The following is a 57,671-nucleotide window of genomic DNA, read 5'->3' on the forward strand; positions in this document are numbered from 1 at the left end:
TCCAGTCCGAACAAGGAGTACAGACTTATCGTGTTGAACGCCGGTTTAAGCGGACAGGAGAAGTCTCGATCAGTAACTCAGTGAGCCGTTTTATTGCAGTAACAGAAGAAGGAGAGGAAGTAATTGCTGATAAACTTGCCGAGGTAAATCGTGCGGTTGAGGATAAGATTGGCCTGAAGATGGATGATTTCACAAGGGCAGTCGTATTACCGCAAGGCAAGTTTGCTGAGTTTCTATCTCTAAAAGGGACTGAACGCAGACAGATGTTGCAGCGTCTATTTCACCTAGAGAAATACGGAGATCAGCTGGCAATTAAGCTTAGCCGCAAAGTAAAAGAGAATGATAGTACCCTAAAAGCTCTGGAAGCAGAACAGCAGGGACTGGGTCTGGCAAGTAAGGAAGCTTTAAAAGAAGCCGAGCTTCAGCTTAAGCAAGCTGAGAAGGAAGCAAAGCAGATACGTGCTCTGCTTGAGCAGGTGACGGCTTTAGCTGAAGGAATGGCGAAGACGAGAGAGCTGATTGTGGAGCGCACTAAGTTTAGCGGGCAGCAGGAAACATTGTTACAACAGCAGGACGAAATCAACCAATTAGAACAGCAGTTGGAACGGTCTGCTCTTGCAAGTTCTTTGATTCCTATACTTGAGGAACAAAATAGAGCAAAAGAAGAACTGACAAGAAGACGTTTAGCTGCTGAGTCTGCAGAAGTACAGCTTGCACAAAGAGAGAAGATCTCTCGTGAGTGTGCTCTGCTCGAACAAGAAAAGGAACAGATGCTGGCAGAAGAAGAACCTAAGCTGCTTGTGCGTCTTGAGCAACTCGAACAAGCGCGGGAACTGGAGAAAGAAACGGACCGGCTTGTAAGTGAGGTGCAAAAGCTTGCTAAAGAGTGTGAGGCAGAAACAAAGCAGTATCAGAGCACACATGAGCTTTTGCTCAAAGAACAAGATCTTCAGGTGAGGGCGACTAATCGGCGGAAAGACCTGCAGGAGCAGCTGTCTGATTGTGAAGTGAAGTCTGAGGAAAGACGTGTGCTGCTGGATGCCGTTCAGCGGAAACATCGGCTGGATACTGCACTCGACAAGCTAAAAGAAGTTCAGCTAACGGAACAAAAAATACAGGCAGAGTCTGAGCAAGCTAGTCAGCAACGTCACTCAGCCGAGAAGGAAGCTTCCGAACTGCTTGCTGCACAGCAGCAGTTAGGAAATAAACTGAAGATGGCAGAAGCAGAGCTTACTCGGATGGACATCCATGCTCAAGATGCGGTTACTTCCTTAGACCAGGAAGAGGAACGCCTTCGTGCTCTGCTGAAGGAAGAAGAACTGCAGCGATTATCTGCACGGCTTGCTGCAGAACTTAGCGATGGGAAGTCATGTCCGGTATGCGGTTCGGTGCACCACCCGAATCCGCAGGGGCATGCTCACTTGCCTAGTACGGCAAGTGAGGAAGATCTCGCACAGCTCAGCAAACTGCGCGCTGAGCTTGCCGAGCTGCGGCTTGGCTTCCGCCAGCAGCTGCATGAGCTGCGCGCTGAGCTTGCGCAGCAAGGCCAAAGTGCCGAGCCGCAGGCAGCGGCACTCTCGCAGGCGGAAGCCGCGCCTGCAAAGACCACAGGCTTTGCCGCTGCGCCTGGCGTGCCTGCTCCGGACCGGGTGCGCGCTTACGCGGAAGCCACCCGGTCCCTCGAAGAGGCGGCAGGGCATCTCGCCGCCTCTATAGCCCCGCTGCGCAAGGAAGCTGCACAGCTTACCGCGCGTGCAGCGGAAGTGCGGCAGCGCCAAATGCTGGCTGCCGCACACATTGACGCGTGCGGTAAACAGCACGCGGAAGCCAAGGCGCGCGTTCATGCGCACCAGGCTGAGGTGGCCGCGCAGCACGCAAGCTGGGCTGAGGAGCTGCCCGGCATAACACCGGAGGAGGCGACAGTAAAGTACGAGTCGCTCCAAGAGCGCGATACACTTGCCGAAGATTTGAAGGAAAGGCTCCAGAAGAGCGTTATTTTCCTAGAAGAAAAAGCAAGTGTGATCGCAGACATGCAGCAACAGTTATCGCTCATTGATAAGCGCCGTACCCAGCTCGATACAGAACATGCTGGCAAACAGGAACTGCTGCAAGAAAAATGGAACCGACTTCGTTCCTGGGTAGGAAAAGAACGGGCAGAAGATTTGCTAAAAGCAGCAACTTCCTCACTGAACCACATACGGGAAGAGACAAAAGTAGCAAAACTGGCGATGAAAGAGGCGGAAGAGAAGAAGCAGAGTGCTTTACAGCAAGTCGGTTTAGCTAAACAATCGCTTGAATCTGCGATGGATCAACTTACTACGATCACTTCACGTTATGAAGCGGAGCGGTCGAAGTCACCTTTTGTTTCTGATGACGATGTGCGAAGTGCGTACTTGGAACCGGAGGCCGTTGCCAAAGCAGAGTATAGAATAACGGAATATCGTAACAAACAAAAAGAAGTGGAACTTCGCCTAAGAGATTTGGATGAGAAGCTTCAGGGAGCAATCATTACAGAGGAGGAGTGGGAGCGTACAAGTCACAAGCTACGGACACTGAGGGCGCAAGACGAAGAGGCGATGCGTATAAAAGCAAGAGCGGAACGCGATCTAGAAGACATTTCGCGCCGTCATGAGCGCTGGATGGAACTCGATGAAAAACGCAGTGAACTGGCTTTGTATGCTGAACAGTTATCCAAGCTGCAATCCGTATTCCGAGGTAACACGTTTGTCGAATATATTGCGGAAGAACAATTAATGCAGGTCAGCAGAACCGCATCTTCTCGACTTCGTTACCTAACAAAACAGCGGTATGCGCTGGAGGTGGATTCCGGCGGCGGATTTGTCATTGTGGATGATGCAAACGGCGGGGTGAAAAGACCGGTATCTACCTTGTCCGGCGGTGAGACATTCCTGACTTCCTTGTCACTTGCACTTGCATTGTCAGCGCAAATTCAGCTGCGTGGTCAATATCCGCTTCAGTTCTTCTTCCTTGATGAAGGGTTCGGAACCCTTGACCCAGAACTGCTGGATACGGTGATCACTTCACTTGAAAAACTGCATAATGATCAGCTTGCCGTCGGTGTAATTAGTCATGTACCAGAACTTAGAGCACGACTAGCAAGAAAACTGGTGGTCGTACCGGCTGAAGATGCAGGCGGAGGTTCCAAAGTCATGATGGAACAATTATAAATTAGCAATATGTTCATCTTTATTATTGAATCACTTATTTCGCCCATTTCACTCATTACACATATTCCCCATTCGGCATTCTTTCAAAGGCGGGAAGAAAAAAACTTCTTAACTCTGTGGCACTTCCTCTTGCAGTGAATAACATAGGGTATCAGCCCAGAAGCCGAGGAGGAACAAGAATGGAAAAAACAGAAGTGAAAAAAATGTGTCAAGATCATATGCACCGTTATGTATGTGTGTGGATGGAAGATGGTTCTATGCATGATGGAATTATCGAAAATATGGATGAAGAATATCTTAGTCTCGCCATACCTGCAGGAAGTGAGTATATGAATGAGATGTTTGCTCCCATGCAAACTTCGATGTATGCCCATCAAGGCGTATCTTGCGGGTGTCCTCCGCCGCCATGCGGAGACACACGTGCTTTTCTGCCAATTGGTGGATACGGTGGGTATGGAGGATATGGCGGGTACGGAGGTTATCCGAACTATGGCGGCGGATATTATCCAGGCAGACGTAGATTCAGACGTTTATTACTACCGCTTATTGGTATAACCGCATTGTCTCTATTGCCTTTATTATAAGTGAATCTGTAAAAATGCCTCTTTCTTTTTGAAAAGGGGCATTTTTATGTTCCTCTTCAACTGGCGAATGGTTTTATAATCCGTTATGATAAAATTATTGTACAAGAATCAATTTCATAATTCCTTTAGTTGCTTTAATCAGGGGTATATATAGATCAAAATGGTTTTGTTTGTCTATATATAGTTACAAATTCATCATTTTAATGAGTTATGAAATTGATTCACATACTTTGTGTAATAAAAAAGGAGGAATGAAAATGGATTGTTTATTTTGCAAAATTGTAGAGGGCAGCATTCCTTCTAATAAGGTGCTTGAGAATGAACATGTGGTTGTATTTCATGATATACAGCCGGCTGCTCCAGTGCATGTTTTGGTTATTCCGAAGAAGCATATTGCTTCCATGAATGAAGTTGCGGGAGAAGAGTTTGGTCTGGTAGCTGAGATCCATAAAGCTGCACAGGAAGCTGCTAAACAGCTTGGAATTGCAGAATCTGGGTATCGTTTAATTAATAATTGCGGGAAAGATGGAGAACAAACTGTCCATCATCTTCATTACCACGTGCTAGGCGGAGCGCGTCTTGGCGCACTCACTGGAATTTCCAATTCTCACAGTTAAATTCGTAGATCAAGCGAATAAAAACCTTGTTTTTAAACGATATTGGTATATAGGTTGACACGCTAACGAATTTTCACCTATAATTAAGTTTGATGAACCGTGTTATATGCTCTTGGACGGTCTGGTCGGAGGGAGGGAAAACTGGTGTCTGAAACTAAAGTTCGTAAAAACGAGACTATTGATGCTGCACTTCGTCGCTTTAAACGCTCCATCGCTAAAGATGGTGTTTTGGCTGAGGTGAAGAAACGTAAGCATTATGAAAAGCCAAGCGTAAAACGTAAGAAAAAGTCCGAGGCTGCTCGTAAGAGAAAGTTTTAGGAGGATTATAACAACATGAATCTTAGCGAACGATTGAACGAAGATATGAAGCAAGCGATGAAGAGTAAGGACAAGTTCAAACTCTCCACCATTCGTTTGGTTCGTTCGACGATTAAGAATCTTGAAATAGATTTGAAAAGACCTTTGGATGACAACGAAGTGCTTGATATCCTCAGTCGTGAAATCAAACAGCGCAAAGATGCCCTCCAAGAATTTGATAAAGCGGGTCGCACAGAACTTGCGGAGAATGCCAAAGCGGAAATTGATATAATCAGTCAGTACCTTCCCGCACAGCTTAGCGAAGAAGAAATTAAAGTCATTGTACAGCAGACCATCCAGGAAACCGGTGCTTCTTCGAAAGCCGAGATGGGGAAAGTCATGTCAGCCCTGATGCCGAAAGTAAAAGGCAAAGCGGATGGCAAGCTGGTGAGCCAAGCAGTTCAACAATTTCTGCAATAACATAACCGTAAACACTCCCTGATTCAGGGAGTGTTTTTCTTTTTTGAAACGTAAATTGTTTACATACGTAATATACATTATGTGGTGGGTATTATAGGATGATATAGAAGGGAGGTATAACAATTAATGAATAAAATCAAAAATTGGAAATTTCCGGTTGTTATTTTAATCGCTTTCTTTGTTACTCTCGTCTCTGCTTTTGTTCAACCACAGGCGATTCAAGCTGCTACGAAAGATGGTGCAGTGTATGTCATTCCTGTAGATAAACCAATTGAACGCGGGCTTCAAAAATTCATGGAACGCGGGTTCAAGGAAGCGGAAGAAATGCAAGCAGGCCTGATTGTTCTCCAGATCAATACGCCTGGCGGACTTGTCGCAACGACAAAAGAAATTGGAGATATGATTCAGGCAAGTAAAATTCCTACAGTAGCTTATATTAACGGAGATGCGGCTTCAGCAGGTAGTTATATTGCTTTAGTCTCCGATTATATTGCGATGTCTCCAGCAAGTACGATTGGTGCGGCAGCTCTGGTAGATGGGAGAAATAACTATATTGATGATCCCAAACTCGTAGCTACCTGGAAGTCGAACATGCAGGCGGCAGCTGAAAAGAATGATCGCAAAAAAGAGATCGCAGGCGGGATGACCGATCTTAATATGGTTGTTGAAATGCCTGAAATCAATAAAACGAAAGGAAAAGGCCAGGTTATCTCTCTGACAGCGAAGGAAGCGCTTGAAGTTGGTTACGCTGACAAAATTGTCACTTCGCCTGCCGAAGTAGCTACATGGCTAAATTATTCACCGGATAATATCTATACGATGGAACAGACGGCATTTGAGAAGGTTTCGAGTTTCCTCACTCATCCAGTTGTATCAACGATTCTGTTATTCATCGGGATCGCTGGAATATTGATTGAACTATTTGTTCCTGGATTTGGAGTACCGGGTATTGTTGGTTTCTTGAGCTTTGTCCTTTATTTCGGCGGAAGTTATGTGGCTGGTATCGGCGGATCGGAAACGTGGTTCCTGTTTATCATCGGGATAGCACTCCTTATCTCTGAACTATTTGTTCCGAGCTTTGGTATTCTTGGTGTGCTGGGTTCTGCAAGTCTTATTACAGGGGTCGTAAGAGCCGCATACGATACAAGTACAGCTCTTGTCTCCTTAGGAATTGCGACGGCTGCTGCGATTGCTCTCGTGATCATTGTCGCTATCGTGTTCAAGGAGAAAGGGATATGGAATCGTTTTATTCTGAGTGACAACATGACTGCGGACAGAGGATATTCTTCAGTTAGAACAAGAGAAGACCTGATTGGAATGGAAGGCGTCAGTGCGACTCCGCTTCGTCCATCGGGTACGGCTGTCATTGGGACAGAGCGTGTAGATGTGGTTACAGAAGGGGATTATATTCTCGCAAACGAACCTATTTACGTCTACAAGGTGGAAGGTTCGCGTGTTGTAGTGAAGAAACAAAGTGAAAGAGATTTTAACGGCGTTAAATAGACATGGTGTGATCTAGTTTAAAAAAAACAATTTGTTGGAGGAATTTATTACATGGTATTTGAATCAGGTTGGGTAGCTATTCTGTTAATTGCCGTTGTTGCGGTCATCATATTAAGTGTGTTCTTTAGCTTTTTCCCTGTAATGCTCTGGATTTCGGCGCTTGCGTCCGGTGTTAAATTAAGCATTATTACTCTTGTAGCTATGAGACTACGTCGAGTTGTTCCTAGTCGGATTGTAAATCCGCTCATTAAAGCTACAAAAGCAGGACTTGGTCTTAACATTAACCAACTGGAAAGTCACTATCTTGCAGGAGGTAACGTAGACCGAGTGGTTAACTCCCTGATTGCTGCACAGCGTGCGAACATTCCACTTGAATTTGAACGTGCTGCAGCGATTGACCTTGCAGGTCGTGATGTGCTCCAGGCTGTACAAATGAGTGTTAATCCGCGAGTGATTGAGACTCCTGTCGTTTCTGCGGTAGCAAAAGACGGTATTGAAGTAAAAGTTAAAGCTCGTGTAACGGTTCGTGCTAATATTGATCGCCTCGTCGGTGGTGCGGGTGAAGAAACGATTATTGCCCGTGTAGGGGAAGGGATTGTAAGTACGAATGGTGCTTCTAACTCCCATAAAGACGTTCTAGAGCATCCGGACCGTATTTCTCGTACCGTACTTGAGAAAGGTCTAGATGCAGGTACTGCATTTGAGATCCTTTCTATCGATATTGCCGATGTTAGTGTTGGTAAAAATATCGGAGCTGATCTGCAGACAGAACAGGCCGAAGCAGATAAACGAATTGCTCAGGCAAAAGCTGAAGAACGACGCGCAATGGCTGTTGCTCAAGAGCAAGAGATGAAGGCGCGTGTTATTGAGATGAGAGCTCGTGTAGTAGAAGCAGAATCTGATGTGCCGCTTGCGATGGCAGAAGCTTTCCGAAACGGACAACTTGGAATCATGGATTATATGAATTATCGCAATATCGAGGCAGATACAGAGATGCGCGGTGCAATTGCGAAGCCGGAAGAAAGCAAGAAAAACCAGGATGATCATAACCAAAACAGATAAGGTGGTGATATAAATGAACCTTCTGGAATGGTTATTAAGCAACTACTACTTCGTAATTGTGATTGGTTTTGCGTTAATTTCGTTTTTGAATAAAGCGAATAAACCGAGAGGGACAGACGCATCGAGAAGACCGCCTTCTAGAGAGTCTACACTTCCGGAAGAGCCGATGGATTCTCGCGATGGGGAGTATCGCAATCCTTATGATACTCCTGCTACCATCTCGGAGTCTCCATACTCCACTGTTGAAGATTATGTTTCAGATGAAGAATTATCTCAGCATGATGTGATGGAGCAACAACGCAGAACATTCGAAATCGAGAGACTACGATTAGAAAGAATAAAAGATGAGTCTGAAAAAGCGGCAAGAGTCGCACGGCGTGCTGCAGCTTCCAGGGCACAATCTTCTCAGAAAACGAATGAACAGGAGAAGTTATTTGCTGACCCATCCGATATTCGTAAAGGGATTATTTGGGCAGAAGTGTTAGGACCGCCGCGGGCAAAACGTCCTTATCATTCTCGCAATAAGTATTAATATTGATTTACCTAAAGGCCGTCTTTTCTCTTTATGGAGAAAGGCGGCTTTTTGTCATGAAATCCTCATAAAGCTGCCTTTTCCTGCATATGAATTAGAGTACAGGAAGGGGGAAGACCAGCTCAATGACCCGGATCAGTCGCAATTTGCGCAAATGGACCAGCGAAGCACTCGATTTGCCGCAGGATGTTCTTTTTGACATGCCGAGGCTAACCCTGATCGGAAGTAAGCAATTATACATAGAGAATCATCGCGGTGTTGTACATTTCTCCGAGGATAAACTTGTGCTCGACCTGTCTGTAGGACGGCTTGAGGTAAGCGGTGCAGAACTTGTCATTCGGAATATTATGCCTGAAGAAGTAGCGGTAGAAGGCCATATTAAAAATATTCAGTATATAGGAACGGAGGATGTCAAGTGAGAACACCGAGCTTGGCCAATATTAGGGGAACTGTTCATATTGTACTTCTCGGGGGCGACATCGAAGCCATGATTAATGAAATGGCGAAGCATGGACTGAATGTATGGGAGATCAAAGCAATAGGTAATCGCAGTGCCAGTATGAATATTCTGGTGGACGATTTCTTTGAGCTTCGCCCGCTTTTAAAACGGACAGGCTGCCGGGTACGGGTAAAGCAGCGTATTGGGCTCCCTTTTTTTACGGCAAGACTACTGAAACGGAAACTGTTTGTAACGGGCGCCATTTTATTCTTTGTTTTATTGTATGGCATGTCATCATTGGTATGGGACGTAAAAGTAGAAGGCAATATTAAAATACCAGAAGAAGAAATTTTGGAAGTAGCTCGCAAAGAAGGGTTATATCCTTTTCAATTCTCATTTCGGTTACCGGAACAGGACGAGCTGGCCAAGGATATGGTAAAGCAGCTCCCTGCAATTTCGTGGATCGGGGTAAACCGGGAAGGAACTAAAGTTACGATCCAGGTCGTTGAAGCAGACGAACCGGAGAAGAAACCGCTGATGAGTCCAAGACACCTGATCAGTAAGACGGATGCAGTAATCACTGAAATTTATGCAGAACAAGGCAGACCCGTAGTTCAGAAGGATATGCGCGTCAAGAAGGGTACTGTACTTATATCAGGTATTCTTGGGGACGAAGAGAACACGCAGAGTGTCGTAGCCAAAGGGGAAGTAAAGGGGCTAGTTTGGCATGAATATAATATTGAAGTACCTTTGTTGCAAAAGCAGATCACTTATACAGGAGAGTCCAAAGAACGTCGTTTCCTTGTGCTCGGAAATCGAGCAATCCAGTTCTGGGGCTATGGAGATACTCCATACAGCAAATTTGAGACTATTACCGAAGTGGACCCGCTAAAATGGCGCTCTTTTAAACTTCCGGTGGGCTGGATGACGGAAATTGACCGTGAAACATTGTATAAAGAGCAGTCTCTTGGTGAAGAGTTTGTGAAAGAGCAAGGCCTTAAAGCAGCAAGAAATGATATTTTAGCGAAAAACGGCAAAGGTACGAAGATTATTAGCGAAAAAATTTTGCATGAGAAGAAAGAGAATGGTAAAGTTTATATGAAAGTGCTTTTCGAAGTAGAAGAAAGTATCGCGGTGGAATTACCGCTCGTTTATAACCAAGTTGAAGATCAAGGAGAATGAGATTATTTGACAGAACATAATCGCAGCATACGCATCTCTCTTCAGAACGCAGGTGAAGGACAATCTCTATTTGGACCACAGGACACTTTTCTTAAACTTATGGAGTCCGAAATTCCAGTGACGATTGACTCACGTGAAGCCGAAATCACCATTCGGGGCGACGGAAATGAAGTTGAGAAAATGGAACAGCTATTTGAAGTATTATTGCAATTAATTCGTAATGGATACATTCTTTCCGAAAGAGATATTCAGTACGCAACCGAACTTGCCAAAGATTTCAGAGCCGATCAGCTGCTTGACTTATTTAAAGGTGAAATTACAACTACCTTTCGCGGTAAACCCATTCGTGTAAAGACGATTGGGCAGAAACATTATGTTACGACCATCAAGAAACGGGACATCGTATTTGGAATCGGACCTGCGGGAACAGGGAAAACCTATCTTGCTGTTGTTCTCGCGGTAGCCGCGTTAAAAGAAGGCTCTGTGAAGAGAATTATATTAACCCGGCCTGCTGTTGAAGCAGGGGAGAATCTCGGATTCCTGCCGGGAGATCTTCAGGAAAAGGTCGATCCTTATCTGCGTCCGCTGTATGATGCACTATATGATGTGATGGGTCCCGATCAAACGGCCAAAGCCTTGGAACGCGGCCTCATAGAGATTGCACCACTGGCGTACATGCGCGGCCGTACACTGGATGATTCTTTTATTATTTTGGATGAAGCGCAGAATACTACACCGGAACAGATGAAAATGTTTTTGACCCGTCTCGGTTTTGGTTCCAAAATGGTAATCACCGGAGATGTAACACAAATCGACTTGCCTAGAGGTAAGAAATCAGGACTCATAGAAGCGAAATCGATTCTATCGAGTGTTGAAGAGATTGGATTTGTTTACTTTGCTGAAACAGACGTGGTAAGGCACACCCTCGTGCAGAAAATCATCACTGCTTACGACCGAGCCGCAGAAAATCAAGAATAGAAAGGGATTGTTTCCTGGTGACCCCTAAGGAATTGTCTAAAGACAAGTCTTTTCAGAATAAGAAAATGGGATGGAAGAGTAGCAGGGGAGCCCGCTATCTTCTGTTTTTGTTTATGCTCATTCTGTTCTATGTTAGTTTGTCTCCGAGTCTGTTGCCTGAGCGTTATGATATTCAGCAGGGAACACGTAGTGAAAAAGAAATTAAGGCGCCGATGCAGATCCAAGATAATCAAGCACGCGCGCTCGCACAAGAACAGGCTGCTGAAAGTGTTCAGCCGATCTACCAATACGTCTCTTTACGTAATGAAAGTTTAATTACATCCATACTTGATCGTATTGACCGTTTAAATCAGGATGATATATCAAGTGACGATAAGATTGAAATTTATAAGCAAGAAATTCCGCAGCGACTCAAGGACTCCGTAACGAATTTTATTAACAATAATCGAAGTTCCGGTATTTATTCCGAACCGCTGCTCGAAGAGATTCGTAAAGTAACCGAAAGTCAGTCTTACCGTATTCCAGAAGAGACCTATATCAAAATTGCCAGACTGTCTTCAGATCAGATTAAAGAGATGAAACCTGTGGCAAGAGAACTTGTCTCTCGGCTTATGGTGGACCAGATTACGGATGCATCTATTCCACGTGCAAAAGTAGCAGAAATGGTCAATACAAGCTCGCTTAATGATCGTACTTCTCGTGAGGTGGTACAGGAACTTACCCGATTTGTGATTACATCAAATAAATTCTACGATGAAGAAGCGACGAAAGAAGCCAAAGCAAAGGCGCGGGAGAATACGCCGCCTGTGTACATCGAAGAAGGGGAAACCCTTGTAGCCAAAGGGGAAATCATTACCGAAGAAGTGTACAAGCTGCTTTCGGATAATAAACTTTTACGTGATGAAGTGAATTATTGGCCGCAGTTTGGTTTATTGTTACTTTCGCTGTTTCTGTCATTAGGCATCCTTATGTACATGAAGCAAATGAGTAATCCGGAATTTAAATATAATAATGCACAGCTGCTCATGCTGTTATGTGTATTTGTGATTACGATAGGCAGTATGCATTTAGTTGCTTTTCTTCAGACAGATGGTCGAGTATTCGTTGGATACTTGGCTCCGGTAGGGATTGGCGTCATGTTAATTACCCTGCTGCTCGATATACCTTTGGCCTATATTTCTGCTATTATTTTTGGGATTGTAGCCAGTATCATACTAAATACGCAGCAAAACGAAAATTTCGACTTTAATTTTGGATTATTCACTGTTATTGTCAGCTTTGTTGCTATTTTTGCTACAGACAAGGCAAGCCAGCGCTCCACTTTACTGAAAAGCGGTATTATGGTGTCTTTGATCGGATCTCTTGTGGTCTTCATGCTTTCGATTCTGGGAGATGGAGATTGGGATCGTACGAATGCGCTGTACGGAGTCGGTTTTGCTTTTGCAGGTGGAATTCTGATGGCGATTCTTGCCATTGGTCTCATGCCGTTCTTTGAATCTACGTTTGGAATTTTATCCGCTTTGAAGCTTGTAGAGTTGTCGAATCCGAATCACCCGTTATTACGTAAACTGCTTACAGAAACACCGGGAACTTATCATCACAGTGTGATGGTAGGTAACTTGTCTGAGGCGGCTGCTGAAGCGATCGGTGCAGATGGACTCTTATGCAGAGTGGGTTCTTATTATCATGATATCGGAAAAACAAAACGACCCATTTATTTTATCGAGAATCAGAACAATATGGAAAATCCGCATGACACACTGGATCCCAAGCTGAGTAAGTCCATTATTATCGCTCATGCAAGAGATGGTGTGGAGATGCAAAAAGATTATAAACTTCCTAAACGGATTCGTGACATTGCAGAGCAGCATCATGGAACAACCTTCTTGCACTTTTTCTATCAAAAGGCGATAAAACAGGCGGAAGAGGCGGGAGTAGAACCTGATTTTACTGAAGAAGATTTCAGGTATCCAGGTCCTAAAGCTCAGTCCAAAGAAGCAGCTATTGTAGGAATTGCAGACAGCGTGGAAGCCGCAGTTCGTTCCTTACGGAAACCGACGGTAGAACAGGTAGAAACGATGATTGAGAAGATTATCAAAAGCAGGCTCGATGATCATCAGCTGAATGATTGTGATTTGACCATGCGTGAGCTAGATATTGTGGCGAAGACGTTAAAAGAAGCGGTAATGGGTATTTTCCATTCTCGAATTGAATATCCGGAAGAAATAAAGAAACCAAAAAGTTAAGTCAGAGCCAGCAGTGAAAAAGTCATTGCGCTAGACTTAACTGCTTATTAAGATAACAATAGAGTATAAAGATAAGGAGCATACGAAAATGAGTGTGCAGCTCGTATGGAATAATAACCAAGAAGTTGTTGAGATCACGGAAGAATTGATTGGGACTTTAGAAAAACTGCTTGAAAAAGCTGCCGAGATGGAAAAGATTACAGATGGTGAGGTAGCCCTCACTTTTGTAACAGATCAAGAGATTCACGAACTAAATAAGGAGTATCGGGGAATCGATCGTCCTACCGATGTACTTTCTTTTGCTATGAACGAATCGATTGATGAAGAACTGGATATTATTTATGATCTTGGTGAGAATGAAGCTATAGAACTCCCTGAAATCCTTGGAGATATCATTATCTCAGTGGAGACCGCGATTGCTCAAAGTAAGGAATATGGTCATTCTATTGATCGTGAGATCGGATTTTTGTTTGTGCATGGTTTTCTTCATTTGTTAGGTTATGATCATCAGGACGAAGCTAGTGAAGCGGAAATGATGGGAAAACAGGAAAAGGTTCTCGCTGAGGTAGGGCTCAGTCGGTAATGAAGAAGCGCTCATGGGGTGATGTATTTCGTAACGCAATGGAGGGCTTAATTGAAAGTTTTCTAACGCAGCGAAATCTGCGTGTTCATGCGGCTTGTGCTCTCCTTGCCGTTGTTGCAGGCCTATTTTTTCATATTTCACAGGTAGACTGGATGTTCATCTGTGTGGCAATTGCTGGTGTGATGGTTACAGAGCTGCTGAATACCGCTGTTGAACGGGTCGTAGACCTTGCCTCCCCTGAGTTTCACTTGCTCGCCAAATCTGCTAAAGATACCGCTGCTGGAGCTGTGCTGCTGGCGGCGGTTTTTGCCGTGATTATTGCAATATTTGTTTTTTGGGGGCCGCTGATCAGTTGGGCTTTCTAAAATAAATAACATTTCGTTCTAGAAAGAGGTAAGATATATGGATAAGCAAAGTTTGATGAAAGAAGCCATTGAAGCTCGAAAGAAAGCTTATATCCCGTACTCTCAGTTTGGAGTGGGTGCTGCGCTGGTTGGGGAAGATGGCCGTATCTATCATGGTTGTAATATTGAAAATGCAGCTTACGGTCCAAGTAACTGCGCAGAGCGAACGGCTGTGTTTAGTGCAATCGCGAGCGGCCATGCGCCTAGAAAGTTTAAAGCAATAGCGATCGTAGGAGATACAGAAGGTCCGATCTCTCCTTGTGGTATATGTCGTCAGGTGATGTTTGAAATGTGTGAGTCAGATATGCCTGTTTTCTTAGGAAACCTGAAGGGTGACATTATGGAAACAACTGTCTCCGAACTACTGCCAGGGGCATTTGGCCCTCAAGATCTTGCGAAAGTATAAAATCAATGTACAGGGCTATAGCCCTAATGTGGAGGAAATATGTCAAAAAAAGAATTTAAATCGGGTTTTGTAGCCATTATCGGCAGACCGAATGTAGGTAAATCTACCTTAATGAATCAAGTCATCGGGCAGAAAATTGCCATTATGTCTGATAAACCGCAAACCACAAGAAATAAAATTCATGGGGTATATACAGCAGACAATATGCAAATCGTTTTCTTAGACACACCAGGTATTCATAAACGTCAATCTAAACTAGGCGATTTCATGAATATGACAGCACTTAATACGCTTCGAGAAGTAGAAGCGGTTCTATTTTTGGTTGATGCTGCAGAAGGAATGGGCGGCGGTGACCGCTTTATTGCCGAACAGTTAAAAGATGTAAAAACGCCTGTCATCCTTGTGTTAAACAAAATCGATCAAATCGAGCCTGAAGCTCTTTTGCCTCTAATTGAACAATACAGCAAGCTGCATGAGTTTGCCGAGATCGTACCGATCTCAGCCAAGCTTGGCAATAACGTCAATACACTTCTTGATCAAGTTAAGAAGTATTTGCCGGCAGGTCCTCAGTATTATCCTGAAGATCAAATTACAGATCATCCGGAACAGTTTGTCATTTCTGAGCTTGTTCGTGAAAAAATTCTGCATATGACACGTGAAGAAGTTCCTCACTCCATTGCTGTTACCATTGAAGATATGCGTGCTGAGGAAAATGGGACAGTGTACGTATCCGCTGTGATCTATGTGGAACGTGATTCCCAAAAAGGAATTATTATCGGTAAACAAGGTGCTCTTCTTAAAGAAGTAGGGAAACGAGCTCGTCACGATATTGAAAGACTCCTCGGTTCCAAAATATTTTTGGAACTTTGGGTAAAAGTGAAAAAAGACTGGCGTAATCAAGATCGTGTTCTCCGTGATTTAGGTTTTCATCGAGACGCGTAAATAGTTCGAATATTTGAGAAATGCCTTTTCTGCCGTACACTTCCAGTGCTGTTTTGTGCATAGAAAGATCTCCCTTGTACCATCCTATCTCGTAGATGCTTATCAAGTCATTTCCACAAGAGAGGATGAATACTTATGCGAGATTTTTCGTGGACGTATTTTGCTAAGACTGGAGATGTTGATGCTTACTTGCTGTACAAAGAAGCTTGTGCATCTGCCTTGGATGAGGTAGGAATCGAAGCTGAAGGGGAGGTTGAACCTTTTGATGCGATTCAGATCGAATCTTAGTAAAGTGCGGCAGGAGTGGCTTGTGGAGGACGAAACATGCTATACAGGGTGGAAGGGATCGTCATCCGCAGTATGGACTACGGCGAAGGGAACAAGATTATTACGCTTTGCACCGAAAATGGAGGTAAAGTAGGAGTTCTTGTTCGTGGAGCTAAGAAGGCAAAAAGCCGCCATGCTGCCCTGACACAGCCGTTTACGTATGGGGAATATGTGTTTTTTCGGAATCAGGGACTTGGCACCTTAAATCAAGGCGAAATTATTGAATCTCACCATCTGCTGCGTGAGGATATTATAAAGGCAGCATTTTCCTCTTATGCCTGTGAGTTATTAGATCGTGTGCTGCAGGATGATGAAACAGGGAGCTTTTGGTTTAAACAATTAAAGGCATGCCTTGGGGCTCTTCAAGAAGATAAGGATCCGGCTATTATTATTCATCTTTATGAAATGAAAATATTACAATCCGCTGGATATGCACCTGAGCTCCAGGCTTGTATTTCCTGCGGACGGGAGAGACCGGACGAAGAATATTTTATTAGTCCGGGTCTTGGAGGCGTTCTATGCCGTGCGTGTAAACACTTTGATCCACCGGCCATGAATATAACCCCGAGGGCATTAAAACTGTTACGCTTATTTTCAGCGCTGGATTTACAGCGGCTTGGCAATATCTCCGTACGTGAAGAGACAAAGGCTGAAATTAAAGTGATCATGCGAGCTTTTATGGATCAGCAATTAGCCTTGAAATTAAAATCACGTCATTTTCTTGATCAAATGGAAAAGTACGGTTTATAGAATGTGATTCAAAAGTCCATTCTGGATGTTTTCTTGACAAGCGCATTGTCACTAAGTTATTATGAACCATAATAGTCTCTTTGAGACATGCGTTGATCGAGAAAGTACTGAACACACAAACCTTAACTAGCGAGTCGGTGCAGGTGAGAGTCCGGCAGGTTTTGTTTAGGAAACGGCACTCGTGAGCAGAACACGATACGGAAAAGTGGATTACCTCAAAGCGCTTTTTGAGTTTTGAGGAATCAAGTAGGGTGGAACCGCGGGATTAACTCTCGTCCCTACGTCTGTATAAAACAGGCGTAGGGCGGGGGTTTTTTGCTGTCCTACAGCTGATGAAAAAGGAGAGAAGTACATGAATTTTCAGCAAATGATTTTAACGCTGCAAGAGTTCTGGGCAGGCCAGGAATGCATTATTGTTCAGCCATATGATACGGAAAAGGGCGCAGGTACAATGAACCCAATGACGTTCCTTCGTTCAATCGGACCTGAACCATGGAAAGTAGCTTATGTGGAACCGTCAAGACGTCCTTCGGATGGAAGATACGGAGAAAACCCGAACCGTTTGTACCAACATCATCAGTTCCAAGTCATTATCAAACCTTCTCCTGACAATATTCAGGAACTATATTTAGACAGCCTTAAGGCCCTCGGTATTGATGCGAATCAGCATGATATCCGTTTTGTAGAAGATAACTGGGAGAATCCTTCTCTTGGTTGTGCGGGTCTCGGCTGGGAAGTATGGCTCGATGGTATGGAAATTACACAGTTCACCTATTTCCAACAAGTCGGCGGGATCGAAACTAGTCCTGTTTCTGTTGAAATTACCTATGGTATGGAGCGTCTTGCATCCTATATCCAAGACAAAGACAATGTATTTGACCTAGAGTGGGTAGGCGATGTGAAATATGGGGACGTGTTCCATCAACCGGAAGTGGAACATTCTAAATATACGTTTGAAGTGTCTGATGTTCGTATGTTATTTACGCTCTTTAACATGTATGAAGAAGAAGCAAAAAAGGCAATGGATCAGGATCTGGTATTCCCAGCTTATGATTATGTGCTCAAATGCTCTCATACGTTTAACCTGCTGGATGCCCGTGGAGCAATCAGTGTAACGGAACGGACAGGCTATATTACGAGAGTACGTAATCTAGCACGTCAAGTCGCTGCAACGTATCTAGCGGAGCGTGAGAAGCTCGGATTCCCATTGATTAAGCAAGGAGGTGCAGATCATGTCTAAAGATCTACTATTCGAAATTGGTCTGGAAGAAGTGCCTGCAAGATTTGTGCGCGGAGCGATTGAGCAACTGCAGGATCGGATGGAAAAGTGGCTCAGCAGTATTCGGGTAAACCATGGTGCTGTAGAGGCTTATGCGACACCGCGTCGTTTGGCTGTCATTATTAAAGACGTTGCTGAAAAGCAAGATGATATTGAAGAAGAAGTAAAAGGACCTTCACGCAAAATTGCGGTTGATGAAAACGGAAATTGGAGCAAAGCAGCACTTGGTTTTGCGAGAAGCCAGGGTGTTTCTCCAGAGCAGTTTACGTTTAAAGAACTGGGCGGAGTGGAATATATCTACGCAACGAAAAGCAGCAAAGGCACGGAAACTTCTGAAGTTATTGCTGAAGGCTTGTTGCAAATTTTACATGCGATGACATTCCCTAAATTTATGCGCTGGGCTTCTTATGACTTCAAATTCGTTCGTCCGATCCGCTGGATGGTTGCACTCTTTGGATCAGATGTAGTCTCTATAGAAGTTGCGGGCGTTACTTCGGGTAATATTACACGAGGACACCGATTCTTAGGAAAAGAAATTGAGATTAAAGAGCCTTCTGCTTATGTTGAAGCATTACGTTCTGAGCATGTAATTGTTGATATTGAAGAGCGTCGTGCGATGATTGTGAAACAAATCGAAGAGCTCGCTAAAGAGAAAAACTGGACCATTGGTGTAAAAGAAGATTTGCTTGAAGAAATTTTGTTCTTGGTTGAGACTCCAACGGTGTTATACGGAACGTTTGAATCTTCATTCCTTCATATTCCGCAGGATGTACTGATTACTTCGATGCGTGAACATCAACGTTATTTCCCTGTCTTTGATGATAAAGGTACATTGCTTCCTTACTTCGTCACAGTACGTAACGGCGGAAAAGAATCGCTTGATGTGATTGCAAAAGGGAATGAGAAAGTGCTTCGTGCACGTTTGTCCGATGCGAAATTCTTTTACGAAGAAGATCAAAAATTACAAATTAAAGATGCAGTATCTAAACTTGAGAGCATTGTTTTCCAAGAAGAGATGGGTACGGTTGGAGATAAGGTTCGCCGCATTCGCAAAATTGCTGATGCACTCGCAGCGAAGCTGGATATCCCGGCAGATCAGGTTGAATCGGTAAGCCGAGCAGCTGATATTTGTAAATTTGATCTTGTAACACAGATGGTATATGAATTCCCAGAATTGCAGGGGGTTATGGGCGAAGATTATGCTTTGAAAGCAGGGGAACGCGCCGAGGTAGCTAGAGCAATCTTTGAACATTATCAGCCAAGATCAGCTTCTGATCAAGTTCCTGCATCGATGATTGGATCTATCGTAAGTATTGCTGATAAGATAGATACCATCGTAGGATGTTTCTCGATCGGTATTATTCCAACAGGTTCACAAGATCCTTATGCTCTGCGTCGTCAAGCAGCAGGTATTGTACAAATTGCTTATGAACATGAACTGCCAATAACTTTAGATGCTATTTTTGAGATTGGCATCGGAGTTCACGAAAGTATGAGAGTGATGAAACGTCCGGCTGATGAAATACGTAAAGACTTACAGGAGTTCTTTGGTTTGCGGGTCAAAAAGCTCTTGTCTGAAACCATGCGTTATGATGTAGTGGATGCGGTAATTAGTGCTCAGTACAATGATATCGTATCCGTTACGCGCCGCGGAGCTGCTTTGATGAATGCTGTCGTCTCTGAAGAAGATTTCAAAACAACAGTAGACTCCTTTAACCGTGTAGGGAATTTGGCGGCTAAAGCTTCTAATGCTTCGGTTAGTGAAGAGGTATTTGTGGAAGATGGAGAGCGTAAACTATATGATGCATGGAAGGCGACTTCTCCTGCTTACCAAGAAGCGATTGCTCGTCATGATGCAGAAAAGGCCCTAAGTTTGGCTAGCTCCTGGAAAGAGCCGATCACCCAATTCTTCGATTCGGTTATGGTAATGGCAGAAGATGAAGCTGTTCGTGCGAATCGCTTAGGCTTACTCGCTTCAATCGATCAAGACTTGAAATCATTCGCTGATTTCTCCAAATTGGTTTGGTAATAATCATCAGGGTCCATACTGACAAAACAAGATATAGGAAAAAAAGGATATATTAATGGGCAGCGTATATCGCTGTCCTGTGTTATTTTCTTTGTTTGCTGTATTTGATGTCTGGGCAGGAATTAGGATGGTCTCAGGCGTATATAATAATATCCCGGACTGAATTTAAAAAGAGACGGGTGATGGAGATATGCAATGGCGAATTGTCGTCGATGGTGATGCTTGCCCCGTAAAGCGTGAAATTGCAGAAACAGCCCCTAGGTTTGACATGCATGTGCTGATGGTATCTTCATTTGATCACCGATTACAGGCGGCAGAAGGGGTAACGGTAATCCAAGTAGATCGCAGCGATCAGAGTGCCGATCTTTACATTGCGAATCATATACGTGCACATGATGTGGTTGTGACTCAAGATTATGGACTTGCTGCACTGGCTCTAGCCAAGAACTGCAGTGTTATTACTTTTCGAGGAAAAATAATTGATAATCAGGACATTGATTTTCTGCTTGATTCTAGACATACTCATGCAAAAGAAAGAAAAAGGGGTCATTATGGGAAAGGTCCAAAGCCACTGACAGATGAGGATCGCAGGACATTTCAACATAAACTGACAAAACTTTTGAAAGATTTGCAGGAGTTTGTGTGAGTTTAGCGAATTATATTTACGTGTTAAGAGATGAAGGTGGTTAGGATGAGTGCCGGACAGGGTAACATACCGGAAAGTGTTATCGAATCAGTTCTTCAGCAACATGATATCGTAGACACGGTAAGTAAATTTGTACATCTGACCAAGCAGGGCAAATACATGAAGGGTCTTTGCCCGTTTCATTCAGAGAATACCCCTTCGTTTACAGTTACACCAGAACGCCAGATTTTCTATTGCTACGGTTGCGGCAAGGGTGGAAATGCCATCAAATTTAGGATGGAAATCGAAGGATTAACCTTCCCCGAGGCTGTAAAGTCAATGGCAGAAGAAAGTCATATCCCTCTTGGGGATTGGCATGGACGTGATGTTGCGCACCACAATCCGGAAACGGAGCGTTTGCTGCAAGCGAACGAACTAACTGCGAAATTATACCATTATCTACTCAAAAATACGGAGTACGGAAAAGCAGCGATAGAATATCTGCGTGGTCGGGGTATGAACGATAAGGCAATTGATCATTTTCAGATTGGTTATGCTCCTGCAGGATGGAATACACTGGTTCAATTTCTTGAGAAACGTTCTTTCTCACTTTCAGAAATGGAGAAGGGCGGACTCATTTCTTCTCGACATGAAGGCGGGGGATATGTAGACCGTTTTCGAGATCGTATTATTTTTCCTATTAAAAGCAACAGCGGCAAGGTGATTGCTTTTGCGGGACGGACCATGGGAGATGGCCAGCCCAAATATTTAAACTCGCCCGAAACGAGATTATTTAATAAAAGTCGGATCCTCTATAACATGTATGATGCGAAGTCGTCCATTCGAAAGAAAGGGCAGACCATTTTGTTTGAAGGATACGGGGACGTAATCTCCGCGTGGGAGCATGATATTCTTAATGGTGTGGCTGGAATGGGAACCGCATTAACAGAAAACCAAGCACGAATGCTTAAATCACTCAGTGATGAGGTAATTATTTGTTATGACGGTGATAAAGCCGGACAAGCTGCTGCACTCAAAAACTTGCCTATCTTAGAATCCGCTGGTCTTGTCGTAAAGATTGCGCTTCTAACGGATGGACTTGATCCGGATGAATTCATTCGAAAGCATGGCGGTGACCGCTTTACCCATCAAATTATTGAGGGGGCAGTGTCTCCGATAAAATTTAAGCTTATAAACCTGAAGAAAAACCATATACTGCTAGAAGAAGGTGGTCGAATTGCTTATTCAAGGGAGGCCATCAAACTGATAGCTCCCCTCTCTTCACCAACAGAAAGGGAAGTATATCTTCGGGAACTTTCATCTGAAGTAGATGTTGATTTCGAGACCCTAAAGCAGGAATGTAACCTCGAAAGACAACAAATACAAAAAAACGAGCATTTTGGGGATAATATTGATAAAAGGTGGAATAATGGTAGGCAACAAAATAGGCAGATTCCTACACCGAATCTTCTTCCTGCCTATCATGCGGCCGAGAGAAGGCTTCTATCCTGGATGCTTCAAGACGAAGAAGCTGCAAGGTACGTTAACGAACATTTAGGTGAGGCTTTTAACATTAACGATCATGCAGCAATTGCTGCTTATCTATATGCTTATTACGCACAAGGAAAAGCGCCGGATACAGGACTGTTTATGTTATCCCTTCAGGATGATCGATTGGAAAAAACAGTGAGCTCAATCACCATGATGGATGCTCCTGGTCAGTGGGATCAGAGTGCCCTTGATGATTGTATACGAGAGGTTCTTAAATACCCTGTACTCAGGCAGATTGATCAGAAGAAAGAAGAAATGATTGCTGCCGAACGATCCGGAGACTTTTTGCGTGCAGCACAAATTGCAAGTGAGATTATAACCCTAGAGAGACAGTGATTGTTTTTAGCATAGCATGTTTCTAGGGAGGAGGGAGTCGGAATATGGCGAATGATCAGCATACTGAACTAGAGACAGAATTGACGCTGGATCAAGTAAAAGACCAACTGATTGAACAAGGTAAAAAGAGGGCGTCATTAAACTATAAAGAGATCATGGAGAAACTTTCTCCCTTTGATCAAGATCCGGAACAAATGGATGAGTTTTATGAACAGCTCAGTGATTTGGGAATCGATGTAGTGAATGAAAATGATGAGGAGAACCCGCTTCGTCCAAGTGAAGACTCCGAAAACAATGATAGCGATGATTTCCGTTTTGATGATGATTTAAGCTTACCTCCAGGTATCAAAATTAATGACCCGGTGCGTATGTACTTGAAAGAAATCGGCCGTGTTCCACTTCTATCCGCAGATGACGAGGTTGAACTCGCTAAGCGTATTATGAATGGAGACGAAGAAGCAAAACGCCGTCTAGCAGAAGCGAATTTACGACTCGTTGTAAGTATTGCGAAGCGTTATGTGGGCCGTGGTATGCTTTTCCTTGATCTCATTCAAGAAGGTAACATGGGACTAATCAAAGCGGTAGAGAAGTTTGACCATAACAAAGGTTTCAAATTTAGTACGTATGCAACTTGGTGGATTCGCCAGGCGATCACCCGTGCAATTGCCGATCAGGCTCGTACCATTCGTATTCCAGTGCATATGGTAGAAACCATTAACAAATTGATTCGTGTATCTCGTCAGCTCCTTCAAGAGCTCGGACGCGAACCAACACCGGAAGAGATTGCAGCGGAAATGGATCTGAGTGTAGAAAAAGTAAGAGAAATTACGAAGATTGCACAAGAACCGGTTTCACTAGAAACACCGATTGGTGAGGAAGATGATTCTCATTTGGGAGACTTTATCGAGGATCAGGAAGCACTTGCTCCTGCAGATGCAGCAGCTTATGAACTTCTTAAAGAGCAATTGGAAGATGTGCTGGATACGCTGACTGAGCGTGAAGAGAATGTGCTTCGTTTGCGGTTTGGTCTTGATGATGGACGTACAAGAACACTTGAAGAAGTAGGTAAAGTGTTTGGTGTTACACGTGAGCGGATTCGTCAGATCGAAGCAAAAGCATTGCGTAAGCTACGCCATCCAAGTCGCAGCAAACGCCTGAAAGATTTTCTTGAATAGTTGAAATAGTGGGCCTTCTGCTGTGTGATGTGGCAGGAGGTCCTCTTTATTTATAAATAATACGAACAAGTTTTCTTGTTTTTGGAACTAATGTATTGAATTTGCTAATAAACATTATTTTAGCTCTTTTTTTGTCTGATTGCAAATGAGAATGCATTACTGCGAAGGTCCTCTTGGACTGTAAACCAAGTAAATATGGATGGTGTTGTGAAGTGAAATTGTCAAAAAGATTGCAATTATTACATGATCTAATGGACCCGGGGCGGATACTTGCTGATATTGGTTCAGATCATGCTCTTTTGCCGGTAGCTTGTGTTCGCAGCGGTCACGCTGTGAAGGCGATTGCGGGCGAGCTGAACGAAGGTCCATTTGAAGCTGCAAAGAAACAAGTGGCAAGCGCAGGTCTTTCTGCGAAGATTGAAGTGCGCAGAGGTGATGGCCTTGATGTCATCGAACCAGGAGAAGTAGATACAGTTACAATTGCGGGTATGGGAGGAGCGCTGATTGCTGCTATCCTAGATCGGGGCATTCATAGGCTGAAAGGTGTCACTCGGCTTATTCTGCAGCCTAATGTTGGAGAAGATATACTCCGTAAATGGTTATATGAACATGATTTTGTCGTTGAAGCAGAGCGAATTATTGAAGAAGACGGGAAAATTTATGAAGTCATTGCAGCTGTACCCGCTTATTTCTCACATATCGCCAACGATGAGATTTATGAACCAAAATTAATCGGTACTGGAGAAAATGAAATCGAACTGAGCAAGGAAGAACTAATCGCGATGGGTCCTTTTTTAGTAGAACAAGGAGGTCCCGTCTTTATTAAAAAATGGTACTGGGAAATGGACAAGCTAAAACATGTACTAAAATCATTGTCTAACTCGGATCTACCTGCTGCAAGAGAAAAAGCCGAAGAGATTCAAAATAGGTTGAAGCGGATTGAGGAGGTACTGTTATGTATGCAAAAGGACAAACTGTAATTTCATATATGGAACAGCTGGCACCAAAACACTTGGCTGTCCCTGATGACAGGATTGGACTGCAGCTAGGAACGCTCCAGAAAGAAATCAAGAACGTTCTTGTAGCTCTCGATGTAACAGAAGAGGTTATTGATGAAGCTATCCGTGTTCAGGCTGATTTAATTATTGCGCACCATGCGATTATATTTCGGCCATTAAAATCGCTTACTACAGATTCTCCGATGGGGAAATTATATGAAAAGCTAATTAAGCATGATATTGCGGTATACATTAGTCACACAAACCTGGATGTCGCTGAAGGCGGAATTAATGACTGGATGGCTGATGCGATCGGAATACAAAATGGTTTACCTCTTGAGGATTTGCATACAGAAAACTTATATAAACTGGTGGCATTTGTACCAAAGACACATCATGAAAAAGTATTACAGGCTATTCTTGGTGCAGGAGCCGGTGCGATCGGTGATTACAGCCACTGCAGCTTCAATATAGACGGTGTAGGGACTTTTGTACCTGGAGCAGGAACTAAGCCTTTTATTGGCTCAGAAGGTCAAATGGAGCGTGTAGAAGAGGTGCGAATCGAAACGATCGTTCCTGCTTCTGTAAAGAGCAAAGTCGTTCAGGCAATGTTAAAAGCCCATCCATATGAGGAGGTAGCTTACGACCTCTATCATATGGATCTAAAGGGAAGATCATTTGGTCTGGGTAGAGTAGGAAAGTTAGCTGAACCTGTCTCACTGCAGACACTCGTAGATACAGTGAAAGAACAGTTCGATGTCAGTACCGTTCGAGTTGTCGGTGATTTGAATCGTACTGTGAAGAAAGCAGCTGTGCTTGGAGGTTCAGGCAGCCGGTATGTTAATCTCGCCCTATTTAAAGGAGCGGACGTAATCGTAACAGGAGATATCGATTACCATACGGCTCAAGATGCTTTAATGGCAGGCATTGCAATTATTGATCCGGGACATAATATTGAGAAAATTATGAAGCCTAATACAGCCAAATGGCTGCGTTCTAAACTTGAACAGAATCGATATGAAACAAAAGTACATGCTTCCGAAATCAACACAGAACCATTTCAATTTGTGTAAATAGATAAATCCCAGGAATTGTACTTGTATGAAGCAAGAGTTCCGAGTATAATATGTAATGTTGTTTTGGAAAGTTTAACAGACAATCGCTGGTGGCCTTGTTGCCACGAGAGGAAAGTCCGGGCTCCATAGGGCAGGATGCTGGATAACGTCCAGTCAGCGCGAGTTGAAGGATAGTGCCACAGAAATGGACCGCCGATGGCTGGTTTATGCCAGCACAGGCAAGGATGGAACCGAGGTGTAAGAGACCCCGAGGAACGCTGGTGACTTCGTTCCTGGTAAACCCCATCTGGAGCAAGACCTAAAGAGACACAGTCACTTGTGACGGCCTTAGCCCGAGGTGTGTCTAGGTTGGTCGCTTGAGCTGTTCAGCAATGAATGGCCTAGATAGATGATTGTCGCTTGAAGTGGGAGGGTAGTTCCCGTGATACCACGAAGAGTACAGAACCCGGCTTACGGAAAACTTTCCTAACTGACAACAGCTAACATTAACAATGTAGATAATGTAAATACAAACGGCAGTGTTAATCCTCAAAAGGATGACATTCTGCCGTTTTTTTATATTTACATCTATTTTTGTCATTAGGAGACAAACATCCAATCCGATTAGACAGTTTCGAATAGATTATATTATCACAAGAAAAGGAGTTGTTGAGTTATGAATTATCAAGGTCATCACCATATGAAAAAGCATTGTCCAGTCCTGAAGCCAATTGTTTGTGAACCGGTTCATGTTGTGAAAAATCACTATCATAAAGCGATTCAGCCGATTATTCACCCTGTAGAGATCATAAACAAACATCATGTAATTCCTGTACCAAAACATGAATGGGCTGTAGTAGAAAGTGATCAAGAAGGACAAATGGGTAACGTTGGTAATTGCTGCGGTCCAAACCGCCGTAGATAGTACAGATGAAAAAGAGCAGACCAGAGGCTTAGGCTACCTCGTCTGCTCTTTTTTTATTTATGAATGAAACTATTTTACGTATTTTTTTACGGTGTCTTCCATTTTATTTCGTAAGTTCTGCGGCCAGAATTGAAGAGGACTGTCTTTCTTTACATCTGCTCCTGCTTTTTCGAGCGCTTTATATACATCAATTTGTCCATATCCGAAATATTTGTCATATCCTGGATCTCCAAGATCGATGACGCTTGAACGCATCAAATCCATTACCTCTTCATTACTGAGGTCCGGATTAACGGAGCGAATAAGTCCAGCTAAAGCAGCCACATGGGGGCTAGCCATGGATGTACCAGACAGGGCAGCATACTGATTCCCAGGATAGGTGCTTGCGATACTTGCTCCAGGTGCCACCACGTCAACATAATCTCCGTAATTAGAAAAATCAGCTCGTCTCATTGTCGCATCCGTTGCAGATACCGCAAAAACTTCAGGGTAGGCTGCCGGGTACCCTGGGCGTTCTGTATTATCATTACCGGTTGCTGCAACAAGAACGACATCCCGATCATAGGCGTATTTGATAGCGTCATGTAAAAATTCAGCATCCGCATAATTTCCGAGGCTCATATTAATGACCTTTGCACCATGATCAGTAGCCCATATAATCCCTTCAGCTACCGCATAAGTTGTTCCAGACCCGGATGAGTCAAGTACTTTGACCGGCATCACTTTATTGTACCAGGTCATTCCTGCCACACCTTCATTGTTATTCACTTTGGCAGAGATGATACCAGCGACATGCGTTCCATGTCCTACATCATCATATGGTTTTTCTGCTAGGTTAACGACATTAAAGCCTTCCACAAACTGCCCTTCCAGGTCAGGATGATCCAGATCTACTCCCGTATCAACGACTGCAATGGTAACAGTATCGCTTCCCCTAGACAAAGACCAGCCTTTATTAGTCTCTGTTATAGGGAGATTCCATTGGTATCTGGAGAAAAGCAAATCGTTCGGAATATTGCCTGCACGTAAGTTATCATTCGATGTTTCGTTCGTAAGATACAGATAGTTAGGCTCTGTATACATCGGATCCCAGTTTTTCTTAAAGTACGATGCTAAAGCTTCATAGTCGTTATCCTTTGATTTAAATACATAGGTTTCACCCATTTTATGAACATGGTCCACTTTAATTTCTTTCTTAATCTGTTCCATTTTGTCTGTTGAGAGGTTTTTTTTAAAGCGGATTACAATTTCATTCTCATAGTAATGGCTTGCATTTTGGTTGTCATGTCCCGTTTTTACTTCAATTCCTTTTAAAGATCCAGGAAGTACGGATTTCACGTTATATTTCCCTTCTTTTGGATAGGGAATCATACGCAGGTTGCGGCGCTGATGTTCTTCCACAGCGTTAAGAATATGCTGGCTCATCACTGCAACAACTGCATGCTTACCATCTAGGGCAGGCTGACCGACAACAAAGTATTTCTCTTCTCCGAGCAGCATAGAATTAGATTCATAAGACTTATGCTTACGTACTGCTTGTTTAGCTGATTTAATACTGGACTTCAGCTGTTGATTTTTTTCGAGAACAGGTTTTTGTTTGTTTTTCTCTAATGAATAAGATCTGGATGTTGCATCTTCAAGATTCATCCAAATTAGTGTATGCAGCTGATGATGAGAGGACTGGAGCTTATCGATGTACGAAGTAATTTCTGCTTCGTCTGCAACCTTTAATTCTGTGAGCATATTCTGCAAATGCTGCTCTGCATCCATTCGTGACAAACGTTCTGTCGTCTGTACATCCTGAGACTTATATTGCTGTTTCAGCTGCTGTTCTTGTTTTGGAGTAGGTGGTTCAGCGGTGTTGTTCTTATCCTGAGAAGGTAAGAGCAGAGCGATAACCAAGACAAAAGCGGCCGCAATAAGGACCAGGTAAATCCAATTATTTTTCCTCATGTAAACTAAATGCCTCCTGCTATTTTAAGTGGGGTCAGTTCCCTTTAGCGTGAGGAGGAACAGCCTATTTTATACGGATATAACTCGGAAAATCAAAAACTTCATACATGAGTTTATTTAAGTACCGCTTGTTAATATTTTATGATAGGATAGTAGCTGAGAATTATTGGTAACAGTCTGATTCAGAATGCAGATCATTGTACAAGAGGTCTATAAGGACTTATTTCTTTAAGGGGGAACTACCTTTATGTCAGCCAATGTGCAGAAGTTATGTGAATCGGCACGAGAGAAATTGAAACCTGCAATAGAAAAGTTAGAAACGTTTCTGAACGAATATTCACTTGCTCACCTGTCTGCTAATCAAGATGAGGAAACCGTACTATTTTACCAAGGATTTCTTTCTGACTTACGCCATTTGCTAGTGTTTTCTGAGGTTTCTTATGAGAAACTGGGGACCGTGTTACGTCGTGCGAATTTTGACGTTGATTTTGCTGAGAAAGCTCTTTACCATTTGTACCATCAAAGTGTGAACAGCTTCTTCTATCCGAGAAATGAGTGCTATTCGGAAGATGGGCGTTATGCTTATACAGGACAAGATGCAATCCGTTTCCGTGTAAAACCCGTTCGCTCAGCACGTGACATTATTATGGAAATAACCAAAACTTATGAAGAGCTTAGAGATGATCTGAACTATTATGAAAGTGATTATCTGACACAGCGGAGAATGCAAAATCAGCGCAATCATGCCTAAATGTTTACGTTATAATTTTATAAATACAAGTAAAGCCGCCATGTGCGGCTTTTTTATTTTTGAACAATAAAGAAGGGTAAGAGGGCTGTGCATAACCCATTTAGAAAGGGGAAAGATAATAAAGAGGTGATAACAATGAGTGATAAGCCAATTGTAAGATGCAGTGTATCTAACTGTTCCTATTGGGGTGAAGAAAACTTTTGCAAAGCAGATTTAATTATGATCAATATTGATGCCTATGCAACGAAGCACTTGAAAGAAGAATATGCCGGTGAAACCTTTGATTCCGAGCATAAAGATGTAGCTTCTACTTCTTCTGCGACTTGTTGCCATACTTTTAAACCCAAACATTAATTATGGAATTAATGTGCATTACACCTTGCTCGGCAACTACCTTACCTTGCTTAAGCTCTATTGCTTCGGAGGTGCCTGCATCATGACAGATCCAGAAATAAAGCCAGTTAGAGAACGGATTGATTATCCACGCAAGGAGCATGGGCTCAGGCAGCGAGAAGAATATGCAGCTGAGTTAACTTCTCCACATTCAGGCACAAAAGGGTATGAGGGACCGGTGAAAAGTAAAGAAGAGGAAACAAAGACAGAGAGTCTCACCTCTTATCGGATCGGTTACCTTGGACTCGCCATCTCTTTTATCTCTTTATTCGTATGGTCTTTTGTGCTTGGTACGATCGGAATTGTCCTTGGATATTATGCTTTTAAAGAGGGAAGACGAACGGTTGGAGGATGGGCGGTAGGCATCGGAATCGCCGCGCTCTTAAGTTACTCTTTTCTTGTCATGTTCACTTACTATCAGTAAAAAATGTATTGGCAGGCATCTCTGTATTCAGAGTTGCCTGTTTTTGATTTTATAATTATAGTAAAAAACAGGTCTTGGCACTTCTAGTTCATAGCGTTACAATAGAGCATGGACAAAACAATGGGAGGCCATTTATACATGCATATTGATCCGGTGAGGAATACCCTTTGGTATGACTTATCTTCACCTTCTCAGTCGTCGAATTCAGCTTCAAATGACAGCAATCCTGCTGCATCATTTGAACAAGTCTTGGGACAAGTAGGGCAAGTGAGTCCAGAGCAGCCCAGTTCAAGAACGATTCCAAATCGTGAGGATGGACTTTTATGGATGCAACTTGGAAACGGAGCAGTAACAGAGGAGCTGGGGAATGTAAGTGCTGCCCCTGGAACTTCTTCGAATTCTATATCCGCAGCCCATGAAGCGATTTCCACAGATTACGATGCATTAATTAAACAGGCAAGTCTAAAATACGGCGTATCTGAGTCTTTGATCAAAGCTGTTATTGATACGGAATCTTCCTTTAATCCAAATGTAGTATCGAGTGCCGGGGCAAAAGGCCTTATGCAGCTTATGGATGGTACAGCGGCAGGTTTAGGAGTGACGAATGCATTTGATCCTGCCCAAAGTATAGATGCGGGCACAAGGTACTTATCATATCAGCTTCAGCGTTTTAACGGTGAGGAGAAGCTGGCTCTTGCTGCGTATAATGCAGGCCCAGGCAGAGTCGGACGCCTAGGCGTTGATACCGATGAGGAATTGATGACGGTAATGAGCCGTTTGCCGCTTGAAACGCAGCGCTATATTACTAAAATAGAACAGGCCCAGGCGAAATATACTGTCTGATTATTTTATAACTGTATAGATCTGCGAAAAAGATCACATGAGAAGGTCATGGGAATGAACCTTTCTTTCATTGGTCTTTTTGCTTTTTTAATATGAAGAAAGGCCCCTGTGCCTAAGGAGGTGAAACCATTGCTTTATTTTGACTATGCAGCATCAACTCCGCCATATCCTGACGTAATCACAACGGTCAGTGAAGTGATGAACCGACATTATGCGAATGCTTCCTCTATTCATGGATATGGAGAAAATGCTGAAAAATTGCTGAACAAATCACGTGAAGTCTGCGCGAAAACACTGGGTGTCAAAGCATCTGAAATCATTTTCACTTCAGGGGCTACTGAAAGTAATAATATGGCGATTAAAGGGGTTGCTCTGCGCTATCATTCTCGTGGTAAACATATGATAACAACGAAAACAGAACATGCATCGGTATACGAAAGTTTTCGATTTTTGGAGCGAATGGGGTATGATATCACTTATCTGCCAGTGGATTCTAAAGGCCGGGTAAAGGTGGAGGATGTTCTTCATGCAGTAAGAAAAGATACCATCTTGGTAAGCTTAATGCATGTAAATAACGAAACGGGTGCAATTCATCCGGTTGCAGAGATTGGACGCGAACTGAAGAAGCAGCATCCTAAGGTTATTTTTCATGTAGATGGTGTCCAGGCTTTTGGCAAAATAAAGGTAGAACTTACTCACTCTGGGATTGATTTATATAGTATCTCTGCTCATAAAATACGCGGACCCAAAGGTGCAGGACTTCTCTATGTTAGATCAGGTCTCGAACTTGCTCCGCTACTTACAGGGGGTTCCCAGGAAGGGGGAGTTCGGGCAGGAACAGAGAATATTCCGCTGATTGCTGGCATGACGAAAGCCATTCGTTTAGCAGAAGAAAATAGATCTGATCTTTACGCCCGCCTCATACCGCTCAGAGACCGCTTAATGGAGGAAATTCATCGTTATCCCGAATGGGAACTGAACAGTTCTCCTGAAGGTGCGCCGCATATTGTGCATTTCTCTTATCCTGGTATGAAAGCAGAGGTAATATTGCATACACTTGAGCAGCTGGGTGTGGTTGTCTCCACACAGTCGGCTTGTTCCTCCAAGTATACAGAACCGAGCAGGGTGCTTCTGGTGATGGGAAAATCGGAAGAAGCGGCGCGTTCGGGCATACGAATTAGCTTGGGAGATGTTCATACCGAAGAACATATCGATCAATTAATACACGCATTACGGGAAATGAAGAAAAGACTGGTTAATTTTGAAGGGTGGAACCGCTAAGACATGAAATACGATATGCTGCTTCTTCGTTTTGGAGAATTTACGTTAAAAGGTAAGAACCGCAGACGTTTTGAAAAATCAATAAAAAGTCATGTGAAATCGAAGCTTACTGCATACCCCGGAGCTACTATCATAGAAGAATATGGACGGATGTATGTGGGGCTTGGCGGACATGATTATTTAGCTGTAATTGAGGATTTACGAAAAATTTTCGGACTTGTTTCCATCAGTCCTGTCAAGGTAACCACCACAGAACTGAATGAAATCGTAGAAACTTCGCTTGCTTTCATGAAGGAGATGCAGCCTGCCCCGGGTACAACATTTAAAGTGAATGCCAGACGTGTATGGAAAGGATTTGAACACTCCTCTCATGAAATGAATCATCTGGTAGGATCACCTTTGCTGCGTACGTTCCAAGAACTTAAAGTTGATGTAAGAAAACCCGATATCGAACTAAAAATCGAAATCAGGGAGACAGGAACGTACCTCTTTTTCGAATCTTTTTCTGCTGTAGGAGGCTTTCCAAGAGGGACGAATGGCAAGGCAATGATGTTGTTATCTGGAGGTATTGATTCGCCAGTAGCAGCCTGGTCCTCCATGAAGAGAGGATTGGAACTCGAACTTGTTCACTTTTTCAGTTTTCCTTTTACCAGCCAAAAAGCCAAGGATAAAGTCATTGACCTTGCTAGAGTGCTGGCTGGATACTCGGGCGAGATCAAGCTGCATCTGGTACCTTTCACAGAGGTACAAACTTCGTTTACCCAATTGGGACAGGACAATCTGATCATTACTTTAATGCGGCGTTCCATGCTTCGCATTGCAACCATGCTGGCAGAGCGTGAAGGTGCCCTAGCTATTGTTAGCGGGGATAGTCTCGGTCAGGTTGCGAGTCAGACGCTTGGCAGTATGAATGTCATTGGGAGAGCAACGGATCTGCCGCTTCTGCGGCCGCTTGTTATGATGGACAAGATGGAAATTGTGAAAATAGCAGAGGAAATTGGCACCTATGAATTATCCATTTTGCCTTATGAGGACTGCTGTACTTTATTTGTTCCTAAATCCCCGGCAACCAATCCGAATCTTCGGATTGTAGAGAAGTTAGAAGCATCTATTGAAAATTTGTCTGAACTATTAGCACAAGCCGTAGCGAATACGGAAACGATCACGCTTGGAGACGGCAAGGAACTTGAATCCAGCGAGATTGAAGAGGATTGGCTATAAATATAGATTAATACAAAAAGAGCAAAAAGAGCTGCCTTTATCATCCGCTGGATGTATAAAGGCAACTCTTTTTTGTAATGGATTTTAAGAATAAGAATGTTGCTGACTTTGCTTCGCGCTTTTTTGTTTGCGATAGCCTACGAAGAGTACGCCTGCAATGACAAACACAATGAATAGAATACGTACTACAGGATGTGCGGTGAAGAAGGGTTCAAGCATTCTCTCTTCTGTAATCATGTTGGAAGCTGTATATCCGAGAACCGCAGCACCAAGGAAAATAATCCATGGAAAACGGTTGATGAGCTTAATAAACAGCGTACTTCCCCAAACAATAATCGGCACACTAATTAATAGTCCAAGAATAACGAGAATTATATGTTGTTCTGCCGCACCTGCCACAGCGATTACATTATCAAGACCCATAGCTGCGTCTGCGATAACGATCGTTTTTACTGCAGTCCATAAGGAAACTCCTGCTTTTACTTCGGTATGCTCGTCCCCTTGATCTGCGAGCAGCTTATAGGCGATCCAGATGAGAAGCACGCCTCCTACAAGTAACAGCCAAGGAATCTGCAACAGCCACAGTACGACAACCGTTGCTGCAATCCGAATTAAGACCGCACCGCCAGTACCATATATAATCGCTTTTTTTTGAGTTTCCTGGGGCAAATTTCGGGCAGCGAGTCCGATGACGATTGCATTATCGCCGGCCAGTATAAGGTCGATAAATACAACCTGCAGCAAGCTGACTATAAACTCGCTGAAATTCATGTAGGTCACTCCTTTTAATAAAACGCTTTTGCTTGGTATAAATCGGAATTCATTATATTCCTCTGCCCGTACATCGTCAAGCATAGGCTTGGCAACGTGAACATACATCTAATGTATGGGGGTGTTCGTAACGTATGAACGAGCTATGGTTGCTGGCACAAATACTTATGATCAATCTTGTGCTTAGCGGAGATAATGCAGTGGTTATTGCACTAGCAAGTCGTAATCTGCCGGAACATAGAAGAAGACAAGCAGTATGGTGGGGCGCATTTGGTGCAGTCTTATTAAGATGTATCCTAACCTTTGTTGCAGTACTTATTCTCGAAATTCCATACATTCAGGCTGCAGGCGGGCTGATGCTTCTTTATATCGCATTTAAGCTGCTGCTCGAAGATACAGAAGAAGTGAATGTGCGTCAGTCTTCCACACTGTGGAGTGCCATTCAAACCATTCTTGTGGCAGATTTTGTGATGAGTTTGGACAATGTTTTAGCGATCGCGGCAATCGCAGACGGAGACCTTGCCCTGATCGTCATCGGAATTGCGATAAGCATACCTATCGTTGTATGGGGGAGCGGAATCATCGTAACTTTATTGCAAAAATATCCGATTCTCGTATTTGCAGGCTCTGCAATCTTAGCGTATACGGCAGGAGAGATGCTACTTCGCGATCCGAAACTAGGCATCTGGCTGCAGCATTATCTGTTTGGATATCAGGGGTTAATTCCTGCTATTGCTGCTGTATGTATTATGGTTAGCGGTGTTTTTCGAAAATTGATACATTACCGTGTTTAGTATTCTTGATGAGGATATTTAATAGGAAAGATACCGGCGGAAATCGCCGGTTTTTTCTTTAATTTGGTTATGCTAAGAGCATAGCGACACCTGCTTTCATCTATGATGAATGGAATTAGCTGACAGAGTAGTTTTTTGTAAAAACATAGGATAAACTATATATAGATAGGGGTGCTCAGTCCTTTGTATTTTTGGTTTGGAAACAGAATAATCACTTGAGGTAATAAGAAACAACAAATATATTATTTTTTGATGAATGAGGTGAAGGGATCGTGAAAGGAAGAAACGAACGTGCTATCGGCCTATTCATCGCGGTAGCCGGTCTTATTATTTTGCTGGGGAAATTCGGTGTATTTGGTTATATTGGTCGAAACTTTTGGCCGCTTGTTCTTTTGATACCTGGAATTTTACTGCATCTGTATTACTTTTTAAGAAAAACAAGTACGGTGGTACTGATTCCAGCTGGAATATTTACGGTCTATGGAATTTTATTTCTGATCTGTAATCTGTCTGGATGGTATCTGCTTGCCTATCTTTGGCCGGTTTTTATCTTTGGTATCGCCCTTGGACTTTTCGAATATGCCTTATTTGAATATCCAAGACCGGCAACCATTTATTCGACTTCAATAATAGGGCTTGCGGTTTCCATTGTTCTATTATTTATTGCCCTTCTTACGACCGGATTCATCTATCTATTTGCGGCTATATTAATTTTCGCCGGCATTTGGCTCATTTTCGGCAGACCTAAACCAAATCGCAGATTTCGATAATAATAAACTTGATTTTTGGTGGAATTAGTCTATAATATAAGGGATATAAGTGGATATAAGCGCGCTCGGACAATCCGGCGCTTCTTTTTTGAGCATTCCGTTTTTATTTACAAATAGACTTGATTTTGGAAAGGATATGGATACAAACCATGCATGTAAGAAAAAACATTCGTAATATTGCAATTATTGCCCACGTTGACCACGGGAAAACGACGTTAGTTGACAAATTGCTTCAACAATCAGGAACATACCGTGATCACGAGGCTGTACAAGAACGCGTAATGGACTCTAACGATATAGAACGTGAACGCGGAATTACTATCCTAGCTAAAAATACAGCAATCAACTATAAAGATTTCCTCATCAACATTGTGGATACTCCAGGACACGCTGACTTTGGCGGCGAAGTAGAACGTATCATGAAAATGGTTGACGGTGTACTTCTCGTTGTCGATGCTTACGAAGGATGTATGCCACAAACGAAGTTTGTACTTCGTAAAGCACTTGAGCACAACCTTACTCCGATCGTAGTTGTTAATAAGATTGACCGTCCGGCTGCACGTCCAGCTGAAGTAATTGATGAAGTACTTGATCTGTTTATCGAACTAGGTGCAAATGACGAACAGCTTGACTTCCCAGTTGTATATGCTTCCGCTTTGAACGGTACATCTAGTCTTGATCCTGAGAAACAAGATGAGAACATGATGAGCCTGTACGAAACAATCGTAGACCACATCCCGCATCCAACCGAAAGTGTGGAAGAACCCCTTCAATTCCTCGTTACTTTGATGGACTACAATGAATACCTTGGTCGTATCGCTATCGGACGTGTAAACCGTGGTGTAATTAAACAAGGACAACCTGTTACGGTAATGCTTCGTGATGGTGGTATGAAATCTGCTCGTATTGAGAAACTGTTTGGTTTCCAAGGGCTGAAACGTATAGAAGTAGCCGAAGCGGGCGCAGGCGACATCGTTGCTATTGCCGGTATCAAAGATATCAACATTGGTGAAACCATTGCTGATCCGAATAACCCTGAAGCTTTGCCGGTTCTAAAAATTGATGAGCCTACCCTTCAAATGACATTCCTTGTCAATACAAGTCCTTTTGCTGGCCGTGAAGGTAAATGGGTTACTTCTCGCAGACTTCGTGATCGTCTCTTCAAAGAGCTTGAAACAGACGTGAGTCTTCGTGTAGAAGAAACAGACAGCCCGGATGCATATATTGTTTCAGGTCGTGGTGAACTTCACCTTAGTATCTTGATCGAGAACATGCGCCGTGAAGGATATGAACTTGCGGTATCCAAACCAGAAGTTATCGTTAAAGAAGTCGACGGTAAGAAAATGGAGCCGATTGAGCGTCTTCTAATTGATATTCCTGAAGACAGCATGGGAGCTGTTATGGAAAGTCTTGGATCACGTAAAGCGGAAATGGTGAACATGGTGAACTCCGGAAACGGTCAAGTTCGTCTTGAATTCCTGATTCCAGCACGTGGACTCATTGGTTACCGTACAAACTTCCTGACCCTTACTCGCGGTTATGGTGTAATGAATAATGCATTTGACAGCTATGGTCCACTCGTGGGCGGACAAGTTGGCGGTCGTCACCAAGGCGTACTCGTATCCAGTGAGAGCGGAGTATCTACTTTCTACGGTATGATGGGGGTAGAGGATCGTGGAACGTTATTCCTTGAGCCAGGAACTGAAGTTTATGAAGGTATGATCGTTGGTGAGCACAATCGTGACAACGACATCGTCGTGAACATCTGTAAGGAAAAACAATTAACTAACGTTCGTTCTGCATCTAAAGACGATACAGTTAAAATGAAGACTCCAGTTATTTTCTCTCTTGAGCAAGCTCTTGAATACTTGAATGATGACGAATATTGCGAGATTACTCCAAAATCTGTTCGTCTTCGTAAAAAAATTCTTAATAAGAGTGAGCGCGAACGTGCAGAAAAACATCGTAAGATGGCGCAAGCTAACTCTTAATCGTCTTCAGATAAGATAAGGAAAAGAGAGCATGAACCTAAGGAAGGAGTTGACTCGCCATGCAAGCATGGTTAGCGTCACACCCGATCATAAGTTATGTGGTGATTTTTGTTCTGATCACGTATGTCTACAATAAGGTATTTCGTCCACAGCAAAAATTGTCATTACCAAAAGAGATATTACTGTACATCTTTATGGCCATAGGTGCTTTCATGCTGCTTATTTTCCAAATTGATAAACTGCCCATTATACAGTGCTTACTTGTTGCTGTGGGACTAATGATGCTTGTCCGAATTCGTTATTTCGTCGAAGGACGTCAGAAGAAAAAGACAGAAGCATCTGGACATACAGGTAAGATGTAAGTTGGAAGAGTTATAGGGTGTTAACCCAATACTATTTAATAAATGCAACTGGAGAAGACCGCTCTTTGAGCGGTCTTCTCCTTATTTAAAGGTAATTATTTCTAAAGAATTGATATAAACGGATAAAAAGCGGTAATATAGATAGAGTCAGAATGATAGAAACAGGTAAAGGTGTTGAGAGAATGAGTATGGATTCTAATGGACTTCCTCCTCGAAATCAGGGAGATCAGAAGTCGCCTTCTAAAATGAAACAAGACTCGCCTCAAAAGAAGAAAAGGCAAAGTCCTTTTCGTAAATTAATGAAATTGATTATGATCCTAGTAATTCTCGGTGTAGTGGCAGGCGGCGGCTATTTATATATGATTTATAACAATGTAATAAATACAGGAACGGATTCACCCGTTGCTGCTGAGAATTCGGCTAAGGTAAAGCCGCTGACAATGTTGATTTTGGGTACAGATTATCGCGAGGAGACGAATTCTTATCTTACTGACGTCGTTATGGTAGCTTCGATGAATCCAGCTACAGATTCGGCTACGCTTGTATCTTTACCGAGAGATACACTGATTCAGCTGAATGGTTATTCACAGCGCAAGCTAAATGCCTATTATCCTAGGTTTAAGGTGGCAGAAAAAGAGTCAGGAATAACGGCTGAAGAAGAAATGCGTGTGATGCTCAGTAAGTACTTAGATCTTGAAATTGATTATGTGACAGTCCTGAATTTTCAGGCCTTCTCAGACGCAGTGGATGCACTTGGCGGTGTTGACGTTAATGCGTCGCAGAACATGTGCTACCGAGATACAGCTGATGGTACCAACATTAATATCAAAAAAGGCCTGCAGCATCTGAGTGGAGATGAGGCACTCGATTATGTACGTTATCGTAAATCGAATTGTGATCCAAAGACACCAGCTTCGGATGACTTCTCTCGTAATCAGCGTCAAAGCGAAGTGCTGCAATCGATGATGGATCAGATGAAGTCACTTGGTGGTCTAGTGAAGATTGGAAAAGTGGTGGGAGCCGTAAGTGAGAACATCACGACTACGATAGAAAGTGATCAAGTGAAAAATTTCATCTCTGCTTACTGGGACATGTCAAAGGATAACGTGAATTTTGTGCCGGTGACAGGAACCTGGAACAGTCCTTATGTATATATTAATCAAAATGAATTAACGATAGCCAAAGAAGCACTTGCACAGGAACTTGCAGGAGAACACGTCTTTGTTAACTCTACTTCTAGTGAATAGAAGTAAACGAGGCTTCAGAAACCCAGTGAATCCAAATTCACTGGGTTTTTTTTGGCTTAATTAATGCTTTTCATAAATAAATTGGTTTATCTCAGGATATTTTCAGGAAAATGAACAATTATTTGCTCCTTAACGAATACATTGAAATAGGGGATGCAAGATTGTCCTTACCGCAACTACAAAGCTTGCCTAACTCTGCTTAAAAGACGCCGCCTTGGAGGGGATACCAATGAAAAAAATTTTTGTATTGGATACGAATGTGCTGCTTCATGACCCGGGCGCCATTTATGCTTTTGATGAGCATGAGGTCGTCATTCCAGCAGTTGTCCTAGAGGAAATTGACTCGAAGAAACGAAATGCGGACGAGATAGGACGCAATGCAAGATATGTATCGCGTTTATTAGACGGCTTAAGGGAGCTGGGTCACCTGCACAGCGGGGTACCACTACCAGAAGGCGGCAGATTAAAGGTGGAACTAAATCATCGCAGTTTTGTTCGAGTGCAGGAAATGTTCGGGGAAGTGACAAATGATAATCGTATTTTGGCTGTCGCTCTCAACTATCACCTCGAAGAGCAAGAAAAGGAGGAAGCAGATCAGGTTGTTCTCGTAAGTAAAGATGTGCTTGTCCGAATTAAAGCGGATGTGCTTGGTTTATATACGCAAGACTATTTATCGGATCGTACGGCTGATCCTAGTGATTTATATCCGGGTTATTCTACAATTAAAGTTCATCCCTCCGTTATTGATGAGTTTTATACGTATCGCTTTCTTCCTATTAAGCCTTTACAGCTGCCTTATGCTCTATATCCGCATGAATTTGTTATTCTTAAGGATGAGATGGGCACAGGGAAATCAGCCTTACTAAAAGTAAATCAAGAAGGAACAAAGATGGAGCCGCTGTATTTAAGTAACGATCCTGTATGGGGAATCGTAGCGAGGAATGCACAGCAACGGATGGCTCTCGAACTTTTATTAAATGATGAAATTCCGCTGGTTACGATTACAGGGAAGGCCGGAACAGGAAAAACGTTGCTTGCTTTAGCGGCAGGACTGCTTAGAGTGGAAGATGATCATAAATATAAAAAACTTTTGATTGCCAGACCGGTCGTACCCATGGGAAAAGATATAGGTTATCTACCTGGAGAGAAGGATGAGAAACTTCGTCCTTGGATGCAGCCTATTTATGATAATCTCGAGTTTTTATTTGATACGAAAAAATCAGGAGATATTGATAAGATTTTGATGGGGCTTGGCAGTATCCAAGTTGAGGCCTTAACTTATATTCGAGGAAGGTCAATACCAGGACAGTTTATTATTATTGATGAAGCTCAGAATTTGTCCAGACATGAAGTGAAAACCATTGTTTCCCGAGTAGGGGAAGGAAGTAAGATCATTCTCATGGGGGACCCGGAACAGATTGATCATCCTTATCTGGATTCATCGAGTAATGGACTCACGTATATTGTGGAACGTTTCCGTCAGGAAGGGATTAGCGGGCATATTATGCTTGAAAAAGGAGAACGATCAAAGCTCGCGCAGCTCGCAGCTGATTTATTATAAGAGAACAGGGTCTGTTTATTTCCCGGGAAAAGGGACTATCTTTAAAAATTGGAGAACCGGCATAAAGAACCGGTTCTTTTTGTATGGGAAAAGAAGAATGTAGAACAAAAACATAAAGGAAGTAGGACAACAGACCCAATAATTTGTTACAATAGTTGGTAAATGGAAGCTTTTTTTTGCGGAAGGAGCAAGAGCCTTGAAACGGAGAAATCATTGGATTCTGTTTGTTGTATTGTTATTGTCCCTAACCATACTTTCACCGAGTCTTGATCTCGCTCAAGATCAAACCAGAGAAGAAAGAGATGACGTGACAGATATATTCTCAGTTCCTGCTCCGGAGACTACGCATAAAAATAAACCTCTATCTGTCCTGGTATCGATGGACGATGAGGAATACAAAATTTTTCAGAGTTTTGCTAACAATATAGCAAAAGAAATCGGCATAGAGATTACAATAACAAATAGAGAAGCAACTGATTTTTATTCAGTGTTTAAGGAAACATTCATGATGGGGGAAAGCCCGGATACCCTGCTTATTGATAACCGGTATATAAAATGGTATGCCAGAAAAGGATATGCTCGGCCGGTGATGGGCGGAGATGGAAATATAGCTGCAGCTGACTCTTTTGATTCTGTGCTTCGAGCAGGCGAGTGGAACGGGTACCTGTGGTCTATTCCCATGGATATAGATCCCTATGTGTATGCCGAGTATCGGAACGAAGAGACAAGTAAGGAGCCGCTGCAATCGACTAGTACACGGGATGAGTGGATGTCTCGTCTTACGGGGTGGGGAAAAAGGCTGAATAAGCCTTTTTATTTCAATGGCGAAGATCCTGTGGCCTATGCTTCTTGGCTTACTTTCCTGGGGATTTATCCAGACGTCTCACACGTGTTTGAGTTAAATGGCGAACAAGAAGAGGATACATTACAGCAGATTCAAGCTATCCAGCCTCTATTTTCTTATATAAAGACAGAGCGGTACAATCTCTCGTCCGTTAGTAGAGATTTTCAAGCCGGCATCATTACTCTATCAGAACTCATTCCTGTTCATAGACAAGAACTTTCTTCCTACATTAATAATGATGTGAAGTCTCAGTCACTTGCTGTAAAAGGGCGTAGTTTTATTATCTCTCCTAAATCAACGCAAAAAGAAGCGACGGTAGAGTTTCTTACGAAACTTACATCGCCAAAGTCGGCAAAAAATTGGTTTACTCTCACAGGTAAGCTTCCCGTATATTCCACTCTGTATACGGATCCCGATCTATCTGATATAACCAATGCGATCCCGCTGCAAGCTTTAGAAGATAGTATGGAAGAATCATTATTACAGGATGAAGATCATGTGTTATCTGATCCTGAAAAGTCCTTTGCTGCAGCAGAAACGATTGAACAATTTGTACATGGGCAGCTCTCTTTAGAAGAATATGAACTACAGCTCGCGCTACTAATGACAGATTCAAGGTAGGAATTCTTCGAGTTGTGAATAGTCCTATTTGAGTGAAAGTTCCATCGTTACTTCAAGTGTTTGTTCTCTGGTGGATACACCGGTCGCCTTAATGAAGGACATTAATTTTTGAGGGTAAAATCCAAGGTCGAATTCTTGCTCAAGCATCGTACGAGTTGTATCAGGTAGTTCAAACTGGTTGAAAATGAGTTTATCAACATGAAAAAGAATACCGTTCTCTGGCTCATCAATTACAGAGTAATGACCGTAAACCGCGAGTTCAAGATCGTCACGTTTTCCAGAAGCAATAATGTAATCGTCGCTAAATTCAAACGAAAAGTCTTGGAAAATTTCATTCTCTGATCTTAAAAAATCATTTAGCTGCGCTTCGGTAATTGAAATCGTATAAGTGCCGCCATTTATAGAGAGAATGCCAGGTTCTTTTTGCACGTAGGAGGGGAGGTTCTCCATCGCCACAGCCAGCGCATTAAAATATTGATGTACTTCATGAACTCCGACATTATTCCAATAGGAAGTCAGTTCTACAATCAACTTCTCCATGAGGTCTCTTTGATCACTTGAAGAGAGCCCTTTTTCCACTTCTTCTTCAAGAGCCATTACTCGTTCTCTTTGATAGATCAGGTTTTGTTTGATCTGTTCAAGTTCAGTTGCACTTTGCTCCAGTTCCGTAGAAACAGCCATTAATTCATTGTATTTTTTATGATAGGCACGCAGAGTTTCCTGATCCCCAAGTATAATCATCTCATAATAACCGGCCACAATCTGGAGTGAACGAAAAGAATCTGAACTCAAAAGAATTTGGAGGAGCTGATTACGCTCACCCATATAATAGGATCTAACAATCGAACCAGCTCGTTCTTCGTGACCGACCATTTCTTCCTTATGTTGTTTGAGTTCTGTTTCAAGTAGTCGCTGCTTTTGCTGGAGTTCTTCCTGCTTATCTATGGTGCGCTTAATTTCATGATCAATCTCGACGATCGAGAGACTGTTCTGTAGTATATTCAGGTTATCATCTTCTATAGGAAGTTCTGCGTGGACATAAGAGGCAGGGTTCGCCATAAGAAGAAAGCAAATAGTAAGCGATACGATCTTATCGTGTAACCGGTGTCGCAATCAATTCTCCTCCTAACGCAAGCTTGTACCTTGTTAAAACATAATATGAAAAAGAGAATAAATAAAGAACGGTTTGGCAGTAACAGCCAAACCGTTCTTTAGTATGATCTTTATAAAGGATTGCCCATTTCAAATACAGTCCAATAGCTGAAACCGGTAAAACTAACAATCATGTAAGCCCAGAATAAAAGGATGTACGTTCTCTCAGTGAATTTCAAATAGCCAAGTACAACGAAGAAGACGGTTTGAAAGAAGAAAAGAAAGGCCATTTCTAGCATATTTGCGGCAAAAGCCATAAGTCCAATCGTTAGAGTGAAAAAACCAAGCACACGAAACATGCGCGCCACGATAGCAACCCCCTTTCTGATAATTCGATCAAATGTATACTAAGTAACATTATAGCCTTTAAGGAAAAACCTGTAAATAAAAATCGGGTTTGAAAGCGAAATCTTTTCGGGTATGACAATGCTCAAAATTGGAAATACATTTTAATATGAAATAGATTCTATGAACTCTATGAAGGGCATAAGAATGATTAAAGCTGCTTTTATAACCGGCTTACACTCTGGTATACCATGCCGGCAGTGAGGTTGTGATAATGGATGCAAGTTAGGAGGTTTATAGCATGACTGCTGTGAGACAAGATGCTTGGAGTGCAGAAGATGATTTGATTCTGGCTGATGTGACGCTTCGTCATATTCGTGAAGGAAGTACTCAGCTGGCTGCTTTTGAAGAAGTAGGGGATAAGATTGGAAGGACTTCTGCTGCTTGTGGTTTTCGTTGGAATAGTTTTGTCCGTAAAAAATATGATGAAGCTATCGGAATCGCAAAAGCGCAGCGTCAAAAAAGAAGTTATTCAAAAAGACAATCTTCGGTACAGCCGCAGGTTGCAGCCCTTTCTGTAACCGATACGGAAGAAATGGTATATCGCTCAGAAGCATTTTCAGAAGAAACGTTATCTATCGATGCCGTGATCCGGTTCCTGAGACAATGGAAAGGGATGGTTCACGAAAATGCTAGACATTTAAAACTCTTGGAAAAAGAGCTTCGTGAAAAAGAGGAAGAATTAAACGATTTGAAGTTTGAAAATGAACGATTGTTCAAACAAGTGAACGAGGTACAGACTGACTACCGTGTAGTGAACGATGATTACAAAGCGCTGATCCAGATTATGGACCGGGCAAGAAGACTAGCATTTTTGTCAGAAGAAGAGGAAGAAGTGAAATCTAGGTTTAAAATGGATGCGAACGGCAATCTCGAACGTATTGATTAACAGACAGATTAAGCCTGTATCTAAGACCCGTATTATCGCTATTATGCGGTAGACGGGTTTTTGTCATCTTATCCTTCTGTTATCATAATAAATAAATGAATCGTAATGGGAGTGAAATCTGTTTTGATGATTGATGTAATTGGTGCGGGGGCACTGGGACTACTATATGGAGGCCAGCTTGCGGCTTCTGGTGAATCGGTCCGTTTATGGGTGAGAACAGAGGAGCAAGCGGGTGAACTCGTGAGGAATGGGATACATATTACGGACCCCGAGGGGCATGTATCAAAGGTGCAAGTCTCTAATCTACAGATCTATGTGATCAACCGATTTAAAGAGATATGGCAGAAGCAATCGGGAAATCTTCTGATGATCATGACAAAGCAAGGAGCGATCAACGATGTGATTGAGGTGCTGACAAGCATCGATGTGGATATACCTATTTATTGTTTTCAAAATGGAACGGGTCATACTCGCAAAATGGCTACGGCTTTGCCTAAAGCCTCTGTGTTTGCTGCGGTAACAACAGAAGGGGCGAAAAGAACAAGCAAGTATGAAGTGATTCGAGCTGGTTATGGTGAAACACTCCTGCAGTCTTGCGAAGAAGATCAAACGAAAGCAACAAATGTGATGGTGTATTTTACAGAAGCATTGCTCAAAGCAGGATTTACTACAAAATTGTCGAATGAAATCGATAAGCTGGTTTACCGAAAACTGATGATTAATGCGATTATAAATCCCCTTACCTCCATTTGGAGAATTACAAACGGTGAGTTATTACATCATTCCTATCGGTTGCAGACGATGAAACAGTTGTATGTAGAAGCCGCTCGTGTGTATGATGCGCTGTCTATTCCTTATGATGCTGATTTATGGGAACAAGTGATTCAAGTTTGCCGCTCAACCGCAAGTAATCGGTCTTCGATGTGTACAGATGTCATGAATGGGAAAGCAACAGAGATTGATGCAATTAACGGCAGTATCATCGCTATGGCAAAGGAGGCAGGGGTGGCTGCTCCTGGACATGAGCTTGTATATAAATTAGTTCAAGGGATGTTAATAGAGGAGGGAGTGTAAAATTTGAATACAATCGAATCTTTCCTGAGCGTGCTGAGCATGCTCCCTTTTTTTCCGTTTCTCATTGTGTATTTCCTTGTTCTTTATTATAAGAAGCAAAAGAAAGTTGCCCTTCTTACCGCAATGGATGTAACAACGATCTTTCTGATTGCTGCGGTTGCTGCTCTATTTAATAATACATTTGACTCAGGGTTTGGATTCTATTTGATTTTAATCTTGTTACTTATTGCTCTCGGTCTGATCGGAAGTGCCCAAACTAGATTAAAAGGAAAGATTGATTATAAGCGTATGTTCAGGGTCGTTTGGCGCATGGCTTTTGTCTTGATGGGGTTTAGTTACTTAGTGCTTATGGCCTTTGGATTATTCAGTTACATAATAGCTCTGATGTAAGAAAATATGACATGTATTGTGTGTGTTTTGTGTCGAATGAGTCGAAATTTGAAAAAATATGTAGAAGAAGAAAAAGTTATATGGATTTTTTTGACCACTGGTTGTATAATCTATAAACATATACCACATTTTTTAGGGGGAAATGCTAGATGAAGAGGAAAAGTTTGCTAGTCCTTTTGACGCTTGTACTTGCATTTGGTACCGTACTTGCAGCGTGCGGTTCAGATAATAGCAATGATAGCAGTCAAGGTGATGGTGCTTCCACACCAACAGAACAGGTTCTAAGAATCAACTTGAGCGCTGAACCACCAACTTTTGACCCTGCTCAAGCGCAAGACAGCCAGACAAACACCGTTTTGAAAACGATGTATGAAGGCCTTGTTCGTACGGATTCTGAAGGCAACGTAATTGCAGGTGTAGCTGAAGATTGGGAAATTTCCGAAGATGGACTGATCTACGAGTTCAAACTTCGTGAAGATGCTAAATGGAGCAACGGCGACGCAGTAACAGCAAATGATTTTGTGTTTGCTTGGAAACGCGTACTTGATCCTGCAACCTCCCCAGCGCCTCCGTATTCCTATCAACTTTACTACATTAGCGGTGCAGAGGAATACAATGCTGGCGAAATAACAGATTTCTCCAAAGTCGGTGTTAAAGCTGTGGACGAGCATACTTTGAGAGTTACTCTTAAAAATCCGACTCCTTATTTCTTGGGTCTGACTTCATTCTATACTTACTATCCGGTTCACCAATCGGTAGAAGATAATGATAAATGGGCAACTAACAAAGACTCGATGATCACTAACGGTGCATTCACGCTTACCCAATGGACAACAGGACAAAAAATTGAGGTAACGAAGAACGAACAATATTGGGATAAAGATAATATCAAACTTTCAAAAATCGATATGTCTTTGACGCCTAGCGGTGCAACTGAGCTTTCCTCTTATAGAAGCGGAGAACTTGATTATGCTGGACATCCTAACGGCGAAATCCCTACTGACCAAATCCCAGGCGTAAGTAAAGAATTGCCAGAGGAATTCCATTCTACTGGTATTGCAACTACTTACTATTATATGTTTAATACAACGGCTGAGCCGTTCCAAAACGCGAAAATCCGTAAAGCATTTGCAATGGCGCTTACTCGTCAATCCATTGTTGATAACGTAACGCTTGGCGGACAAATTCCTGCTTACGGTTTTGTACCACCAGGTATCAAAGGTGAATCAACACAATTCCGTGAGGAAGTAAAAGATACAGGATACTTCCAAGAGAATGCAGATGAAGCGAAGAAATTGCTAGAAGAAGGTATGAAAGAAGAAGGATATACTACTCTTCCTAAGATTACTTTGATCTATAACTCGAGTGAAGCTCACCAAAAATTGGCGGTAGCTGTTGCGAATATGTGGAAAAACGTTCTTGGTGTGGAAGTAGCTACACAAAACCAAGAGTGGGGCGTATTCCTAGAAACTCGTAACAATCTTAACTATCAAATTGCACGCGCAGGTTGGTCTGCTGACTATAATGATCCAATGACATTTATGGATATTTGGACAACAGGTAACGGTAATAATGATGCTGGTTATGCGAATCCTGAATATGATGCTTTGATTAAGAAAGCGGCAGGGGAAAAAGATCTAGCTAAACGTAATGAGTACTTCGCACAAGCTGAGAAAATCTTGATTCAAGATGATATGGTTATTGCACCGGTGTACTATTATACGAACGTGTCACTCACTAAACCTGATCTTAAAGGTGTGAGCCTTGACTTTAGCGGAGCGATTGATTTCACCAGAGCTTATCTTGAGAACAAGTAATCATGTAACAGTATAGTTATTTCGGGATATATATGTGGGTAACCCCTTATATATCCCGATTTTTTATTTGTTCTACCAATTTCCAGAATTAAGTAATTTTTTAAGTGTAACGAAAATGAAATTACTATTATTATGCTGATTTACTTGTGATTCACATCTGTTAATTCTATGCGGGAGGTGTTCAAGGTCATGGTAAGATACGTGATCAATAGGCTTGTCTTTATGCTGGTATCATTATTTATCCTCATCTCCGCAACGTTTTTCTTAATGAAGGCGATTCCGGGTAACCCATTCATGGGGGAAAAAAATGTATCACCTGAGATTAAAGCTAGACTGATGGAGCAATATGGACTTGATAAGCCGGTTTTTCAACAATATATAAAGTATCTTAGTGATATTGTTACAGGCGATTTAGGTATTTCAATGAAAAAGCTTAATCAGAATGTAGGTGATATCATTGGCGATACGTTTGCTGTTTCTCTTAAACTTGGAGCCGTTGCGATCGTAGTTGCTGTCATTGTTGGTGTTTTGCTAGGAATGATTGCAGCTATGAATCATCGCAAGATTATTGATAATGTAGCGATGATATTAGCCGTACTGGGTATAGCAGTACCGAGTTTCGTGCTTGCATCCCTCCTGCAATTTTATTTGGCTCAAGAATTCGGCTTATTCAAAGTAATGGGGCTTAATGGCCCGCTTGACTACGTTCTTCCAGTAGCAGCATTATCTGCTCAGCCGATTGCTTTTATTGCCAGGTTGACTCGTTCGAGTATGCTCGAAGTCATTCATGCGGATTATGTGAAAACTGCGAAGGCGAAAGGTCTTAACAGTATTACGATTATGTTCAAACATATTATTCGTAACGCGATCCTTCCGGTTGTGACTTATGTTGGTCCGATGACGGCCAATATTATTACAGGATCGGTTGTCATTGAACGTATATTCGGGATCGGCGGGATCGGTAAAGTATTCGTTGAAAGTATTACAACTCGTGACTATACGATGATTATGGGAATTACTATTTTCTATGGACTAATCTTGATGGTGGCGCGCTTTATTACAGATATCGCTTATGTCATCATTGATCCGCGTATCAAATTATCCAACGGGAAGGAGGGCTAGGTAATGTCTGCAAATCAATCTCATATCGATCCAAACCACATGCAGCTTACACCCGAAGATTTTAGAAAAATCGGGGTAGACGAGAAGCAGGCAGAAGTCATTCAAAGACAAAGTGTCTCTGCCATGCGAGATGCTTGGGAACGCCTTCTGAAAAACAAGCTTGCCATGGGCAGCCTAGTCATCCTCATTATCATTATTATTATGGCTCTCTTTGCTCCACTGTTATCAGGGTACGAATACGATACACAAGATCTTACGAAAACCAACCAACCACCTTCTTCTGAATTTTGGTTTGGGACGGATGATCTCGGACGCGACATGTGGGTACGTACCTGGTCTGGTGCAAGGATTTCACTGCTCATTGGTTTTGCTGCAGCATTTATTGACCTTGCGATCGGTGTAATCTACGGCGGTATCATGGGATTCTATGGCGGACGTGTCGGAGAACTCATGAATAAATTCTCTGAAATCTTATATTCGATCCCTTATTTGCTAGTAACGATTCTACTACTAGTCGTATTTGAACCTAGCATAGGTACGATTATATTAGCTTTATGTATCACAGGCTGGATTAATATGTCCTGGATTGTACGCGGTGAGATTATGCAGCTGAAGAATCGGGAGTTCGTTCTAGCTTCTAAGTCCATGGGTGCTAATTCTTCTAGACTTATTTTCAAACATTTATTGCCAAATGCAGTAGGTCCAATTATTGTTACACTTACGCTTTCTGTACCAAGTGCCATCTTTAGTGAAGCATTCCTAAGTTTCTTGGGTCTTGGTGTACAAGCTCCTAGGGCTTCCCTTGGTTCAATGATTGAGAATGCACTGACAGGATGGATGTACTATCCTTGGCGGATGTTGTTCCCAGCAGGTCTTATCAGTTTGATTATGCTTGCGTTCAACTTGTTTGGTGATGGTCTTCGTGATGCACTTGATCCAAAATTGAAAAAATAGGAGGTGGATGTAATGGATTCGTTGTTACAGGTTAAAGATCTTAACGTTTCTTTTAAAGTGAGAGACGGAGAGGTGAAAGCTGTTCGCGGCATGAACTTCGAGATTGGCAAAGGGGAGACAGTTGCGATCGTAGGTGAATCAGGTAGTGGTAAAAGTGTAACAGCTCAAACCATTATGCGTTTGATTCCGTCTCCACCGTCTATCATTAATAAAGGTGAAATTATCTTTCAAGGGCAGAATTTGCTCAAGAAGACAAATAGACAAATGGAAGCAATCCGCGGCAAAGATATCGGAATGATCTTCCAAGATCCAATGACTTCACTGAATCCAACGATAAAAATTGGACATCAGATTACGGAAGTCTTGATTAAGCATCAAAAGATGTCTAAAGAAAAAGCAAAAAAAGAAGCCATCATGATGCTGAAGATGGTAGGAATCAAGAATGCGGAAGCTAGATTTAATCAGTATCCGCATGAGTTCTCCGGCGGTATGCGTCAGCGTGCGATGATTGCCATCGCCCTTGCTTGTAAACCTGCTCTTCTTATTGCAGATGAACCGACTACCGCTCTTGATGTAACGATTCAAGCCCAAATTATGGATGTTATGAAAGAGATGCAGGATAAGCTGGGTACATCAATCATTTTGATCACGCATGACCTTGGTGTTGTAGCGGGAATCGCGGACCGCGTTATCGTTATGTATGCAGGTGAAGTGGTAGAAACGGGAACCAAATATGAGATATTTAAAAATCCACAGCATCCATATACAAGAGGACTCATGCGCTCCATGCCTCGTTTGGATCAGAAAAAGGATGAGCCTCTTATTCCTATCGTGGGGACTCCGCCGGATCTGATCAAACCGCCGGTTGGCTGCCCGTTTGCAGCTCGCTGCGATAGTGCAATGAGCATCTGTCAAAAAGTGGACCCAGCCGCTACGGTATTCAGTGATACGCACTCTGCTCGTTGCTGGGAACATCATCCTATGGCGAAGGAGGTACATTCCTCATGAAGAGTAACAACTTGATTGAAGTAGAAGGTCTGAAGAAGTATTTTAATGTAGGAAATAATCGCACACTTAAAGCGGTAGATAACCTAAACTTTTACATTCGTGAAGGAGAGACTCTGGGCATGGTAGGAGAGTCTGGCTGTGGTAAGTCAACAGCTGGCCGTACCATTCTTCGTTTGTATGAGCCAACGGCAGGAAGTGTAAGATTTAACGGAACGGATATTTACAAATTACCTCCGAACAAAATGAAAGCCATGCGCCGAGACATGCAGATGATCTTCCAAGATCCTTATGCATCACTCAATCCGCGGTTTACCGTTGCTGACATTGTTGGAGAAGCGCTTGATATTCACAATATGGCAGGCAGCAGCAAAGAACGTAAGAAACGAATTGAGGAATTGCTTGACCTTGTTGGTCTGAACGCGGATCATGCCAACCGTTATCCTCATGAATTCTCGGGAGGTCAGCGTCAGCGGATCGGTATCGCTCGTGCACTGGCTGTAAATCCAAAGTTCATTATTTGTGATGAGCCCATCTCTGCACTGGATGTATCGATTCAGGCTCAGGTGGTTAACTTGCTCAAAGAACTTCAGGATCGACTTGGTTTGACGTATCTCTTTATTGCCCATGACCTTTCTATGGTTAAGCATATCAGTGACCGGGTTGCTGTTATGTATATGGGGAAAATGGTAGAACTGGCCGAGAGCGAAGAGCTTTATGCCAATCCAATTCATCCATATACCAAAATGTTGTTATCTGCGATTCCGATTCCGGATCCGGATATTGAAGCAAATAAAAAACGTATTATTATGCCGCAAGATGATGCAGGTCCAATTAGTAGCGGTAAAGAGGGCCAAGGTGCAAAAAGTGCTTACAACCTCGATAATGCTAAACTTATTGAAGTATCAAAAGGCCATTTTGTAGCTGAACCATACGCTTAATGTAATGTAGAAGCCATCGATGAAATCATCGACGGCTTCTTTCCATTGGAGTAGAAAAAGCTGAATGTGTATTTCGAGAGTGATTACTTCATCTATAACTACAGTATCGTTCTGATTTTACTTTGACGGGAACTTAAGCATTCGGTACAATCGAGTAAGGTTTTAAATGAATAGGAGGATGACCTCATGAATGTAATTCCTGAGGCGCTTCGTAGTGGATCACCACTCGCGGAACATTATTTACGTTACGATGAGGCCATACATCATTTGTACGAATATGATTTTCGTGATGCGGGAAGCTACGCAGCGCGTGCTGAATGGCTGGATCGAACCGAAGATACACGGGTGGATCGCCAAGATATCGTGCGTTTTTTGCGTTCATATAATAGAAGACTAAATTCACATCCCGCAGTAATGGAATCTATTGAGCGTTTGGCACAGCCGAATGCACTTGTAATTTCGGGCGGACAACAAAGCGGACTCTTTACGGGTTCATTACTTGTTATTTATAAGGCCGCAACGATCATTAAGGCTGCAAGAGAAGCTGAAATTAAGCTAAATCGCCCTGTCGTTCCTGTCTTCTGGATTGCAGGTGAAGATCATGACTGGGATGAAGTCGATCATACTTACATGATGACAGCTGATCTAAATATTACGAAGGTAAGAATGCCGGGTCGGTATGATGGAAGAGCATCTGTCAGTGAAGTCAGCGTAGATCGGGGAAACTGGCTTGAAGCGATACATAAGCTGGAAGAACTGCTCCCAGATACTGAGTTTAAACCTGGTCTAATATCTGATATCAAGGCAGCGGTTCAGGACGATAACCTAAGTCTTAGTGATGTATTCGCTAAAATGATGGGTCAATTGTTTGGTTCTTATGGACTTGTATTGCTGGATTCGGCTGATCCCGAGCTGCGTGCACTCGAAGTTCCCATTTTTGAGCGGATGATTGAAGACAACGATGCTTTGGAACGATGTTATCATGAATCGGCAGGGCATGTCGTAACCAGCGGATTTGGTATGCAGGCTGAGATAACTGCAGACTGTGCTAATATATTTTATATCCATGAAGGTTCTCGGTTGCTGCTACATAAAGAAAACGGGAAGTTTATCGATCGCAGAGGATACGTTTCTTTTACCAAAACGGAACTCATTGATATATTAAAACAACATCCGGAACGTTTTAGCAATAATGTTCTGACACGGCCGCTGATGCAGGATTCTCTGTTCCCAGTGTTATCTACCGTTCTTGGTCATGCAGAGATTGCTTATTGGGCGCTCACCAAAGAAGCTTTTCACCGTTTTGGGCTCAGGATGCCGATTTTGCAGCCAAGGATGTCTTTTACAATCTTGGATCAACATATTCAAAAATTAATGGATAAATATGATTTAAGTTTCCATGATATTCAGTATGCATTTAATGACAAAAAGGACACTTGGCTCAGCACTCTAGACGAATTTAACATGAATGAACAATTTGAATTGTTGAAAACTTCATTCCACAAACTGTATGCTCCCGTACTTGAGCAGCTAAATCAGATAGAGCCTGGGCTTGGACGACTTGGCGTTACAAACAGCAGCAAGATTGAAGAACAGATTTCCTATATGCAGCTGAGAACAAAACAAGCTATCGCACAGAGGCATGATGCTTCAGTGAAACAATGGGATACAATAGACCTGACCTTATTCCCAATGAAACGTCCGCAAGAGAGAGTCTATAACGTATACGGTTATTTAAATCGCTATGGTACACGCTGGCTTACGGATCTCATGAATATTCCTGCTGATCTTAGCGGCCATCATCATATTCTGTATCTATAATGGAGGAACAAGGATGACTACGGAAGCACTGAGAAATAGTATTGTTGCAGATATGGGGCTTGCTCCAGAAGGCCATCTCAAAATTGATTGGGTAGAAGCTCACATGCCGGTTCTTAACCGGGTGCGCAAAGAATTTGAGGCAGATTTGCCTTTTAAAGGCCTGAATATTACGATTTGTCTTCATCTTGAAGCAAAAACAGCTTATCTTGCGAAAGTCATTCAAGCGGGCGGAGCAAAGGTAACCATTACAGGAAGTAACCCGCTGTCCACACAAGATGATGTATGTGCAGCCCTTGTTGAAGATGGGATCACGGTATTTGCTAAATACAATCCTGACCCAGCTGAATATAAGCAGTTGATTATTAATGCGCTGGAAACAAAACCGGATTTCATCATTGATGATGGCGGGGATCTGGTTACGATCCTTCATTCGGAGAGACCTGAGCTGCTTGAAACCATTCGAGGCGGTGCAGAAGAAACGACAACCGGGATTATTAAGTTAAAAGCCCTCGAAAAAGAGGGAGTGCTGAAACTTCCGATGGTTGCGGTTAATGACGCATACTGTAAATATCTTTTCGACAACCGTTATGGCACAGGACAATCTGCATTTGATGGCATTATTCGGACAACGAATCTTGTCGTAGCAGGCAGTACCGTAGTTGTTGTGGGGTATGGATGGTGTGGTAAAGGTGTAGCTATGCGTGCAAAAGGACTCGGAGCGAATGTGATTGTCACCGAAGTAGACCCGATTAAAGCGGTTGAGGCTCACATGGATGGATTCCAAGTTATGCCGATGATCGAAGCAGCGAAACGGGGGAACTTCTTCATTACCGTTACAGGGAACAAGGATGTTATCACAGGAGAGCACTATGATGTGATGAAAGATGGAGCGGTTCTAGCGAATGCAGGCCACTTTGATGTGGAAGTGAACAAACCTGAACTTGCTAAACGTGCCGTATCCATCCGTACCGTTCGTAAAAATATTGAAGAATACCGCTTTGCAGATGGCAGAAAAATGTATCTTCTCGCTGAAGGTCGTCTGGTTAACCTGGCAGCAGCAGATGGGCATCCAGCAGAAATTATGGATACTACATTTGCGCTGCAAGCGCTCGGACTTCGTTATGTAAGAGAAAATCATGAAATGCTTGATCGTTCTGTTATTAAAGTCCCTTATGAGATTGATGAGAAAGTAGCGAGGTACAAACTGGATAGTCTAGGTATTACCCTTGATACACTGACAGAGCAACAAAAAGCTTATCTCGATAGCTGGAATGCATAATTATTTTTGAAGTAAAAAAGAGTGATGTGAAAGCCTAAATAAGGCGGAACACATCACTCTTTTTGTGCGTCAAGGTAGTCTCTTTACATCTTTTCCAAAAAGTTTCATAGCAAGCTAGAAGGGTTTTGATTTTTACAGGCGAATCTATTATGCTTAAGTGGTGGAAAGTGGAGCAAAGTGGAGAGTTTAGGGTGAGGAGTGGTGGACAATGTTTATGGGGGAGTTCCAACATAGCATTGACGATAAAGGCCGAATCATTATTCCGGCTAAATTCCGCGAACCTCTTGGACCTAGCTTTGTGATCACTCGAGGCTTAGACCAGTGTCTGTTTGTGTACCCGATGGAAGAATGGGGGATCATGGAACAGAAACTTAAAGCTCTTCCGCTGATGAAATCCGATGCACGTGCATTTACACGCTTTTTTTTCTCAGGAGCAACAGAATGCGAACTCGACAAACAGGGCAGGGTAAATTTACCGCCCAATTTGCGGGATTACGCCAAGATGGACAAGGAATGTGTGGTTCTTGGTGTTTCGAATCGGGTGGAGATCTGGAGCAAAGGCATTTGGGAACAATACTACAGCCAATCTGAAGAAACGTTTAATGATATTGCCGAAAAGCTGGTCGATTTTAATTTTGAATTTTAACATGGCAGTAAGGAAATCAACAAGAAATCACACAACTGTGCAGATATGAATTAGCAAATCTGTAAATCAAAACAATGTCTGGAGGACAAGCAAGTGTTTCACCACATTACCGTACTTAAAGAAGAAGCAACCGAAGGACTTAACATCAAACAGGACGGGATTTACGTGGACTGCACGCTCGGCGGTGCAGGTCATAGCTCGGTTATCGCTTCAAAACTGGGACCAAAGGGAAGACTCATTGCCCTTGACCAGGACGATTGGGCTCTTGATCATGCCAAGAGTAAACTAGCGGAGTTTGATACGAACATTACACTCATAAAGACTAATTTTCGGGATTTAACCGAAGTGCTGACTGCGCAGGACGTGCCAATGCAGGGCGGGATACCACAAGTGGACGGTATATTGTACGACCTAGGTGTGTCATCACCCCAGTTTGATGAAGGAGAACGCGGATTCAGTTATAACCACGATGCACCACTGGATATGCGGATGGATCAATCTGCTCTTTTGACAGCAAGAGACATCATTAATGAGTGGAGCGAAGAAGAAATTGCCCGAATTTTGTATGTTTATGGCGAAGAAAAGTTTTCAAGACGCATTGCGCGGGTAATAGTTAAAAAAAGAAAGTCTGCACCTATTGAAACTACAGGCGAATTGGTCGATATCATAAAAGAAGGTATTCCGGCGGCTGCCCGGAGAACGGGCGGTCATCCTGCCAAACGAAGCTTTCAAGCACTTCGAATTGCCGTGAATGATGAGCTCGGTGCATTTGAGGAAGCTTTACATCAGGCTGTGCGTTGTCTTAAGCCTGGAGGCAGAGTATCTGTTATTACGTTTCATTCCTTGGAAGACAGGATATGCAAACAGATTTTTAGCAGTTATTTAGAAAAATGCACATGCCCAACTGACTTCCCGTTATGTGTCTGCGGGGGTAAAGGAACGCTGCGACTCGTAAATCGTAAGCCAATGGTACCCACAGAAGCAGAACTGTCGCAAAACCCCAGAGCGCGTTCAGCAAAGCTGCGTGTAGCGGAGAAACTGTAACCTATTGAAACGTAAGGAGAGTCGACTATGGCCTATACACGTGGCAATCTGGCAATGAAAGAGAGAGCAAATGCTGCACAGCTAAAGCCTAATCGCTATAAGGAGACGACAAAAGTCGTAACACGGAGAACAGGTCTGCCTCCAAGAGAGAAATTCCTGTATCTGATGACTGTAATCGTATGTATAGCAATTGCGAGTGTTTTGGTGGGCAGATATGCAAGTATTTACGACCTGAACAAGCAGATGCACACGGCAAACCAGAGTATTGAGAAGTCTAACAAAGAAATGGCTGTCATTGAGGTTCAAAAAGAAAAACTGGAAAGCGATATTGTGGTGAAAGCACGGGAGCTCGGTTACATTGAGCCGTCTTCCGAACAAGAGGCAATCCGAGTTCAAAGAACGTCAGTTACAACGGCGACTCCGTAAGGAAGGACCAAGCTGACGATTGAATGTGAGGTTTGAAGATGGGGAAAACGGGAAAAAGAATAAAACTTCGCACGTTACTTATTGGAGGGATCATCACCCTCTTTTTTCTTGTACTTATTGGGAAAGTATTTTGGATTCAAGTAGTTGATGCGGATACATGGAAAAAGCATGCTTTGGAACTTATCGATCGAACGAAGATCATCTCTGCTAAGCGGGGAACGATTACCGATCGGAATGGAGATATTCTTGCTAAAGATGCCCCTGCTTATACGGTGGCAGTGAATCCTAAACTCATCGCTGAAAAAGAGATTGAAGATGAGGTTGTGAAGGGGCTCCATAATTTGCTCGGCAAAGATGAGGCTGGTCTTCGAGAAGATATAACTTCAACAAAGGATGACGGTGAGTTACGCATTTACCGCGAGGTTCGAAGCGAAGGGTACAAGATC

57 protein-coding genes and 1 other RNA gene (1 of these 58 cut by a window edge) are annotated in these 57,671 nt (G+C 42.8%); 54 read left to right on the plus strand and 4 right to left on the minus strand.

Annotation, left to right across the window (positions count from 1 at the left end; all coding sequences use genetic code 11):
* The 27 genes from GQY27_RS10595 to GQY27_RS10725 all read left to right on the plus strand — a co-directional run.
* On the plus strand, positions 1 to 3,188 hold a 3,188-nt coding region (locus tag GQY27_RS10595), incomplete at its 5' end, for an SbcC/MukB-like Walker B domain-containing protein (protein WP_236570559.1).
* A gap of 179 nt (positions 3,189 to 3,367) precedes the next feature.
* Positions 3,368 to 3,772: a hypothetical protein gene (locus tag GQY27_RS10600; protein WP_160034106.1), complete on the plus strand. Its 405-nt coding sequence runs from the start codon at positions 3,368 to 3,370 to the stop codon at positions 3,770 to 3,772.
* A 257-nt stretch (positions 3,773 to 4,029) separates the two neighbouring features.
* Positions 4,030 to 4,389, plus strand: coding sequence for a histidine triad nucleotide-binding protein (locus GQY27_RS10605; RefSeq protein WP_160034108.1), 360 nt, complete (start codon positions 4,030 to 4,032; stop codon positions 4,387 to 4,389).
* Between the two features lie 144 nt (positions 4,390 to 4,533).
* On the plus strand, positions 4,534 to 4,707 hold the full coding sequence (gene rpsU, locus GQY27_RS10610; protein WP_005547957.1) for a 30S ribosomal protein S21: 174 nt from the start codon (positions 4,534 to 4,536) through the stop codon (positions 4,705 to 4,707).
* Between the two features lie 15 nt (positions 4,708 to 4,722).
* Positions 4,723 to 5,166, plus strand: coding sequence for a GatB/YqeY domain-containing protein (locus tag GQY27_RS10615; RefSeq protein ID WP_160034110.1), 444 nt, complete (start codon positions 4,723 to 4,725; stop codon positions 5,164 to 5,166).
* Between the two features lie 126 nt (positions 5,167 to 5,292).
* Positions 5,293 to 6,669, plus strand: coding sequence for an NfeD family protein (locus tag GQY27_RS10620; protein WP_160034112.1), 1,377 nt, complete (start codon positions 5,293 to 5,295; stop codon positions 6,667 to 6,669).
* A 51-nt stretch (positions 6,670 to 6,720) separates the two neighbouring features.
* Entirely contained in the window at positions 6,721 to 7,731 is a 1,011-nt protein-coding gene (gene floA / locus GQY27_RS10625; RefSeq protein ID WP_160034114.1) for a flotillin-like protein FloA, read from the plus strand.
* 13 nt (positions 7,732 to 7,744) lie between these two features.
* Positions 7,745 to 8,263: a YqfB family membrane protein gene (locus tag GQY27_RS10630; RefSeq protein WP_160034116.1), complete on the plus strand. Its 519-nt coding sequence runs from the start codon at positions 7,745 to 7,747 to the stop codon at positions 8,261 to 8,263.
* Between the two features lie 125 nt (positions 8,264 to 8,388).
* Complete coding sequence (gene yqfC, locus GQY27_RS10635; protein WP_160034118.1) at positions 8,389 to 8,682, plus strand: sporulation protein YqfC; 294 nt, start codon at positions 8,389 to 8,391, stop codon at positions 8,680 to 8,682.
* Positions 8,679 to 9,884 (plus strand): sporulation protein YqfD, encoded by a 1,206-nt coding sequence (yqfD, locus tag GQY27_RS10640; RefSeq protein WP_160034120.1) that lies wholly within the window; start codon positions 8,679 to 8,681, stop codon positions 9,882 to 9,884. The genes yqfC and yqfD overlap by 4 nt, the downstream gene beginning before the upstream one ends.
* 6 nt (positions 9,885 to 9,890) lie before the next feature.
* Positions 9,891 to 10,862: a PhoH family protein gene (locus tag GQY27_RS10645; protein ID WP_160034122.1), complete on the plus strand. Its 972-nt coding sequence runs from the start codon at positions 9,891 to 9,893 to the stop codon at positions 10,860 to 10,862.
* Between the two features lie 17 nt (positions 10,863 to 10,879).
* Positions 10,880 to 13,108 carry an HD family phosphohydrolase gene (locus GQY27_RS10650; protein WP_160034124.1) on the plus strand — a complete coding sequence of 743 codons (2,229 nt, stop codon included), beginning with the start codon at positions 10,880 to 10,882 and terminating at the stop codon, positions 13,106 to 13,108.
* An 88-nt stretch (positions 13,109 to 13,196) separates the two neighbouring features.
* Positions 13,197 to 13,691, plus strand: coding sequence for an rRNA maturation RNase YbeY (ybeY, locus tag GQY27_RS10655; RefSeq protein ID WP_160034126.1), 495 nt, complete (start codon positions 13,197 to 13,199; stop codon positions 13,689 to 13,691).
* On the plus strand, positions 13,691 to 14,056 hold the full coding sequence (locus GQY27_RS10660; RefSeq protein WP_160034128.1) for a diacylglycerol kinase family protein: 366 nt from the start codon (positions 13,691 to 13,693) through the stop codon (positions 14,054 to 14,056). The genes ybeY and GQY27_RS10660 overlap by 1 nt, the downstream gene beginning before the upstream one ends.
* A gap of 37 nt (positions 14,057 to 14,093) precedes the next feature.
* The gene (locus tag GQY27_RS10665) at positions 14,094 to 14,501 is read left to right on the plus strand and encodes a cytidine deaminase (protein WP_160034130.1); all 408 of its coding nucleotides are present in this window, start codon (positions 14,094 to 14,096) and stop codon (positions 14,499 to 14,501) included.
* A 39-nt stretch (positions 14,502 to 14,540) separates the two neighbouring features.
* Positions 14,541 to 15,443: a GTPase Era gene (gene era, locus GQY27_RS10670; RefSeq protein WP_160034132.1), complete on the plus strand. Its 903-nt coding sequence runs from the start codon at positions 14,541 to 14,543 to the stop codon at positions 15,441 to 15,443.
* Between the two features lie 135 nt (positions 15,444 to 15,578).
* Positions 15,579 to 15,731 (plus strand): YqzL family protein, encoded by a 153-nt coding sequence (locus GQY27_RS10675; protein ID WP_160034134.1) that lies wholly within the window; start codon positions 15,579 to 15,581, stop codon positions 15,729 to 15,731.
* 36 nt (positions 15,732 to 15,767) lie between these two features.
* A complete protein-coding gene (gene recO, locus GQY27_RS10680; protein WP_160034135.1) occupies positions 15,768 to 16,520 on the plus strand; it encodes a DNA repair protein RecO in 753 nt (250 codons plus the stop codon).
* Positions 16,521 to 16,872: 352 nt separating this feature from the next.
* Entirely contained in the window at positions 16,873 to 17,760 is an 888-nt protein-coding gene (gene glyQ / locus GQY27_RS10685; RefSeq protein WP_160034137.1) for a glycine--tRNA ligase subunit alpha, read from the plus strand.
* Positions 17,753 to 19,828 (plus strand): glycine--tRNA ligase subunit beta, encoded by a 2,076-nt coding sequence (gene glyS, locus GQY27_RS10690; RefSeq protein WP_160034139.1) that lies wholly within the window; start codon positions 17,753 to 17,755, stop codon positions 19,826 to 19,828. Before glyQ ends, glyS begins: the two co-directional genes overlap by 8 nt.
* 190 nt (positions 19,829 to 20,018) lie before the next feature.
* On the plus strand, positions 20,019 to 20,474 hold the full coding sequence (locus GQY27_RS10695; protein ID WP_160034141.1) for a YaiI/YqxD family protein: 456 nt from the start codon (positions 20,019 to 20,021) through the stop codon (positions 20,472 to 20,474).
* A 45-nt stretch (positions 20,475 to 20,519) separates the two neighbouring features.
* Positions 20,520 to 22,340, plus strand: a complete 1,821-nt coding sequence (gene dnaG, locus GQY27_RS10700) for a DNA primase (protein ID WP_160034143.1) — start codon at positions 20,520 to 20,522, stop codon at positions 22,338 to 22,340.
* A gap of 44 nt (positions 22,341 to 22,384) precedes the next feature.
* Positions 22,385 to 23,515 (plus strand): RNA polymerase sigma factor RpoD, encoded by a 1,131-nt coding sequence (rpoD, locus tag GQY27_RS10705; protein ID WP_160034146.1) that lies wholly within the window; start codon positions 22,385 to 22,387, stop codon positions 23,513 to 23,515.
* Between the two features lie 212 nt (positions 23,516 to 23,727).
* Entirely contained in the window at positions 23,728 to 24,495 is a 768-nt protein-coding gene (locus GQY27_RS10710) for a tRNA (adenine(22)-N(1))-methyltransferase (RefSeq protein WP_160034147.1), read from the plus strand.
* Positions 24,471 to 25,586 (plus strand): Nif3-like dinuclear metal center hexameric protein, encoded by a 1,116-nt coding sequence (locus GQY27_RS10715; RefSeq protein ID WP_160034149.1) that lies wholly within the window; start codon positions 24,471 to 24,473, stop codon positions 25,584 to 25,586. Before GQY27_RS10710 ends, GQY27_RS10715 begins: the two co-directional genes overlap by 25 nt.
* Positions 25,587 to 25,656: 70 nt before the next feature.
* Positions 25,657 to 26,057, plus strand: an RNA gene (gene rnpB / locus GQY27_RS10720) — RNase P RNA component class A.
* Between the two features lie 187 nt (positions 26,058 to 26,244).
* Positions 26,245 to 26,493 (plus strand): hypothetical protein, encoded by a 249-nt coding sequence (locus GQY27_RS10725; RefSeq protein WP_160034151.1) that lies wholly within the window; start codon positions 26,245 to 26,247, stop codon positions 26,491 to 26,493.
* Positions 26,494 to 26,562: 69 nt separating this feature from the next.
* Here the strand turns inward: GQY27_RS10725 and GQY27_RS10730 are convergent, their stop codons facing one another.
* Entirely contained in the window at positions 26,563 to 28,446 is a 1,884-nt protein-coding gene (locus tag GQY27_RS10730; protein WP_160034153.1) for a S8 family peptidase, read from the minus strand.
* Positions 28,447 to 28,693: 247 nt separating this feature from the next.
* Between GQY27_RS10730 and GQY27_RS10735 the strand changes: the two genes are divergently transcribed.
* The 6 genes from GQY27_RS10735 (at position 28,694) to thiI (ending at position 33,359) form a co-directional block, all read left to right on the plus strand.
* The gene (locus GQY27_RS10735) at positions 28,694 to 29,197 is read left to right on the plus strand and encodes a YpuI family protein (protein ID WP_160034155.1); all 504 of its coding nucleotides are present in this window, start codon (positions 28,694 to 28,696) and stop codon (positions 29,195 to 29,197) included.
* Between the two features lie 135 nt (positions 29,198 to 29,332).
* Positions 29,333 to 29,551, plus strand: coding sequence for a DUF1540 domain-containing protein (locus GQY27_RS10740; protein WP_201450717.1), 219 nt, complete (start codon positions 29,333 to 29,335; stop codon positions 29,549 to 29,551).
* Positions 29,552 to 29,633: 82 nt separating this feature from the next.
* Complete coding sequence (locus GQY27_RS10745; protein WP_160034157.1) at positions 29,634 to 30,014, plus strand: hypothetical protein; 381 nt, start codon at positions 29,634 to 29,636, stop codon at positions 30,012 to 30,014.
* Positions 30,015 to 30,152: 138 nt separating this feature from the next.
* A complete protein-coding gene (locus GQY27_RS10750) occupies positions 30,153 to 30,857 on the plus strand; it encodes a lytic transglycosylase domain-containing protein (RefSeq protein ID WP_160034159.1) in 705 nt (234 codons plus the stop codon).
* Between the two features lie 129 nt (positions 30,858 to 30,986).
* Positions 30,987 to 32,138 (plus strand): cysteine desulfurase family protein, encoded by a 1,152-nt coding sequence (locus tag GQY27_RS10755; RefSeq protein WP_160034161.1) that lies wholly within the window; start codon positions 30,987 to 30,989, stop codon positions 32,136 to 32,138.
* A gap of 3 nt (positions 32,139 to 32,141) precedes the next feature.
* Positions 32,142 to 33,359, plus strand: coding sequence for a tRNA uracil 4-sulfurtransferase ThiI (thiI, locus tag GQY27_RS10760; RefSeq protein WP_160034163.1), 1,218 nt, complete (start codon positions 32,142 to 32,144; stop codon positions 33,357 to 33,359).
* 84 nt (positions 33,360 to 33,443) lie between these two features.
* Here the strand turns inward: thiI and GQY27_RS10765 are convergent, their stop codons facing one another.
* On the minus strand, positions 33,444 to 34,130 hold the full coding sequence (locus tag GQY27_RS10765) for a TerC family protein (RefSeq protein WP_160034165.1): 687 nt from the start codon (positions 34,128 to 34,130) through the stop codon (positions 33,444 to 33,446).
* Between the two features lie 134 nt (positions 34,131 to 34,264).
* Between GQY27_RS10765 and GQY27_RS10770 the strand changes: the two genes are divergently transcribed.
* From GQY27_RS10770 to GQY27_RS10800, 7 genes are all read left to right on the plus strand, one after another.
* Positions 34,265 to 34,924, plus strand: a complete 660-nt coding sequence (locus tag GQY27_RS10770) for a TerC family protein (RefSeq protein ID WP_160034167.1) — start codon at positions 34,265 to 34,267, stop codon at positions 34,922 to 34,924.
* 272 nt (positions 34,925 to 35,196) lie between these two features.
* Positions 35,197 to 35,694 (plus strand): hypothetical protein, encoded by a 498-nt coding sequence (locus GQY27_RS10775; RefSeq protein WP_160034169.1) that lies wholly within the window; start codon positions 35,197 to 35,199, stop codon positions 35,692 to 35,694.
* Positions 35,695 to 35,843: 149 nt separating this feature from the next.
* Positions 35,844 to 37,685 (plus strand): translational GTPase TypA, encoded by a 1,842-nt coding sequence (typA, locus tag GQY27_RS10780; RefSeq protein WP_160034171.1) that lies wholly within the window; start codon positions 35,844 to 35,846, stop codon positions 37,683 to 37,685.
* A gap of 59 nt (positions 37,686 to 37,744) precedes the next feature.
* Complete coding sequence (locus GQY27_RS10785; RefSeq protein WP_160034173.1) at positions 37,745 to 38,047, plus strand: YlaH-like family protein; 303 nt, start codon at positions 37,745 to 37,747, stop codon at positions 38,045 to 38,047.
* A 182-nt stretch (positions 38,048 to 38,229) separates the two neighbouring features.
* A complete protein-coding gene (locus tag GQY27_RS10790; protein WP_160034175.1) occupies positions 38,230 to 39,294 on the plus strand; it encodes an LCP family protein in 1,065 nt (354 codons plus the stop codon).
* A 229-nt stretch (positions 39,295 to 39,523) separates the two neighbouring features.
* Positions 39,524 to 40,855: a PhoH family protein gene (locus tag GQY27_RS10795; protein ID WP_160034177.1), complete on the plus strand. Its 1,332-nt coding sequence runs from the start codon at positions 39,524 to 39,526 to the stop codon at positions 40,853 to 40,855.
* 196 nt (positions 40,856 to 41,051) lie between these two features.
* Entirely contained in the window at positions 41,052 to 42,320 is a 1,269-nt protein-coding gene (locus GQY27_RS10800) for a type 2 periplasmic-binding domain-containing protein (RefSeq protein ID WP_160034179.1), read from the plus strand.
* Positions 42,321 to 42,344: 24 nt separating this feature from the next.
* Here GQY27_RS10800 and GQY27_RS10805 read toward each other — a convergent pair whose 3' ends face one another.
* Positions 42,345 to 43,433 carry a hypothetical protein gene (locus tag GQY27_RS10805; RefSeq protein ID WP_236570560.1) on the minus strand — a complete coding sequence of 363 codons (1,089 nt, stop codon included), beginning with the start codon at positions 43,431 to 43,433 and terminating at the stop codon, positions 42,345 to 42,347.
* Between the two features lie 110 nt (positions 43,434 to 43,543).
* On the minus strand, positions 43,544 to 43,780 hold the full coding sequence (locus GQY27_RS10810; RefSeq protein WP_160034181.1) for a DUF2626 family protein: 237 nt from the start codon (positions 43,778 to 43,780) through the stop codon (positions 43,544 to 43,546).
* A gap of 278 nt (positions 43,781 to 44,058) precedes the next feature.
* On the opposite strand from GQY27_RS10810, the gene GQY27_RS10815 reads away from it, so the two are divergent.
* The 14 genes from GQY27_RS10815 to GQY27_RS10880 all read left to right on the plus strand — a co-directional run.
* Positions 44,059 to 44,706, plus strand: a complete 648-nt coding sequence (locus tag GQY27_RS10815; protein WP_160034183.1) for an RsfA family transcriptional regulator — start codon at positions 44,059 to 44,061, stop codon at positions 44,704 to 44,706.
* A gap of 126 nt (positions 44,707 to 44,832) precedes the next feature.
* Entirely contained in the window at positions 44,833 to 45,780 is a 948-nt protein-coding gene (locus GQY27_RS10820; protein ID WP_236570563.1) for a ketopantoate reductase family protein, read from the plus strand.
* Between the two features lie 3 nt (positions 45,781 to 45,783).
* The gene (locus GQY27_RS10825) at positions 45,784 to 46,170 is read left to right on the plus strand and encodes a DUF3397 domain-containing protein (protein ID WP_442950901.1); all 387 of its coding nucleotides are present in this window, start codon (positions 45,784 to 45,786) and stop codon (positions 46,168 to 46,170) included.
* Positions 46,171 to 46,319: 149 nt separating this feature from the next.
* A complete protein-coding gene (locus tag GQY27_RS10830) occupies positions 46,320 to 47,987 on the plus strand; it encodes a peptide ABC transporter substrate-binding protein (RefSeq protein ID WP_160034187.1) in 1,668 nt (555 codons plus the stop codon).
* 189 nt (positions 47,988 to 48,176) lie between these two features.
* Complete coding sequence (locus GQY27_RS10835) at positions 48,177 to 49,109, plus strand: ABC transporter permease (protein ID WP_160034189.1); 933 nt, start codon at positions 48,177 to 48,179, stop codon at positions 49,107 to 49,109.
* A 3-nt stretch (positions 49,110 to 49,112) separates the two neighbouring features.
* Entirely contained in the window at positions 49,113 to 50,063 is a 951-nt protein-coding gene (locus GQY27_RS10840; RefSeq protein ID WP_160034191.1) for an ABC transporter permease, read from the plus strand.
* A 12-nt stretch (positions 50,064 to 50,075) separates the two neighbouring features.
* The gene (locus GQY27_RS10845) at positions 50,076 to 51,071 is read left to right on the plus strand and encodes an ABC transporter ATP-binding protein (protein ID WP_160034193.1); all 996 of its coding nucleotides are present in this window, start codon (positions 50,076 to 50,078) and stop codon (positions 51,069 to 51,071) included.
* Positions 51,068 to 52,009, plus strand: a complete 942-nt coding sequence (locus GQY27_RS10850; RefSeq protein WP_160034195.1) for an ABC transporter ATP-binding protein — start codon at positions 51,068 to 51,070, stop codon at positions 52,007 to 52,009. The genes GQY27_RS10845 and GQY27_RS10850 overlap by 4 nt, the downstream gene beginning before the upstream one ends.
* A gap of 186 nt (positions 52,010 to 52,195) precedes the next feature.
* Complete coding sequence (gene bshC, locus GQY27_RS10855) at positions 52,196 to 53,830, plus strand: bacillithiol biosynthesis cysteine-adding enzyme BshC (protein WP_160034197.1); 1,635 nt, start codon at positions 52,196 to 52,198, stop codon at positions 53,828 to 53,830.
* Positions 53,831 to 53,843: 13 nt separating this feature from the next.
* On the plus strand, positions 53,844 to 55,109 hold the full coding sequence (locus GQY27_RS10860) for an adenosylhomocysteinase (RefSeq protein WP_160034199.1): 1,266 nt from the start codon (positions 53,844 to 53,846) through the stop codon (positions 55,107 to 55,109).
* Positions 55,110 to 55,317: 208 nt separating this feature from the next.
* Positions 55,318 to 55,755 carry a division/cell wall cluster transcriptional repressor MraZ gene (gene mraZ, locus GQY27_RS10865; RefSeq protein WP_160034201.1) on the plus strand — a complete coding sequence of 146 codons (438 nt, stop codon included), beginning with the start codon at positions 55,318 to 55,320 and terminating at the stop codon, positions 55,753 to 55,755.
* 93 nt (positions 55,756 to 55,848) lie between these two features.
* Complete coding sequence (gene rsmH, locus GQY27_RS10870) at positions 55,849 to 56,799, plus strand: 16S rRNA (cytosine(1402)-N(4))-methyltransferase RsmH (RefSeq protein ID WP_160034203.1); 951 nt, start codon at positions 55,849 to 55,851, stop codon at positions 56,797 to 56,799.
* Between the two features lie 27 nt (positions 56,800 to 56,826).
* Complete coding sequence (locus GQY27_RS10875) at positions 56,827 to 57,225, plus strand: hypothetical protein (RefSeq protein WP_160034205.1); 399 nt, start codon at positions 56,827 to 56,829, stop codon at positions 57,223 to 57,225.
* A gap of 38 nt (positions 57,226 to 57,263) precedes the next feature.
* Positions 57,264 to 57,671 carry the 5' portion of a penicillin-binding transpeptidase domain-containing protein gene (locus GQY27_RS10880; RefSeq protein ID WP_160034207.1) on the plus strand. 1,887 nt of this gene lie beyond the right edge of the window, so the window shows 408 of its 2,295 coding nt (coding positions 1–408); the start codon lies at positions 57,264 to 57,266; its stop codon lies off the right edge, out of view.

The organism is Paenibacillus sp. An7, from assembly GCF_009870785.1.
Lineage (GTDB): Bacteria > Bacillota > Bacilli > Paenibacillales > Paenibacillaceae > Paenibacillus.

Coding starts and splice junctions, on each gene's coding strand:
- GQY27_RS10615 (WP_160034110.1), top strand. CDS start 4,723: ATGAATCTTAGCGAACGATTGAACGAAGATATGAAGCAAGCGATGAAG.
- mraZ (WP_160034201.1), top strand. CDS start 55,318: ATGTTTATGGGGGAGTTCCAACATAGCATTGACGATAAAGGCCGAATC.
- GQY27_RS10695 (WP_160034141.1), top strand. CDS start 20,019: ATGCAATGGCGAATTGTCGTCGATGGTGATGCTTGCCCCGTAAAGCGT.
- GQY27_RS10745 (WP_160034157.1), top strand. CDS start 29,634: ATGACAGATCCAGAAATAAAGCCAGTTAGAGAACGGATTGATTATCCA.
- GQY27_RS10715 (WP_160034149.1), top strand. CDS start 24,471: ATGTATGCAAAAGGACAAACTGTAATTTCATATATGGAACAGCTGGCA.
- GQY27_RS10630 (WP_160034116.1), top strand. CDS start 7,745: ATGAACCTTCTGGAATGGTTATTAAGCAACTACTACTTCGTAATTGTG.
- GQY27_RS10730 (WP_160034153.1), bottom strand. CDS start 28,446: ATGAGGAAAAATAATTGGATTTACCTGGTCCTTATTGCGGCCGCTTTT.
- bshC (WP_160034197.1), top strand. CDS start 52,196: ATGAATGTAATTCCTGAGGCGCTTCGTAGTGGATCACCACTCGCGGAA.
- GQY27_RS10665 (WP_160034130.1), top strand. CDS start 14,094: ATGGATAAGCAAAGTTTGATGAAAGAAGCCATTGAAGCTCGAAAGAAA.
- GQY27_RS10600 (WP_160034106.1), top strand. CDS start 3,368: ATGGAAAAAACAGAAGTGAAAAAAATGTGTCAAGATCATATGCACCGT.
- GQY27_RS10820 (WP_236570563.1), top strand. CDS start 44,833: ATGATTGATGTAATTGGTGCGGGGGCACTGGGACTACTATATGGAGGC.
- floA (WP_160034114.1), top strand. CDS start 6,721: ATGGTATTTGAATCAGGTTGGGTAGCTATTCTGTTAATTGCCGTTGTT.
- GQY27_RS10835 (WP_160034189.1), top strand. CDS start 48,177: ATGGTAAGATACGTGATCAATAGGCTTGTCTTTATGCTGGTATCATTA.
- yqfC (WP_160034118.1), top strand. CDS start 8,389: ATGACCCGGATCAGTCGCAATTTGCGCAAATGGACCAGCGAAGCACTC.
- era (WP_160034132.1), top strand. CDS start 14,541: ATGTCAAAAAAAGAATTTAAATCGGGTTTTGTAGCCATTATCGGCAGA.
- GQY27_RS10740 (WP_201450717.1), top strand. CDS start 29,333: ATGAGTGATAAGCCAATTGTAAGATGCAGTGTATCTAACTGTTCCTAT.
- GQY27_RS10785 (WP_160034173.1), top strand. CDS start 37,745: ATGCAAGCATGGTTAGCGTCACACCCGATCATAAGTTATGTGGTGATT.
- GQY27_RS10605 (WP_160034108.1), top strand. CDS start 4,030: ATGGATTGTTTATTTTGCAAAATTGTAGAGGGCAGCATTCCTTCTAAT.
- GQY27_RS10875 (WP_160034205.1), top strand. CDS start 56,827: ATGGCCTATACACGTGGCAATCTGGCAATGAAAGAGAGAGCAAATGCT.
- GQY27_RS10790 (WP_160034175.1), top strand. CDS start 38,230: ATGAGTATGGATTCTAATGGACTTCCTCCTCGAAATCAGGGAGATCAG.
- GQY27_RS10750 (WP_160034159.1), top strand. CDS start 30,153: ATGCATATTGATCCGGTGAGGAATACCCTTTGGTATGACTTATCTTCA.
- rpoD (WP_160034146.1), top strand. CDS start 22,385: ATGGCGAATGATCAGCATACTGAACTAGAGACAGAATTGACGCTGGAT.
- GQY27_RS10675 (WP_160034134.1), top strand. CDS start 15,579: ATGCGAGATTTTTCGTGGACGTATTTTGCTAAGACTGGAGATGTTGAT.
- recO (WP_160034135.1), top strand. CDS start 15,768: ATGCTATACAGGGTGGAAGGGATCGTCATCCGCAGTATGGACTACGGC.
- typA (WP_160034171.1), top strand. CDS start 35,844: ATGCATGTAAGAAAAAACATTCGTAATATTGCAATTATTGCCCACGTT.
- thiI (WP_160034163.1), top strand. CDS start 32,142: ATGAAATACGATATGCTGCTTCTTCGTTTTGGAGAATTTACGTTAAAA.
- GQY27_RS10860 (WP_160034199.1), top strand. CDS start 53,844: ATGACTACGGAAGCACTGAGAAATAGTATTGTTGCAGATATGGGGCTT.
- GQY27_RS10770 (WP_160034167.1), top strand. CDS start 34,265: ATGAACGAGCTATGGTTGCTGGCACAAATACTTATGATCAATCTTGTG.
- GQY27_RS10795 (WP_160034177.1), top strand. CDS start 39,524: ATGAAAAAAATTTTTGTATTGGATACGAATGTGCTGCTTCATGACCCG.
- glyS (WP_160034139.1), top strand. CDS start 17,753: ATGTCTAAAGATCTACTATTCGAAATTGGTCTGGAAGAAGTGCCTGCA.
- GQY27_RS10840 (WP_160034191.1), top strand. CDS start 49,113: ATGTCTGCAAATCAATCTCATATCGATCCAAACCACATGCAGCTTACA.
- GQY27_RS10815 (WP_160034183.1), top strand. CDS start 44,059: ATGACTGCTGTGAGACAAGATGCTTGGAGTGCAGAAGATGATTTGATT.
- GQY27_RS10830 (WP_160034187.1), top strand. CDS start 46,320: ATGAAGAGGAAAAGTTTGCTAGTCCTTTTGACGCTTGTACTTGCATTT.
- GQY27_RS10725 (WP_160034151.1), top strand. CDS start 26,245: ATGAATTATCAAGGTCATCACCATATGAAAAAGCATTGTCCAGTCCTG.
- GQY27_RS10620 (WP_160034112.1), top strand. CDS start 5,293: ATGAATAAAATCAAAAATTGGAAATTTCCGGTTGTTATTTTAATCGCT.
- dnaG (WP_160034143.1), top strand. CDS start 20,520: ATGAGTGCCGGACAGGGTAACATACCGGAAAGTGTTATCGAATCAGTT.
- GQY27_RS10735 (WP_160034155.1), top strand. CDS start 28,694: ATGTCAGCCAATGTGCAGAAGTTATGTGAATCGGCACGAGAGAAATTG.
- GQY27_RS10660 (WP_160034128.1), top strand. CDS start 13,691: ATGAAGAAGCGCTCATGGGGTGATGTATTTCGTAACGCAATGGAGGGC.
- GQY27_RS10845 (WP_160034193.1), top strand. CDS start 50,076: ATGGATTCGTTGTTACAGGTTAAAGATCTTAACGTTTCTTTTAAAGTG.
- ybeY (WP_160034126.1), top strand. CDS start 13,197: ATGAGTGTGCAGCTCGTATGGAATAATAACCAAGAAGTTGTTGAGATC.
- glyQ (WP_160034137.1), top strand. CDS start 16,873: ATGAATTTTCAGCAAATGATTTTAACGCTGCAAGAGTTCTGGGCAGGC.
- GQY27_RS10765 (WP_160034165.1), bottom strand. CDS start 34,130: ATGAATTTCAGCGAGTTTATAGTCAGCTTGCTGCAGGTTGTATTTATC.
- GQY27_RS10850 (WP_160034195.1), top strand. CDS start 51,068: ATGAAGAGTAACAACTTGATTGAAGTAGAAGGTCTGAAGAAGTATTTT.